Here is a 56,545-nt window from a genome sequence, read left to right on the forward strand (position 1 = left end):
CGGCCCCGCGGCCGTCGGCATGTTCGCGTACGGGACCGAGGAGTGCGAGCCGGTCGACATGATCACCGGCCCGGGGAACATCTACGTCACCGCCGCCAAGCGCGCCGTGCGCGGCCTGGTCGGCATCGACGCCGAGGCCGGGACCACCGAGATCGCCGTCATCGCCGACGCGACCGCCGACCCGGTCCACGTCGCAGTCGATCTGATGAGCCAGGCCGAGCACGACCCGGCCGCCGCCTCGGTGCTCATCACCGACTCGGCCGACCTCGCCGACGCCGTGGACGCCGAACTGGCCCGCCGCGCGCCCGAGGCCCGCCACTCCGGTCGCATCCTGACCGCGCTCGCGGGGGAGCAGTCGGGGACGATCCTCGTCGCCGACATAGACGAGGCGGTCGCCGTGGCCGACGCCTACGCCGCCGAGCACCTGGAGATCCAGACCGCGAACGCCCGCGAGGTGGCCCTGCGCATCCGCAACGCCGGGGCGATCTTCGTCGGCGCGTACTCGCCGGTCTCCCTCGGCGACTACTGCGCGGGCTCCAACCACGTCCTGCCCACGGGCGGGTGCGCCCGCCACTCGGCGGGGCTGAGCGTCCACACGTTCCTGCGCGGCGTGCACCTCATCGACTACTCCCGCGAGGCCCTCGAAGCGGTCGCGGTCGACGTGGTCAACTTCGCCGTCTCCGAGGACCTGCCCTCCCACGGCGAGGCCGTGACCGCCAGATTCGAGGCGAAATGAGCGGGATCGAGGACCTGCTCCGCGAGGACCTGCGCGGGAAGACGCCGTACGGCGCGCCGCAGCTCGACGTCCCGGTGCAGCTGAACACCAACGAGAACGCCTTCGCGATCCCCGAGGACGTGGCCGCCGTGGTGGCCGAGTTCGTCGGCCGGGAGCTGCGCGGCCTCAACCGCTACCCCGACCGTGACGCCGTGGCGCTGCGCGAGGACCTCGCGGCCTACCTCGGGCACGGCCTCACCGCCGACCACGTGTGGGCCGCCAACGGCTCCAACGAGATCCTCCAGCAGCTCCTACAGGCCTTCGGCGGGCCGGGCCGCACCGTGCTGGGCTTCATGCCCTCGTACTCGATGCACCCGCTGCTCGCCCGCGGCACCGCCACCGCGTTCGTGGACGCCGGGCGCGAGGACGACTACACGCTCGGCCCGGACTTCGTGCGCGCGGCGATCACCGAGCACGACCCGGACCTGGTGTTCCTCGTCTCGCCGAACAACCCGACCGGGACCGCGCTCGACCGCGAGGTGGTCGAGGCCGCCTACGGTGCCGCGCGCGGCCTGGTCGTCATCGACGAGGCCTACGCCGAGTTCGCCCGCGACCCCGGCTCGACCGCGCTGGGCCTGCTCGAAGGGCGCAGGCGGCTCGTCGTCACGCGCACGCTCTCGAAGGCCTTCGCGTTCGCCGGGGCCCGCGTCGGCTACCTCGCCGCCGACCCCGAACTGGTCGAGAAGCTCCTGCTGGTGCGCCTGCCGTACCACCTGTCGAGCATCACGCAGGCGGCCGCGCGCGGCGCCCTCGCCTGCGCCGCCCGCCTCCAGTCCGAAGTGGACGAACTCAAGCACCAGCGCGACAGGATCGTGAAGAACATGCGCGCCAAGGGACTCCCCGTCGCCGACTCCGACGCGAACTTCGTGCTCGTCGGAGGCCTGCGCGACGCGGCCGCCGTCTGGCGCGCCATCCTCGACGAGGGCGTCCTCATCCGCGACGTCGGCCTCCCCGGCCGGCTGCGGATCACCGCCGGGAGCGAGGAGGAGACCGCCGCGCTCCTCGACGCGTTCGACACCGTCTTGGAGCGACGACCAGCATTGTTTGACCTACAGGAGCAAGCCAAGTGAGCCGCACCGCGCACATCGTCCGAACCACCGGTGAGACCAGCGTCGACGTCTACGTCGACCTCGACGGCACCGAGAAGACGGTGGAGGTCGCCACCGGCGTCGGCTTCTACGACCACATGCTCAACCAGCTCGGCAAGCACGGCGGGTTCGACCTCAAGATCGCCGTCAAGGGCGACCTGCACATCGACGCCCACCACACCATGGAGGACACCGCGATCGCCCTCGGCCAGGCCTTCGCCGAGGCCCTCGGCGACAAGGCCGGCGTGGTCCGCTTCGCCGACGCCTCGGTGCCCCTGGACGAGGCGCTCGCGCGCGCCGTGGTCGACCTCTCGGGCCGCCCGTACATGGTCCACGACGAGCCCATGGACCTCGCCCCGACCGTCGGCCCCGACTACCCGACCTCCATGACCCGCCACATCCTGGAGTCCTTCGCCCACCACGCCCGGATCTGCCTGCACGTCACCGTGCTCCGCGCCGCCAACCCCGGCCAGAAGCCCGACGCGCACCACGTCATCGAGGCCCAGTTCAAGGCCCTCGCGCGGGCCCTGAAGTACGCCACGCGCATCGACGGCACCGACATCCCCTCCACCAAGGGCGTCCTGTGAACTGGGCGGGGCCGATCCTGCTCATGGCCCTCGCCGGCATCCTCCTCGGCGGGTCGCTGAGCCTGCGCAAGAGCGAGAAGTACGCCGCCTCGATCGTCGTCGCCGTCCTCGCCCTCGCCGCCTTCGGCGGCGGCATCTACCTCGTCTACGGCTAAGGGGGACAAGGTGACCAAGCCAACCGTGGCCCTGTTCGACTACGGCTCGGGGAACCTGCGCTCGGCCTTCCGCGCCCTGGAGCGCGCCGGGGCCGACGTGACCCTCACGAGCGACCTCGCCGCCGCCCGCGCCGCCGACGGGCTCTTCGTGCCCGGCGTGGGCGCCTACGCCGCCTGCATGGAAGGCGTCCTCAAGAGCGGCGTCGACGCGGTCGTGCGCGAGCGGGCCGCCTCCGGCGCGCCCGTCCTCGGCGTGTGCGTCGGCGAGCAGATCCTCTTCGAAGAGGGCGTCGAGCACGGCGTCCAGACCCGCGGCGTCGGCGTCCTCGAAGGCCGCGTCGAGCTCCTCGACGCACCGCGCGTGCCGCACATGGGCTGGAACACCGTCGCCGCCGACCAGGGCATGGCGCTCTTCGCGGGCATCGACCCGTCCGAGCGGTTCTACTTCGTGCACTCCTACGCCGCCAAGGCGAAGCCCGAGGGAGCGCGGGTCGCGACCGCGGTCCACGGCGAGCCGTTCATCGCCGCCGTGGAGCGCGGCCCGATCAGCGCCTGCCAGTTCCACCCCGAGAAGTCCGGCGACGCCGGGTACGCACTGCTGACCAACTGGATCAAGGATCTGTGATGACCGAACTTCAACTCCTGCCCGCCGTCGACGTGACCGGCGGCAAGGCGGTCCAGCTCGTCCAGGGCGTCGCCGGCTCGGGCAAGCAGTACGGCGACCCGCTCGAAGCGGCCCTCGAATGGCAGCGGCAGGGCTCGTCGTGGCTCCACCTCGTGGACCTCGACGCCGCCTTCGGGCGCGGCACCAACCACGAGCTCCTCGCCGAGGTCGTCGCCAAGGTCGACATGCAGGTCGAGATCTCCGGCGGCATCCGCGACGACGAGACCCTCAAGCGCGCCTTGGACTCCGGGGCCCGCCGCGTCAACATCGGCACCGCGGCCCTGGAGAACCCCGAGTGGTGCGACCGGATCTGCGGCGAATACGGCGACCGCGTCGCCATCGGCCTCGACGTCAAGGGCGGGCGCCTGGCCGCGCGCGGGTGGACCCGCGAGGGCGGCGAGCTCTTCGCGACCCTGGAGCGCCTGGAGCGCGCCGGGTGCGAGCGCTACGTGGTGACCGACGTGAACTCCGACGGGATGCTCTCGGGCCCCAACCTCGACCTGCTGCGCTCGGTCTGCGAGGCCACCGACAAGCCCGTGATCGCCTCCGGCGGCGTGTCCTCCCTGGACGACCTGCGGGCGCTGGCGGGCCTGACGGGCGTCGGCGTCGAGGGCGCGATCGTGGGAACGGCGCTGTACGAGCGTAACTTCACGGTCGCTGAAGCGTTGAACCTGTTGCAGGGACTGTAACCACAGGGGAGGCGCGCATGGCTTTGGTCGAACGGGTTCCGGAGACCGGGCCGTGGGCGCAGCTCTACGGATACTCGCGCGCCGTCGCGGTGGGGCCGCTCGTGCTCACGAGCGCCTGCACCGCCGACGTGGAGGCCCGCCCGCACCTCAAGGGGGACCCCGCCGGGCAGGCCCGCGAGGCGTTCCGGACCGCGCTCGACGCGATGGTCCACGCGGGCGCCGGGGTCTCCGACGTGGTGCGCTCGCGCCTGTACGTGACCGACCCGGCCCACGCCGACCCGGTGGGCCGGGTCCACGGCGAGTTCTTCGGCGTCGTCCTCCCGACCGCCACGGTCGTCATCGTCAACGGCCTCTTCCACCCCGGCCAGCTCGTCGCGATCGAGCTGGAGGCCTTCAGGGCCTGGCGCGACATCGACTAACTGCGAGCGGACCTCGCGTCACGGACGGTGTCGGACGCCGCGGGTAGGTTTGCGAACAAGGGGACCCCCCGGTGCCCGATATGCGGAGACACTCCCGGTCGATACGGAATGATGCAGGGTGTTACGCCGCCTGGCGACTTAACGACCGTTCAGTATCATTGGCCGTGGGTCCGACCGAAGGCCCGCCGCAACTTCGCCAAAAGTGAGGTGTCACCGTGGACGCTGAAGAGATCGCCGAAGGCCGCGAGCGCTGGGCCAAGCGCTACGCCTCCGCCGCCAAGCGCGACGCCGACTTCACCACCCTTTCGGGGTTGGAAGTCGAACCCGCCTACGGTCCGCCCGAAGGGCACGCCGACCCGCGCATGGACCGCATCGGCTGGCCCGGCGAGTTCCCGTTCACCCGCGGGCTCTACCCCACCGGCTACCGCGGGCGGCCCTGGACCATCCGCCAGTTCTCCGGCTTCGGCAACGCCGAGCAGACCAACGCCCGCTACAAGATGCTCCTGGGCGCCGGCGGCGGCGGCCTCTCCGTCGCCTTCGACATGCCCACGCTCATGGGCCGCGACTCCGACGAGCCCGAGTCGCTCGGCGAGGTCGGCCACTGCGGCGTCGCGATCGACTCCACCGACGACATGGACCGCCTCTTCGGCGGCATCGACCTCGGCGCCGTCACCACCTCGATGACCATCTCGGGCCCCGCGATCCCCATCTTCTGCATGTACCTCGCCGCAGCCGAACGCCAGGGCGTCGACATCGCGACCCTCGACGGCACCCTCCAGACCGACATCCACAAGGAGTACATCGCGCAGAAGGAGTGGCTGTTCCCGCCCGAGCCGCACCTGCGCCTCATCGGCGACCTCATGGCCTACTGCGCCGAGAACATCCCGCGCTACAAGCCGCTCTCGGTCTCCGGCTACCACATCCGCGAGGCCGGATCGACCGCCGCGCAGGAGCTCGCGTTCACCCTCGCCGACGGGTTCTCCTATGTGGAGCTCGGCCGTTCGCGCGGCCTCGACGTCGACGTCTTCGCCCCAGGGCTCTCGTTCTTCTTCGACGCGCACATCGACTTCTTCGAGGAGATCGCCAAGTTCCGCGCCGCCCGCCGCATCTGGGCGAAGTGGCTGCGCGACGTCTACGGCGCCACCACCGAACGCGCCCAATGGCTCCGCTTCCACACCCAGACCGCCGGGGTCTCCCTCACCGCACAGCAGCCCTACAACAACGTGGTGCGCACCGCCGTCGAGGCCCTCGCCGCCGTCATGGGCGGCACCAACTCCCTGCACACCAACGCCCTCGACGAGACCCTGGCCCTCCCCACCGACCAGTCCGCCGAGATCGCCCTGCGCACCCAGGCGGTGCTGCGCGAGGAGACCGGCGTGACCAATGTGGCCGACCCCCTCGGCGGCTCCTGGTACGTCGAGGCGCTCACCGACAAGATCGAGGCCGAGGCCGAGGACCTGTTCCTCCAGATCCTCGCCCTCGGCGGCGAATCGGGCACCGACCCCGCCGAGGTCGCGCGCGAGGCCATGCGCGCGGACGCCGCAGGGCGCCACGCGATCGGACCGGTCACCTCGGGCATCCTGCGCGGCATCGAGGACGGCTGGTTCAACGCCCGCATCGCCGAGGCCGCCTTCACCTACCAGCAGCAGCTCGAGGACGGCACCAAGCACATCGTGGGCGTCACGAAGCTGCACGACACCGTCACCCCCGACCTGGAGATCCTCCGCATCTCCGGCGAGGTCGAGCAGGGCCAGCGCGCGGCGCTCGCCGAGCGCCGCGCCGGGAGGGACAACGCCGCCGTCGAGCGCGCGCTGGCCGAGATCGTCGCCGCGGCAAGGGGAACGGCGAACATGATCGAGCCGATCCTGGACGCCGCCCGTGCGGAGGCGACGCTCGGGGAGATCTGCGGGGCGCTGCGGGGGGAGTGGGGCGACTACCGTGAGACCACGGCGTTCTGACCGTTCCCGCTGCAACGCAACCCTTCCGGGTCGACGGCGGACAAGTGGCGCGGCGGGGGGTTTGCGACCGCTCCAGGTGGGTACCCGGCGGTAACCGGACACGGTGTCCCCCCGGGACACCGGCCCGGTCACCTCACAAACAGACAGGTTTCCCCGGATTCGACCTTTTCATTCTTGTTCTCGATTCCCGAACTGCCTTACAATCAGAAGCGTCAGATGCCTCCACCCGAGGCGACATGCTTCAAACCGATGTCCCTGACAGGACAGGAGGGCGATCGCATGGCGGACACACGAACTACGAGCGAGCGCCGGCACACCAACGAGTACGCGCACCTCGCGCCGCTCTTCGAAGAGATGGCGCGCCTGGACGGGGACGACCCCCGCCGCGCGGACCTGCGCGACAGGCTCGTCACCGGCCATCTCCCGCTGGCCGAGCACATCGCGCAGCGGTTCTCCGGCAAGGGGATCGCGAAGGACGACCTCGTGCAGGTCGCCTCAGTGGGCCTCATCCACGCCGTCGACCGGTTCGATCCGGGCCACGGCGCCGAGTTCCTCTCCTACGCGGTGCCGACCGTGATGGGCGAGGTGCGCAGGCACTTCCGCGACACCAGCTGGCCGATGCGCGTCCCGCGCCGTCTCCAGGAGCTGCGCATCGCGCTGAACCAGGCCGGGGGAGAGCTCTCCCAGCGCCTGGGCCGGCCGCCGACGGACGCGGAGCTGGCCGAGCACCTCGGCATCACCGAGACCGAAGTGCACGAAGGCAACGAGGCGCGCCAGGCCTACCGGGCGCTGTCGCTGGACGAGCCGTCCTTCCCCGACGGCGAGCGTCCCTCGCTGGCCGAGTCGGTGGGCGAGGAGGACGCGGCGCTCGGCCTGGTCGACGACCACGAGTCGCTGGCGCCGCTCATCCAGGAGCTGCCGCAGCGAGAGCGCCGCATCCTGGCGCTGCGCTACTTCGGCGACATGACCCAGAACCAGATCGCCGAGGAGGTCGGCATCTCGCAGATGCACGTCTCCCGGCTCCTCCACCGCACCCTCGAGGACCTGCGGGACGGCCTGGAACAGGACATGGAGCAGGCGGTCTCCTAGCGACTCATGGATCGTGAGGCGGCGGGCCTTCGGGCCCGCCGCCTTCTCGGCGTTCACACGTCGCGGTGGGCGAGGGCGTCGCGGATCTTGTCGATGAAGCCGACCCCGGGGCCGAGGACGAGGTTCCCCGGCGGGGTGTGCGGCGCGTGCGGGTGGGGCCGGGTCGGCGCGAACTCCTTGGCGGCCAGCACTTTGTAGCCGAGGAACTGGAGCTCCTCCTCGTCGCAGGCCGCGCGCAGGCGCGGCAGCAGGTGGCGCTCCTCCTCGTCGAGGTGGTGGCGCACGTCGGCGATGAGCCGCTCGACCAGCGGTTCGAAGCGGTCGTCCTCGGGGCCGAGCCCTTCGAGGGCCTTCATGACCTCGTCGGCCTCGGCGTGCTCCTCGATCTCGTGGGCGACGATGTCGGCGCCGTCCTCCAGCCGCGACTTCGCGGCCGGGTACATGAACTGCTCCTCGGCCACCGAGTGGCGGACGAGTTCGGCGATGAGGTGGTCCACGAGGTCCTTGCGGCCCTCCGTGTCCGGCCCGCCGCGTTCGAGCGCGACGAAGACCGCTTCGAAGGCCCTGTGGTCCTTGACGATCACGTCGATGAGGTCGGTGTCCTGCCGTACTTCGTCGTGCTGCGCGTCGCTCATCGGCGCTCCAATTCGGTCGGTTCCGCAGGCCACCGAAGTACCCGGCATGGTGCGGGCGAAACGCGGGTACCCGCCGCGCACGCCGAGCGAGAGGAGGGGACATGCCGATGCGCGGGACCGGCGCCGGGCCGTTCGTGCCGCCCTCGGGCGATCTCGCGCGCCTGCGCGAGTCGGCGGCGACCTGCGAGGGCTGCCCGCTGTTCGCCGACGCGGCCGCGACGGTGTTCGGGCTGGGTGATCCGAGCGCCCGCGTGGTCGTGGTGGGGGAGCAGCCCGGGGACGCCGAGGAGCGCGCCGGGGCGCCGTTCCAGGGCCCCGCCGGGGCGCTGCTGGACCGGGCCCTGGAGGAGGCCGGGATCGACGCCGGGGCGGTCTACCGGACCTACGCGGTGAAGCACCGCAAGAGCGCGGCCGTCGGCCCGACCGGGCGGCGGGTGCGCCTCAAGCCGGTCCGCCGCGAGCTCGCGGCCTGCCGCCCGTGGCTCCTGGCCGAACTCGACGCGATCAGGCCCGAGGTCGCGGTCTGCCTGGGCGCGAGCGCCGCCCACGCGCTCCTGGGGCCCGATTTCCAGGTCGCCGCGCACCGGGGCGTCCTGCACACCGTCGATCTTCCCGAGCTGCGCCTGCGGGTCCTGGCGACCGCCCGCCCCGAGGCCGCGGCCCGCCTGCGTGAACCCGACCGGACCGACGCCTACGCCCGCCTCCTCGCCGACCTCCGCCCTGTCGCGGCCGCCCTGCGCACCGCGGGAGGCACGTGAGCCCGCAGGCGGAGCGACATTCGCGCTTCGGTGTACTGCACGGACCGTCTCGTTCGAGGGGACCGAACCAGGGCGGGTTCACGGTGCAGTGCACGGTCCGTCTCGCATTCGGCGGCTCGCAGCCGTGCGCGCCCGCATCAGGCGCCCCCGGCCGCCGCGAACCGAGACGCCGCACGCGGCCCGTCTCCCGTTCGGCGCCCCGGGCACGCGAAAGGGCCGCCGGTCGCTCCGGCGGCCCCGATCTCCTCGGTCATGCCTTGATCGCGTCCACGAGTTCGCCCAAGGCGGCGTCGGAGACGCCGTGCGAGACGTCGGCGAGCGCGATGATGCCCACCAGGCGGCCCTCGTCGATGACGGGTATCCGGTTGATCTGGTGCTCCTTCATCTTCGCGATCGTGATCGCGACGTCCTCGTTCGCGTCGGCGAGGATCAAGTGGCCCTGCGGAAGCCGGTCGACGGTGTACATCGCCGGGTCCTGGCCGGTGGCCATCACCTCGATCACCAGGTCGCGGTCGGTGACCATGCCCTTGATCTTCTTGTCCTCGGCCCCGCAGATCGGCAGGGCGCCCACGCCCATCTCGGCCATGAGGCGCGCCGCGTCTGCGGCAGTGCCGTCGCTCGGGACGCAGGTGCACCCGGTGTGCATGAGGTCGCGTGCCGTCGCCATGCTGCTCAACTCCTTCGTCGTGGTCCGTTCCGGACCCGCCGGGTACCCCTCCGGCGCGGACTCATGCCGCCGCGAACGGACCGAACGCGCGCGTCGGCGCCCCGGGACAGTCCCGGGGCGCCGACGCGGTCCCCCAGATGCAGGTCTTCGGGGTGCCGCCGCCCGGAGCGGAGCCCTCTACAGTCCGCTCCGAACGACGGGTTATGTCCCCACCGACCGGCTACCCGCCGCGCGCCGGAGTATGCGCGGCCTCGTCGTCCGGTTCCCGCGGGTTTCCGCCCCGCCGGGCCGGGAACCCGAACCGTGAGGACCGGCGGACCGACTGGGCCGGTCCGAGACGCACGGAGCCGAGCCCGAACGCGTGAGCGGGCGGGCGGAGAGGACGACATGGAGGTTCGACACGACCCCGAGGCGCGGGCCATCCGCGAGGCCGAGCGCGAGCAGCGCGACGACCGGCACCGGGCGGGCCGCGGCGACTGGGACGAGCGGGACCGCTCCGTCGGGCAGATCGTCGGAGACCTGACCTCGCAAGTCGCGCACCTGGCGCGCGTCGAGGCGCAGCTGGCGGCCAGAGAGGTCGCCGACAAGGCCAAGCGCGGCGCCGCGGGCGGCGGCATGTTCGCCGCGGCGGGCGCCTTCGCCCTCTACGGCGGGGCCGCGTTCGCGCTGGCGGGCGGCGTGGCGCTTGCGCTCGTGTGGCCCGCGTGGCTCGCGGCGCTCGCGATGGGCGTCGTGCTCTTCGCGATCGCGGGCGCGGTGGCGCTCATCGGGCGTTCGATGCTGCGCCGGGCCATGCCGCCGATCCCCGAGGAGACCATGGAGCGCGCCCGCGAGGACGCGGCGGCGCTGCGGGGGAGGCGGGAGCGATGACGGCGGTGCCGCCGAGCGCGGCCGTCCCGCCCGGGGTCGGCCTCGCGCCGCCCCCGGTGATCGGGCTGCCCTACGGCACCGGACCGGAACCGACCGGAGAGGAGGAGCGGCTCATGCACCAGCGTGAACGGACGCTCCAGGACGCCGAAGCGGACGACAGGAAGTCCACGGCGGAGCTCGAAGACGACGCCGAGCGCACCCGCGAGGCGCTCAACCACTCGGTGCTGGAGCTGCGCGAGCGGCTCGGCCTCGACCCCGACGCGGAGCACGCGCACGGCCTGTTCGCGCCGATGCGCCGCCACCCGCTCACCGTGGTCGTCGCGGCCGCCGGGGCGGCCACGACCGCCGTGGTCACCATGTCGATCTTCCGCAGCCGCCACCACAGGCCGACCGGGCGGGTCGCCGCCGCGCGCGAGAGCACCGCGGTCAGCGCCAAGAGCGTCGCCAAGGAGGCGCTCAAGGCCGGGAAGCGGCGCCGCAAGGCCGCACGCAAGCGCGTGAACGCCGCCAAGCACGCGATCGGTTCGGCGACCGCCGCAGTGCGGTCGGGCTCGGGCAAGGCCGCCCGCCGCCTGACGCACCACTAGCCGACGCGACCAGAGCGAACCGGCGGGCCGCGGCCCGCCGGTTCTTTCTGCGCGCTGAGCGCGCCGGCACGGGCGACAACCTGGAGGCGGCCCGTTGGGCATGGGCGACTCGGTGCGCGGACCAGGTCCGCCGCTCCCTGCGGGAACCGGTCCGGCGGGGCGCCTCGCCGCCGCCCTGAGGCCCGTGCGCCCGATCCGCCGCGACAGTCCCTGCCCGACGCAGTCCCCGAAGCCTCCCGCCCCGCTGAGGGACGTCGGTCACACCTCGAGCCCGGTGCGGCCGTGGGCGGGGGCCGATCGGCGTCGACTGTCCGGTTCGCCCGGCGCGACGCCTGACCGCAAGTGGTGCTGAACGTGTGAATGCGTTAAGTTGTGGAGGATCCACCTGTGGGCACAGCCGTTTCGCGCGCGGTGGACCGACTGCATGTGAGCGGTCACTTTCAAGCACGAGACAAGGAGGCCGCAATGACAGGCAGCGACAACGGTGCCGTCGCCATCGGGATCGACTTCGGCACGCTGTCGGGCCGCGTCGTCGTCGCATCGGTGGCCGACGGGCGCGAGCTCGCCAGCGCCGAGCACGTCTACACCCACGGCGCCATCGAGACGGCCCTCCCGGGCTCCGGCGTCCGCCTCCCGCGCAGCTGGGCCCTCCAGTCCCCGCAGGACTGGGTCGACGTCCTCAAGAACGCCGTCCCCGCGGCCCTGGCCGCCGCCGGCGTCACCGCCGACCGCGTCGTGGGCGTCGCCACCGACTTCACCGCCTGCACGATCCTCCCCACGACCGCCGACGGCACCCCGCTGTGCGAGCTCGACGACCTCAAGGACCGCCCGCACGCGTGGCCCAAGCTGTGGAAGCACCACGCCGCGCAGGGCCAGGCCGACCGCATCAACGCCGTCGCCGCCGAGCGCGGCGAGTCGTGGCTGCCGCGCTACGGCGGCAAGATCTCCTCGGAGTGGGCCTACGCCAAGGGCCTCCAGCTCCTCGAAGAGGACCGCGAGGTCTACGACCGGGCCGAACGCTGGATCGAGGCCGCCGACTGGATCATCTGGCAGCTGTGCGGCGAGGAGACCCGCAACGTCTGCACCGCCGGCTACAAGGGCATCGTGCAGGACGGCGAACGGCCCTCCCGCGAGTACCTGGCCGCGCTCAACCCCGACTTCGCCGGTTTCAACGCCAAGATGGAGCACCCGCTGTCGGCCCTGGGCGACCGGGCCGGCGGGATCACCGCGCAGGCCGCCGCCTGGACGGGCCTGAACGAGGGCACCACCGTCGCGGTCGGCAACGTCGACGCGCACGTCACCGCCGCCTCCGCGAAGGCCGTGGGCGCCGGGAAGCTCGTGGCGATCATGGGCACCAGCACCTGCCACGTCGTCAACGGCGAGAACCTGACCGAGGCCCCGGGCATGTGCGGCGTCGTCCGCGACGGCATCACGCCGGGCCTGTGGGGCTACGAGGCCGGGCAGTCGGGCGTGGGCGACATCTTCGCGTGGTTCACCGCCAACGGCGTGCCCGCCGCCTACACCGAGGCCGCCGCCGCGAAGGGCGTCTCGATCCACGAGCACCTGACCGAGCTGGCCGCCGAACAGCCCGTGGGCGCGCACGGCCTGGTCGCCCTCGACTGGCACTCGGGCAACCGCTCGGTCCTGGTCGACCACGACCTGCACGGCGTCGTCCTCGGCCTGGGCCTCCAGACGCGGCCCGAGGAGATCTACCGGGCGCTGGTCGAGGCGACCGCGTTCGGGACCCGCATGATCGTGGAGACGCTGACGAAGTCGGGCGTGCCGATCGAGGAGTTCGTGGCCGCGGGCGGCCTGCTGAAGAACAAGTGGCTCATGCAGACCTACTCCGACGTGCTGCGGATGCCGATCACCGTGCTCACCTCCGGGCAGGGCCCGGCGCTCGGCTCGGCCATCCACGCGGCGGTCGCCGCGGGGGAGTACCCGGACATCTACGCGGCCTCGGAGGCCATGGGCAAGGTCGAGCGGGACGCCTACGTCCCCGACCAGGCCCGCGCGGACGCCTACGACGAGCTGTACGCCGTCTACGAGGAGCTGCACGACCACTTCGGGCGCGGCGGCTCGCGCGCCCTGCACACCCTGCACCGGATCGCCGCGGAGGCCGCCAAGTGAGCTACTCGTCCACTCCCGCCATCCAGGAGATGAAGGCGCGCGTCTGCGCGCTCCACGCCGAGCTCCTGCGCTGGGGCCTGGTGACCTGGACCAGCGGCAACGTCTCGGGCCGCGTCCCGGGGACCGACCTCATCGTCATCAAGCCCAGCGGCGTCTCCTACGACGACCTGGCGCCCGAGCTCATGGTCGTGACCGACCTGGACGGGAAGATCCTCGAAGGCGACCTCGCGCCCTCCTCCGACGCGGAGAGCCACAACGAGGTCTACCGGCGGATGCCCGAGGTCGGCGGGGTCGTGCACACGCACTCCCCGTACGCGACCGCGTGGGCGGCGCGGGCCGAGCCGATCCCGTGCGTGCTCACGGCGATGGCCGACGAGTTCGGCGGGGAGATCCCGCTGGGCCCGTTCGCGCTCATCGGCTCCGACGCGATCGGCAAGGGGATCGTGGAGACGCTCCGCGGCCACCGCTCCCCGGCGGTGATCATGCAGAACCACGGCGTGTTCACCATCGGCAAGGACCCGAAGTCGGCCGTGAAGGCCGCCGTCATGGCCGAGGACGTGGCGCGCACCGTCCACCTCTCGCGCCAGCTCGGCGCGACCGTGCCGATCCCGCAGGCCGACATCGACCGGCTCTACGACCGCTACCAGAACGTCTACGGCCAGCAGCCGGCCCCGAAGGAGCAGTAGGAAGTCATGGGAAACAAGGAACTCTGGTTCGTCACGGGCAGCCAGCACCTGTACGGGCCCGAGGCGATCGAGCAGGTCGCGCAGAACTCGGCCGACATCGTCGCGGGGCTCGACGGCGCCGACGCGATCCCCGTCAAGGTGGTCGCCAAGCCGGTCCTGACCACGCCCGAGGAGATCCGGCGGGTCCTGCTGGAGGCGAACTCGTCCGACGACTGCATCGGCGTGATCGCCTGGATGCACACGTTCTCGCCCTCGAAGATGTGGATCGCCGGGCTCGGGGCCCTCCAGAAGCCCCTGCTGCACCTGCACACGCAGCACAACCGGGACCTGCCGTGGGCCGACATCGACATGGACTTCATGAACCTGAACCAGGCCGCCCACGGCGACCGCGAGTTCGGGTACATGCTCACGCGCCTGCGCCACCGCCGCAAGACCGTCGTCGGCCACTGGGGCGACGCGCAGGTGCAGCGGCGCGTGGGCGACTGGGCCCGGGCCGCCTTGGGCTGGAACGAGGTCCAGAACCTCAAGCTCGTGCGCTTCGGCGACAACATGCGGTACGTGGGCGTCACCGAGGGCGACAAGGTCGAGGCGCAGATCCGCCTCGGCGTCGAGGTGAACACGTACGGCGTCAACGAGCTGGTCGAGCGCGTCGCGTCCATCGAGGACAAGGCCGTCGACGAGCTGGCGGCGGTCTACGAGGCCGACTACGACGTGGTGCCGGAGCTGCGCGCCGGCGGCGCGCGCCACGAGTCGCTGCGCGACGCGGCCCGCATCGAGCTGGGCCTGCGCTCCGTTCTCGAGGAGCACGGCGCGAAGGCGTTCACCGACACCTTCGAGGACCTCGGGAAGCTCAAGCAGCTCCCGGGCATCGCGGTGCAGCGCCTCATGGCCGACGGCTACGGCTTCGGCGGCGAGGGCGACTGGAAGACCGCGGTCCTGGTGCGGCTCATGAAGGTCATGGCGACGGGTCTCGAAGGCGGCACGTCCTTCATGGAGGACTACACCTACAACCTCGGCTCGGAGACCCCGCAGATCCTCGGGGCGCACATGCTCGAAGTGTGCCCCACGATCGCGTCCGAGCAGCCGACCGCGGAGATCCACCCGCTGGGCATCGGCGGCAAGGAGGACCCGGTGCGCCTGGTCTTCACGGCCCCGCCCGGCCCGGCCCTCATGGTCGGCCTCCTCGACCTCGGCACCCGGCTCCGCCTGGTGGCCAACGAGGTCGACGCGGTCGAGCCCGACGAGGACCTCCCGAACCTGCCGGTCGCGCGCGCCGTGTGGGTGCCCCGCCCCGACCTCCAGACCTCCGCCGAGGCCTGGCTGACCGCCGGCGGCCCGCACCACACCTCGTTCACGCAGGCCTTCGGCCGCGAGGTCATGGAGGACTTCGCCGAGATCGCCGGGATCGAACTGGTGACCATCGGCGCGGACACCAACGCCCGCGAGTTCAAGCAGGAGCTGCGCTGGAACCAGGTCTACCACCACCTCGAGGGCGGTATCTGATCCGATGTGGAGGGCGGGCCCGGTCTCGGGCCCGCCCTTCGCGTTCGCGGCTACCGCTCCGAGCGCATGGCGACCTCGCCGATGCTGCCCTCGGGGAGGGACTTGGGGTCGACCAGGCCGCGCATCGTGGCGATCACCACCATCTGGAGCGTGGTCTCGGCGCCGAGCTTCTCGCAGATGGCGTCGATGTGGCGGCGGAGGTGGCGGGCGGAGATGCCCAGCCACGCGGCGGCGGTGTGCTGGTTCGGCGCGGCGATGACGTGCGAGAGCACCTGGAGTTCCGCCTCGGTGAGCGTCGCTGCCGTCTGATCGTCGCTGGTGATGCCCGGTCCGGTAGGACTCACATGCGGTCCCTTCCCCCGCTGTGGCGGCGGGGTGCAGTCGAGATTCGAGGGGGTGTCGGTCCCTGTCGGGTCCCGGCCCGCGGCGCCGAAACCGCGGCCGTCCGATCGGGACGATCGTAATGAACCGCCGCCACCGGCCCAAAGCATCCGATAACCGGTCGACGGCCTTGGCGCGCAGCGGTTCAGACGAGCCATCGGCGCATCCCCGGCGTCAGGTCCCACCCGTCCGCGTCGAGCCGCATCCCGGCCAGCGCGTCGATCCCCGCGGCCTCCAGGAGCCCGGCGACCGCCCTGCGCGCCAGGGGCGCGCCGATGCAGGCGTGGCGGCCCCGGCCGAAGGACACGTGCGGCGGCCCCTCGCGGTCGGCGCGGAGACGCTCGGGCTCGGGGAACCGCCGCGGGTCCCGGTTCGCCGAGAGCAGGACCAGCACCACCTGGTCCCCGGCCCGGATCTCCTTGCCGCGCAGCACGAAGGCCTCGCGGGCGATCCGCACGGCGAAGTGGAACGGGGCGGCGAGACGCAGCAGCTCCTCGACGAACCCGTCGCGGTTCCCGGTGAAGTCGGCCCACAGCCCCGGCTCGGCCCCGAGACGCTCCACGGCGTACACGGCCACGCTCAGCGTCGGTTCGACGGCACCGGTGAGGACCTGCGCGTAGACGGCCGTGGCGTCCTCGCCGTCGAGGACGCCGTCCTCGCGCGCGTCGGCGAGCGCCGCCCCCAGCGGCCCTCGCCGGGCCGCGACCGCCGCCGCGGCGTACGCGCCCAGCGCCTCGTGAGCGGCGAGGGCCTCGGCCAGGCGCCGCTCGGTGACGTCGGCGCCCGACATCGCGGCGAGGATCGCCTCCGCCCACGCCGAGAGCTCGGCGAAGTCGGACCCGTCCGCGAGCAGCCCCGTCAGTCCCGCGCCGATCGCCTCGCGCAGCCGTCCAGGCGTCGGCCCGTGCCGCAGCGCCTCGCCGGTCGCGCGTGCGGCGGCCTCGACGTGCCCGGGCCGGAAGAGCGGGTGCATGGCCCGCCGCAGCGCCGTGTGCCGGGGCGGGTCGGTGAACGCCGGCCACCGGTCGACGAACGCGTGCCACCGGCCCAGCGGGCTCTCAGGGTCGGCCGGCGCCTGCGGGGCCGCGGGCTGCGCCGCGAGGCGCCGGTCCGTCAGCAGCGCCGCGACGTCGTCGTAGCGCGTCACGAACCACGAGTCCGCCCCGGCGTCCCACATGACGGGGGCGCGCTCGCGCAGGGCGTTGAACCAGCGCGTGGGCCTCGGCAGCGCCTCGGGCGCGTCCGCCTGAACGTCCATCGTGGATCGTCACCACTCCACCGGCAGCGCGGTGACCCCGTAGGAGGCCGCCGTGTCCTGCATCGGGACCTCGTGCGGGTCGACCGCGAGCCGCAGTCCCGGGAACCGGGCGAACAGCTCCTCGAAGACGATCCCGATCTCGATCCTGGCGAAGTTGTGGCCCAGGCACTGGTGCGGCCCGTACCCGAAGGCCAGGTGCGAGGCCCGGCCCAGGTCCGGCCGGAACGACCCGGCGTCCTCGAACCGGTCGGGGTCCCGGTTCGCCACCGCGATCGCCGCGACCACCGGCTGCCCGGCCGCGACCGCGCCCCCGGCGACCTCGGCGTCACCCGTGGGGACCCGCACGACGCCCAGGTTGTTGGTGGGCAGGAACCGCAGCAGCTCCTCCACCTCCGCGTCGCGCCCGGCCGGGTCGGCGAAGCGCCGCTCCTCCTTCGCCTCCTCGGCCAGGTAGTAGAAGGCGCCCATGCCGAGGACGTGCGAGACCGGGGCGTGCCCGGCCATGCGCAGCGCGAGCGCGAACGACGCCGCGACCCCGTCGGTGACCTCCTCCTCGGCCATGAGGTCGCTGAGCAGGTCCTCGCCCGGCGCGCGCCGCTTCGCGGCGGCCAGCGCCACGAGCGCGTCCCACATCGCCTGCATCGCACCGAGCTCGTCGGCCTCCGGGTCGTCGCCGTCGATGACCTCGATCTGCGCGGTGAGCAGCGACTCCAGCTCGGGCGGGACGCCGAGCAGGTCGCACACCACCCGCGCCGGGGTCGGCCACGCGAAGGCCGCGAAGAAGTCGACGGGCGAGCCGAGGCCGCGCATCCGCTCCAGCTCCTCCACGACGATCGCCCGGATGCGCGGGGCGGCCCTGCGCGCGGCCCGCATCGTGAAGCGGCCGTTGAGGAGCCGCCGGTACCGGGCGTGCTCCTCGCCGTCGAGGCCGAAGAACCAGCCGGGGATCGCCTCGCCGCCGTCCAGCGGCGGCGGCTCGTTCACCATCGACGCGAACCCCGGGTCGGCCAGCACCGACTTCGTCGCGTCGAAGGAGGCGAGGAGCCACGCGGGCCGCCCGCTCGGGGTCGCCAGGGGCGCGATCCCCGACGCGTCCCGCGCCTCCTCGTACTCCGCGATCGCCCCGAACGGGCAGCGCCTCGTCAGGCCCTCGGCTCCGGGCATGGGCAGTGCGGTCATGTCACGCCTCCTCGTCGGCGGTCGGTTCGTTCCGGCGGTGGGCCCGCGGGCCCGCGTCCGCCACGAGGCGGCCGACGCCGTCCCGCGCGTACAGCTGCGCCCGCTGCGTCGAGAGCAGGCCTTCGAGCACCGTGAGCAGGCGCTCCCAGCCGATGAACATCCCGACCATGCCCGGCGGGGCCGATTCGAGCGCCTCGGACAGGTACCCGTACCGCTCCTGCGCGTCCTCGATCCCGGCCAGCCGGAGGTTCTCCTCGAACTGGTCCCGGTTCGCGTACGCGCGCACGTGCGCGACCTCGATCCCCTTGAGGTACAGCTCCGCGTCGGCGATGCGCTCGCCGCCGTCGGGGCCCGTCTCGCGCCGGGAGGTGATCGAGCGGACCGGGTAGGCCGAGCCGCCGCCCTCGCCCTCGCCCCACGACAGCGGCAGGTACGCCTCCCAGGCCGGGTTCCATTGCAGTGCGACGGCGGCGGGCACGTCAGCGCCGGGCATGACGTACGAGGCGGCGGTGTCCAGGACGCGGTGCACCGTCGCCGCGTCGGCCTCGCCGGCCTCGATCGCCAGCCGCACCTCGGCGCCCGGCCGCTCCAGCGCCGACTCCTCGCCCTCCAGGACGATCACCGCGGCCCCGGCCCGCTCCAGTCGCTCGACCAGGACGCGCCGCGCCGCCGCCGACCAGGTCGCCGGAACGGTGAACAGCGTGACCTGCTCCAGCGGCACCTGACGGCCCGTCGCCGCCACGTCCGGCATCCCCTGCGGCGCGCTCACCGTGAAGTCCACCTCGCCCAGGTCCACCCCGGCCGCCTTCGACAGCGTCCGCACCAGGTCCTCGACCTGCGCCATGCAGGCGCCCAGGCCCTCGAACGTGGTCGCGAACACCAGCTGCTCGAACTCCATCAGGTAGTGCTCGGAGGCCGCCGCCCCGTCCCCGGACTCGAAGCGCATGCAGCGCCCGAACGTGTAGCTGCGGTCCAGGCCCTCGGCGAGCGCCGTGTACAGCGGGAACTCCGGCGACTGGAGCACCCGCAGGTCGAGGTCGCCGATCCGGCTGTGCGACAGGCGGAACTCCTCGGCGCCGTACTCCTCCGAGCGCGCCCACGCCATCGGCAGCACGATCTCCTCGAACCCCCGCTCCTCCAGCCACGCCCGCGCGGTCCGCCGCAGCCGCGCCGCCGACGAGAGGTGCCCGGCCGGGCGCACCGCGAGCCTCGGACGGCGCCGCGCCCCCGACCCCGCGGCGTCGGCCTCGATCTTCTCCACGGTGAACCGGGCCGCCTCGGTGCGCGTCCCGAACACCACCGCCGCCGTCTCCCGCGGCAGTCCCCGGGGGACGCCGTCGAGCTCGATCCAGCCGCGCATCGTCGCCAGGTAGTCCGTGCCCTTGTCACGGATCAGCCACCCTGCCAGTCGCTCCATTGAGTCCTCCATCCGAACGTTCCTCCCGGCGCCGTCGCCGGACGCCGCTGCACCGCACCGCCGCTCAGGCGGGCTGCTCCGCGCGAGCCGGAGCCCCGCGTCCGACCCGCGCCGCGGGCCCGAGCCGGCCCGCGGCCACGACCGCCGCGCACGCCGCCGCCGCGCCCAGCGCGCACCACCGCACGGCCCCCTCGACGCCCACCGCCTCCCACAGCAGCCCGGCGACCAGGTCCCCGAACGCCATCGAGAGCCCCAGGACGGCGCTCATGATCGACGACATCGTCGCCCGCAGCTCGTCGGGGAACAACTGCTGCGCCCGCATCGAGTTGAGGCACATGAGCAGTCCCGTCAGCGCCTCGGCGGCCAGCAGGGCCGCGCCCGTCCCCACCGCCCCCGCGCCGACCGCGAACAGCGCCGCGCACGTGAGGAGCACCCCCGCCGGCAGCACCGCCCCGACCGGGAACCGCTCGGTGAACTTCGTCGCCCACGCCCCCACCGCCGAGGCCACCGTGAACACCAGCAGCACCATTCCCAGCGCCTCGGCCTCGAAGCCGATGGGCCCCAACGCGAGCGGCTGCCACGTCAGGATCACCACGGTGAGCACGAACCCGATCACCGCCGTGTACAGCAACTGCGTGCGGATCTCCCCGCGCACCGCGAGCGCGAAACCGCGCCCCAGCAGCCGCAGCGTCGAGTCCTCGGTCCCCGAGCGGTACTCCGGCCAGCGCAGCCGCACCCACAGCGCCACCGGCAGCAGCAGCGCCCCGGCGGCGACGAGCGCGGTCTCCACGTCGATCCGGCCGGTGGTGAGGAACACCGCCCCCGCGGCGGCGGCCGAGGCCGACCACCGCACGATGTGGACCTTGCGCACCACCTCGGCCACGCCCTCGTCGCCGATCTCCTCGTGGAGCCGGTTGAGGACCAGCGCCGTCGGGGCCCCCGAGTAGCAGGACTGGCCGATGCCCCACAGCGCCAAGGCGACCGTGATGAGCAGCATCGACTGCGAGAGCCCGAACGCCATGAGGCCCAGCCCCCACAGGCCGACGCCCGCCACGAGCATCCGGCGCTGGCCGTACTTGTCTCCCCAGGCGCCGCTCGGCGTCTCCACGAGGTTCGCGAGCACGCCCGAGACCGCCAGCGCCACGCCGATCATCGCGCCGGTGAGGCCCCCGTTCATCATGTGGACGACGACGGTGGCGCCGAACACGAAGTCCGCGAAGGACACCAGGGCGACGAGCGCGCACAGGCGGCGCACCAGGACAGTTCTCACGAGCGCTCCATTCTCATTGCGGCCGCGGCCCTCACGTGAGCACCAGGCAGTCGAGCTTCACGCAGGACCCTGGCCGCTTCGCCGCGGCGGCGGCGGCCTTGCGTTCGAGCACGGCGGCGGGGTCGGCGGTCGCGATGTTCCCGAACGACTCGGCGTCGCGCTGGGGGCACAGCCAGATCTCGCCGTCGGCGTTGACGAAGACCCCCTGCTCGGCGGCCGCGCAGCCGGGCGTGGGGGAGAGCTGCCCGGTGCCGAGGTACCGGCGCATCCGCCGGTAGTAGCCCTCGCGCCCGAGGAGGTCGCGCTGCTCCTCGATGAGCGCCGAGAGCGTCGCGGTGGCCTCGGGCCCGATGGTGCGCAGGCTGAGCGGGTGGGTCTCGGGGACGCCGACGGGCATGAGTTCGAGGGCGAGGCCGCGTTCGCGCACGAAGCGGACGATCTCGGGGAGGTCGGCGTGGTTCTTCGCGGTGACGACGACGCAGACCTGGAGGTCGCGGACGCCGTTGTCGAGGAGCCTGGCGATGCCCTTGAGCGTGGCCTTCGTGCCGCCGCGCACCCGGTCGCCGATGTGGTCGGAGACGTGGTCGATCGAGACGTGGACCTCGGTGCCGGAGGCGGCGAGGAGTTCGGCGGTGGCGTCGCGCACGAGGACGGCGTTGGTGAAGACGGCGGTGCCCGCGGCGTGCCGGGACGCGGCGGCGAGGAGTTCGGGGAAGTCCTCGCGCAGCAGCGGCTCGCCGCCGGTGAAGTTCACGCGCTCGACGGCGATCCCGGCGTCCCGGCACCGCTCCAGCCAGCGGTCGTAGACCGGGGCGTCGACGGGGGTCGGCGCGTACGAGGAGGAGCCGACCTCGTACCAGCAGTACGTGCAGCTGAGGTTGCACGAGTTGGCGATCATGAAGGTCTGGTCAGCCAGCATGAGGCGTTCCCTTCTCGGCGTTGAGGGTCGGCGCGGCGGCGACGGTGCGCGGCAGGCCCGCCCCGGCGCGGGCGCGGGCCTCGGCGGTCCGGTCGGCGAGGCGGTCGAGCCGGTCGGGCTCGTCGCGGAGGGCGCGGCGCGCGGCCAGGACGAGCGCGCCGCGTTCGGCGAGCGCGGGCTCGCCGGTGCGGATCTGGCGTTCGTAGACGGCCGCGTAGACGGTGTCGGCGCGGTCGCCGAGGACCTCGGCGGCGACGGTCCACGCGATGGCGTCGACCCAGGCCTCCCAGGCCGCGTCGGGCGCGAAGCGGACGAGGCCGCCGAACCACTGGTGCAGCAGTTCGTGCAGCAGGTAGAGCCACTGGGTGCCCGCGGCCTCGACGTCGAGGCGGTCCGAGACGAGGACGACGCCGGGGAAGGCGAGCGCGCGGGGCCATTCGTGGTCGCTGGAGTAGACCGCCACGTCCCAGTCGAGCGCGCCGAACCGGTCGGTGCAGCGCCGCCACGCCTCGGCGAGCCGCGCCCAGTCCCGGTCGCAGCCGCCGTCGCCGCCGAAGCGCGCGCGGGCTGTGAAGCCGCCGTCGCCCGCGGGGAGCGCGACGAGTTCGCCGACGCGGGGGTCGCCGAGGCGCGCGAGGGCGTCGAGGTTGTGGAAGGCGAGGTTGGGCAGTGCACGCGCTCCCGCCGCGCGCGCGTCGATCGGGTCGTCGAAGCGGCGCCCGTGCACGGCCCGGTCGCCGGTGCCGGCCACGACGGGTTCGGTGACGGCTCCGAGGTCGAGGTCCGCCGCCGTCGCGCCGTTCACGGGGCCGTCGCCTCGGCGGCGGCCCCGACCAGGCGGGCGCGGGCCGTTCGCGGCAGCGGCAGGTCGTAGTGGACGTCGTCGGCGACGTCGCCGCCGATGAGGGTGTTGTCGCCGAATCCGATGTGGAGGGAGTCGGCGGCCTTCTCGCCCAGCGCGGTCGTGGGTATCCACCGCGCGTCGGGGTTGACGCCGAAGCCGATCTCGACGATCGGGCGCAGGTCTGCGGGCCGCCCGTCCGCCTCTACCAGCCGCCCGTCCTCGACGGTGTACCGGCGGGACCGGTCCTCGCCGGGGCCGTCCTGCACGGTGAGCGGGCCCTGGACCGAGTCGGGACGGCAGGCGATCCACACCTCGCCGAGCGGCAGCTGGAGCACGGGGAGGTCGGTTGCGGCGGAGCCGAAGTCGGTGCGCACGCTCCAGGGCCGGCCGACGCGGAGGGCGCGGTCGGTGTCGGCCTCGGCGTCGGAGCCGAAGCGGATTTCGAGGGCGTCGGCGGCGTCGAGCCGCCGCGCGAGCCGGTCGGCGCGCTCGCGGAGGGCGTCGAGGGGCGTGGCGAGGGCGCGCAGGTAGACCTCGGTGAGCGCGGCGCGCAGCGCGGGGTCGGCGAGGCCGTGCGGGTAGTCGACGCAGACGAACGCGGTGCCGTTGCCGCACAGCCGCTCCAGGTCGGCGGGGCCGCCGCCGTGCGGGTCCCCGCCGAAGGGGTCGTGGTGCACCACGAGGTCGCACGGCAGGAGTTCGCCCTGGAACCGCACCTGTCCGGCGCGCTCGCCGGGGGCGGGCGGCGCCCACTCCCGGTCGCCGTCGTCGAGGGTCCGGTGCGCCACCTGCCAGCCGAGGCGGCGGCACGCGTCCGCGAGCAGCATCCACAGGGGATCGTCGCCGCGGGTGACGAGGAGGGCGCGGCCCGGCGCCGGGCGAAGGAGCGCGATCGCCGCCGCCATCGCCTCGGCGGCCCGGCCGGCTCCGCTCATGCGGTCCGCTCCGCGGTGATGACCTTGGCGGTCATGGTGCGCATGAAGTCGCACCGGTCCGAGCTGAGGCGGTCGCCGCCCCACAGGAGCTTCTCCAGGGTGCAGGGCCCGCCGCAGATCTGGCTGGCGATGCAGCCGTCGCACTCGTCCACGGTGGGGCCCTCGAAGTGCCAGCGGCGGCCGAACTCGATCGGGTCGGCCTCGCGCGGGCTCTCCACCCGGTGGTCGTTGTGGTGCACCAGGCACAGCGAGCGGCGCCCGTCCGCGCTGACGTACATCGGCCAGGTGCTCTCCTCGGGCTGGAAGAGGTTGCCGTCGATGCAGTGGTCGGACTGGGGGGTCTTGGTGCGCAGGTGGAGCGGGATGAAGGTGCCCGGGGCCTGGAAGGTGACGCCGTTCTCCAGGCAGAACAGCCACATGTCGAAGACGACGCGGGCGAGCTCGGTGCCGCCGGTCTCCCAGCCGTCCGCGGTCGGCTGCGGCGAGTTCAGCGCGATGAGCGCCGGTTCGATCCCCGACTCCTCGACGAACCAGCGGACGTACTCGGGCAGGCGCCGCAGGTTCTGCGGCGTGGCCGTCATGAGGATCGAAGGGCTCCCGCCGAGGGCGGCCCAGCGCTTGATGCCCTCGGCGGCCTTCTCATAGGTGCCGCGGCCGCTCTTGAAGATGCGCATCCGGTCGTTGACCTCGGGCGGCCCGTCGAAGCTGAAGATGAGGTCGAACTCGCGCTCCAGCAGCCAGCTCGCGCGGCTCTCGGTGAGCACGGTGCCGTTGGTGGTCATCGTCTGGCGGTAGGAGGCGATGCGGCCCTCGTCGCGGGCCTTCGCCACGTACGCGTCGGCGAGCTGGATGAGCGGCCATTCGAGCATCGGCTCACCGCCGAAGTACTGGATGTTGACGTCGTCGCCCTCGGCCTGGCCGATGAACCACTCCAGCGTCTCGGTGAGGGTCTCCTCGCTCATCCGGGGCTGGTCGTCGGGGTAGAGGGCCTGCTGGAAGCAGTAGGTGCAGGCCATGTTGCAGCGTTCGGTGAGCGAGATGCGCAGGTTGTTGAAGTGGCCCCGGCCCTGGCGCGCCTTGGACTCGCGGCTCTCGGCGAGGCGCCGCATGGCCTTGCCCGGTTCGGTGCGCTCGGGCACCAGCAGGCCCTCGGCGATCAGGGAGGCCACGTCGACGTCGGGGTCCGCCGCCTCGGCGCCGTCCGCGTGCGCGCCGAGCAGCCGGGCCTCGGCGGGCGTGAGCTGCCAGGTGTCGAGGCTGAGGCTGTTGAAGGCGTAATGGCGGCCTTCGAACTCGAGAAGGTGGATATACCGGTCGACGAACAGCTGCACGTTCCACTCCGTTTGCCCTGGGTCTTTGACGGCGTCTCGATTCGGACCGAGTCCTCGGCGGTGGACGACCGGTCGGGAGGCGGCGCCGGCCCGACGGCACCCCGCGACCATTACGGTCCAACGTGGAGGTTCGAGACCTCGCACGTTGAACCTGGTCGATGCCTATCGGCCGGCTTCCGCCAGCTCGACAGTCTCGACCCTGACCTCCTCGGACTGTTCGAGGGCGGCGATCAGGTCCGCCTCGAAGTCCTCTTCGGACTTGTCGTCCTTTGAGAACGAGAGGGCGACCTTGGAGGAGCGGGCACAGATGTTCCCGTGCCCTTCGAGACCGACTTCGAATTTGCGCATACCGTTCCCCGATCTTGTCGAGGCCTACGAGTCGTAGGCGAGGTTGGTGACGCGCCCAGTATCACGGCCTCACCCATTCGGGTGCAATGCCCATGTCCGGATGGGGACGTCGGCGAAGCGACGTAACCCACCGAATCGGCCGGTATGGTAATGGCGTTGCGCGCCTTGCGGTCACGGCCCGTCGCGGCCCCGCTTCGCGCACGCGCGCGCCGCGCGGCTACCATCGGCTCGGGTCGACATCGAACCAGGTGCCGCGCGGGTGGATTCCGCGAACGAACGCGTCGTCTTCATCTGCGAGGAACTCCATGCGCATCCGCCGCAACGCCCGCCGGACTCCACCGGACCCGCGAGCGCGCGACGCCCGACCCCTTCCGGCCCTCGGCCGACCACTCCACGACCGACGCGGCGCACCGCGCGGGCCCGTTCGCGCCCCGGGCCGCCGAGGTCACCCTGAACGACCACAATGGAATCCGACGACGAGGTGAGCATCGTGACCGCACCGACCATGCAAGACGCCCTGGCACGCCTGACCGAATTCTGGGGCGGCCGCGGTTGCCTCACCGTGCAGCCGATGAACACCGAGGTCGGCGCGGGGACGCTCAACCCCGCGACCGCGCTGCGCGTCCTGGGCCCCGAGCCGTGGAACGTCGCCTACGTCGAGCCCTCGGTCCGCCCCGACGACGCCCGGTACGGCCTCAACCCCAACCGCGTCCAGATGCACACCCAGTTCCAGGTGATCCTCAAGCCCGAACCGGGGAACGCCCAGGAGGTCTACCTGGAGTCCCTGGCCGCCTTGGGCATCGACACCCGCGCCCACGACGTCCGCTTCGTGGAGGACAACTGGGCCTCGCCTGCGCTCGGCGCCTGGGGCCTGGGCTGGGAGGTCTGGCTCGACGGCCTGGAGATCACCCAGTTCACCTACTTCCAGCAGTCCGGCGGCGTCACCCTCGACCCGCCCGCCGTGGAGATCACCTACGGCATGGAGCGCATCCTCATGGCGCTGCAAGGGGTCACGCACTTCAAGGACATCGCCTACGCGCCCGGCATCAGCTACGGCGAGGTGTTCGGCCAGAACGAGTACGAGATGTCGCGCTACTACCTCGACGACGCCGACATCGCGACCCACCGCGAACTGTTCGACCGCTACGGCGACGAGGCCGCGCGCCTGGTCGAGGCCGACCTGCCGATTCCCGCGCACGTCAACGTCCTGAAGATGTCCCACGCCTTCAACGTGCTCGACGCGCGCGGCGCCGTCTCCACCTCCGACCGCGCCGCCGCCTTCGCCCGGATGCGCACCCTCGCCAACGGCGTCGCCACCGGCTGGATCGCCAAGCGCGCCGCCACCGCGCCCACGCCCGCCGAGCCCGTCGCAGCCGCGGTACCCGAGGCGGTCGCGGTGCCCGAAGGGGCCGGGCCGCGGACGGCGGTCCTGGAGATCGGAACCGAGGAGATGCCCCCCGCCGAGGCCCGCACCGCGCTCGCCCAAGTGGAGCAGCGCCTGCGCGCGGTGCTGGGGGCGGCCCGCCTCGAACATGGTCCGGTCGCCGTCCACGCGACGCCGCGGCGGATCACCGCCCGCATCGAGGCGGTCGCCGCGCGCGAAAGCGACCGCGAGGTCACCGTCCGCGGCCCGAAGGTCGCCGCCGCGTTCGACGCCGACGGGAACCCGACCAAGGCCGCGCTCGGCTTCGCCCGCGCCAACGGCGTCGACGCCGCCGACCTGGTCACGGTCGAGGCCGGCGGCGCCTCCCACGTGGCGTGCACCCGCACCGAGACCGGCCGCGACGCCCTCGACGTCCTCGCCGCGGCGGTCGCCGAGATCGTCACCGGTCTGCGCTCGGGCAAGAACATGCGCTGGAGGGACCCGAAACTCGCCTTCACCCGGCCCATCCGCTGGCTCTTCGCCATGTGGGGCGACCTCGTCGTCCCCGTGGCCGTCTCCAGCCTCGCCGCCGCCGACGGGACGAGGGTCCACCGCTCGGACGCCGAACCGGTCGTCCGCGTCCCCGACGCCGACGCCTACCTCCCGACCCTGGCCGCCGCCGGGATCGTCCTGGACGAGGCCGAACGCCGCGCCGCGATCCTCACGCAGGCGAGCGCCGCGGCCGAGACCGCCGGGGGCCTGATCGACTTCGACGCCGAAGCGGCCCTCGCCGACCAGGTCGCGTTCCTCATCGAGCAACCGACCGCGGTGCTCGGCTCGTTCGATCCGGATTACCTCGAACTGCCCGAGGCGATCCTGACCGGCGTCATGCGCAAACACCAGCGGTACTTCCCCGTCCACGACCGCGAGGGGCGCCTCATGCCCCACTTCGTCGCCGTCGCCAACGGCCCCATCGACACCGACACGGTCCGCGAGGGCAACGAGGCGGTCCTGCGCGCCCGCTTCGAGGACGCCGCGTTCTTCTACCGCGCCGACCTCAAGACCCCCATCGCGGACATGCGGCAGCGGCTCGAACGCCTCTCCTTCGCCGAGGGCCTCGGCTCGATCGCCGACCGCGCCGACCGCGTCCGCGCCCTCGCCGCCGACGTGAGCGAGCGCCTCGCCCTGGACGCCGACGAGCGGGCCGTCCTCGACCAGGCGGCGCGCCTGGTCAAATTCGACCTCGGCTCCCAGATGGTCACCGAGATGACCAGCCTCGCCGGCACGATGGCCCGCGTCTACGCGATCGAGGCCGGGCACGACGAGGCCGTGGCGCAGGCCCTGTTCGAGGCCGAACTGCCGCGCTTCGCCGGCGACCTGCTCCCCGCGAGCCCTTCGGGCGCGGTCCTGGCCTTCGCCGACCGGCTCGACTTCTTCGTCGGCCTCGGCGGCACCGTCGGCCTCCCGACCGGCTCGAAAGACCCCTTCGCCCTGCGCCGCGCCGCCATCGCCCTCCTGACCATCCACCGTGGACGCACCGGCTTCAAGGACCTCTCGCTCGCCGCCGCCCTCCGCGAGGCCGCCGCCCGCCAACCCGTCCCCGTCGGCGACGGCCGACTCGACGAGATGGCGGCCTTCCTGCGCGACCGGCTCACCCAACAGCTCGCCGACGAGGGCCGCCGACCCGACTTCATCGAAGCGGTCGCCCCCTTCGCCGACCGCCCCGCGCTCGCGGCCGAGCGCCTCGCCGAACTCGAAGCGCTCGCCGACGACGAGCGATTCCGCGCGCTCGCGGCCGCGATCGGCCGGGTCCGGCGCATCCTTCCCCCCGACGCCGCCGCGACCGACGAGACCGACCTGCTCACCACCGACACCGAACTGGCCCTCATCGACCAAGCCTGCGCCCTTCCGGACACCGCCCCTGAGCGCACCGGCCTCGCCGACTGGTCCGCGGCCGCTGCCGGACTCCCCGCCGCCGCCAACGCCTTCTTCGACGACGTCCTGGTCAACGACCCCGACCCGAACACCCGAGCCCAACGCCTCGCCCTCCTCACCGCCATCGCTCAACGCGCCGAACGACAACTGGATTGGAGCGCCCTGCGCCTGTAGCGCACGCTCGGAGCGTGTGAGCACCCGGCGGCGCCTCACCTCCTCGCCCGCACCCACGCCTCGGTCAGGATCGCGTCCCAGGCGATCTCGGCCGCGCCCGTGAGGGGGCCCGCGGCGCCGACCGTGCCGGACACGATTCGGGGCGGCTCGTCCCTGCGGAAGGCCATGAGGCCCTCGGCGCAGTGATCCTCGATCACCTCGCGCCGCAGGCGTATGAGGTCCACGCCGAGGCCCGAGAGGCTGATCGCCTCCGGGTCGAGGGCGTTCGCCAGCGCGCCCAGGCCCCTCCCGAGCGCCGCCGCGTTCGCGTCGACGGCCGCTCCCGCCTCCGGGTCGCCGTCCTCGGCGCGGCGCAGGACCTCTTGCGCGAGTTCGCGTCCGGTGCCGTAGCCGGGTTCGCCGCCGAAGCGGCGCATGAGCGCGTTCGCGCCCACGTCGAGGCTCCAGCATCCGAGCACGCCGCACATGCACCGCAGCGCCGACCCGGTCAGCGGCATGTGCCCGAACTCGCCCGCGATGTTGTGCGCCCCGCGCTGGGCGTCGCCGCCGAGCAGGAGCGTGCCGCCGATGTCGAAGTCGATGTGGAAGTGCATCGCGGTCCCCATGCCGCGCAGGGCCCCCCGCCGGGCCTCGGCGAGGCCCGCGAGGCGCGCGTCGTTGTCGACGGCGGTGGTCGGCCAGTCGGCGCCGATGAGGTCGTCGAGTTCGACGTCCTCCCATGCGAGGTGCGAGATGTGGAGGCGGCGGCCGTCGCGGATCGGCCCCGAGGTCGCGAAGCCGACGACGGCGAGCCGCCCGCTCGCGTGCCGTTCGATGGCCGCGCGGATGTCGGCGAAGGCCCGCGGCGTCCGGTCGTGCTCGCCGCCTTCGAGTTCGGTGATCGCGCCGCCGAGCGCGACCGACGCGAGCGTCCAGGCGTCCTCCCGGAAGTCCACCGCGAAGGCGAGCGGCCCGTCCGGGTGGGGGACGAGCAGCGTCGTGGGCCGCCCGCGCCCGCTCGTCTCGGCCGGGACCTCGTGCAGGAGGCGCGCCCGTTCGAGCTCGGCGACGAGCGCTCCGGCGGTGTTGCGGCCGATGCCCAGGCGCCGCGCGGCGTCGGCGCGGGTGAGCGGCGCGTCGGCGTCGTGGACGGCGCGCAGCAGCCGGACCTGGTTGCGCGTCCGGAGGTCGGCGCTCGTCATCGTCTGTGGCATGGCGTGATTATGTCAGCCCTCCATTTTTTGTTCAAGTCGTGAACAAAAAACGTTGACGACGGCGTCGGACCCTTGTTATGTTCGATCCCGGAACAAAACACTCCGCGCCCGAGAACACCCCGCACCCGACAGGACCCTCATGACCGACCCGCTCGCACTCCGCCGCGCCCGCATCGGCCTCCACGGCGCCTTCGCGACCTCCGGATTCGTCATGGGCGCCTGGGCCGCAGCGCTGCCCGGCATCGACGCCCGCCTCGGGCTCGGCGAAGCCCGCCTCGGCGCCGCGCTCCTGCTCGTGCAGCTCGTCGGCCTCGCCGCGATGGCCGTCGCGGGCCGCCTCGCCGACCGCATCAGCAGCCGCCGCCTCCTCCTGTGGACCGCCCCGGCCACCCAGCTCTCCCTCCTCGCCCCCGCGCTCGCCCCGAACTACACGACGCTCCTGGGCGGCGTCGTCCTCTACGGCATCGGCGTCGGCCTCATCGAAGTCGGCATCAACGCCCACTCCGTCGAACTCGAGCAGCGCTACGGGCGGCCCATCATCTCCGCCTTCCACGGCCTGTGGAGCCTCGGCAGCGCCGCCGCCGGGGCCGCCACCTCCCTGCTCCTGGGCATCGGCTTCGACAACCGGGCCATCCTCGTCGCCGTCGCGTTCGCCTGCGCGATCCTCATGGCGCTCTTCACACGTCCGCTGCTGCCGCCACCGGGTCGAGACGCCGCCGGCGGCAGCGGCGGCACTCCCGCGAACGCCGTCCGCATCGGCGCCCTCCTCCTCACCGCCCTGTTCCTCCTCGGCGCCGGCGGCACCCTCGTCGAATCCGGCGCGATGGACTGGGCCAACCTCCACGCCGCCAACGTCCTCGACGCCGACGAGGCCCTCGCGCCCCTCTCCTTCACCGTGTTCGCCTGCGCCATGACCGTCTTCCGCCTCCTGGGCGATCCCATCCGCGCCAGGCTCGGCCCCGGCCCCACCCTCGCCTGGGCCGGCGGCCTCGCCGTCGCCGGATACGCCCTCGTCCTCGCCTCCCCCTTCGCGATCGGCCTCCCGCTCGCATGGACCGGCTGGATCCTCGCGGGCTCGGGCATCGCCGTCATGGTCCCCGTCGTCTTCAGCGCCATCGGCGAAGCCGGGGGCTCCCCCTCCGACGTCGCCCTCATGTCCATGTCCGGCTCCGCGGGCCTGCTCGTCGGCCCCGCCGCCATCGGCTTCCTCGCCGGCGGCACGAACCTCACCGTCGCCCTCCTCGTCCCCGCCGCGCTCGCCGCCCTCATGGCCCTCACCGGGCCCGGCGCCATGCGCGCCCTCCTGTGCCGCCCCGCCGACGCGAAGGCCCCCGCCCTCGTCGACTGAAGCGGCCCGCGTCACCCCCGCGCCCGTCGCCGCCGCGCCGGGCCCTCACGTACACTTGTCGGCGCAGAAGGGGAGTAGCTCCCAACGCCGCGGTCGACACACTGGTCTCTCTGGGACCCGGCCGCGCGGCCTCGGTCTCCGGGGCGAGCGAGACCTTCGACCAAGGCCGTACGGCCGGGTCGAGGTCGCAGACTGCCCTCCTCCCGGCCCTATCACTGGGAGGATCACCCTCGATGGAACTCTTCTTCGTCGCAGCCGCCGTCGCGTTCGGCGCGATTTTCGTCGGCGAACTGGGCGACAAGAGCCAGCTCATGGCACTGAGCTTCGCCACCAAGTACCGGATGCGCACCGTCATCCTCGGCCTCGTCATCGCCATCGGCGCCCTCATCGGCCTGTCCGTCGGCGTCGGCGCCGCCATCGGCAACTTCCTGCCCACCGACTGGATCCGCCTCGCCGCCGCATGTCTGTTCATCGGCTTCGGGCTCTGGGGCTTGCGCGCCGGCGGCGAGGACGACGAGGAGCACGAGGTCAAGGTCCGCCGGTCGGGCCTGCTCACCATCATCCCCGCGATGTTCCTCGCCGAGTTCGGCGACAAGACCATGCTCATCGCCATGGGCATGGGCTCCAGCTACAACCCCTGGGGCGTGTGGATCGGCGGCACCGCCGGGATGCTCGCCGCCGACCTCCTCGCCGTCTTCGCCGGCGCCTGGGTCGCCAAGCGCATCCCCGAGAAGGTCGTCCGCTACGTCTCCTCCGGCCTGTTCCTCGTGATCGGCGTCCTGCTGGGCATCGAGGCCGTGACGGCGCTCGCGGACTAAGCTGGCGGTCATGCCGAAACCGGACGAGAACCTGGACACCGCCGTCATCTACACGGACGGGGCCTGCTCGGGCAACCCCGGCCCCGGCGGCTGGGGCGTGTACTTCAAATGGGGCGACCTGGAGAAGGAGCTGTACGGCGCCGAGAAGGCCACCACCAACAACCGCATGGAGCTCATGGCGGCCATCCAGGCCCTGGAGACCCTCAAGCGGCCCATGGCGGTCACGCTGTACACCGACTCCTCCTACGTCCGCAACGGCATCATGACCTGGATGCACGGCTGGAAGCGCAACGGCTGGATCAACTCCAAGAAGGAACCGGTCAAGAACGCCGACCTGTGGCGGCGCCTCGACGAGGCCGCCGCGCGACACACCGTCGACTGGCGCTGGGTCAAGGGCCACGCCGGCGACCCCGGCAACGAGCGCGCCGACAAGCTCGCCTGCCAGGGCCGCGACGAGGCCGCCGGGCGCCGCTGAACGCACCCGCGGACCGCCGCCGCGCGGCCCACACCGGACCCGGCCCCCGCCGCCCGACCACGATGAGAATGGAACAATCACCACCATGAGCGACCAGGTACCGTCACGATTCTCCGGGGGCGTCGACCTCAGCACCCTCGCCGCCGCCGCGCAGCAGCAGGCCGCGCAGGCCCAGGCGGGGCAGCCCCACCAGCACGGCGCGCCCGGCGGCGTCCTCGCCGTCGACGTCACCGACGCGACCGTCCAGACCGAGGTGCTCGAACGCTCGCTCGACGCGCTCGTCATCGTGGCCTTCTGGGCCGACCAGGTCCCCGAGAGCCTCCAGGTCCGCGACCTCCTCCAGGGCCTCGCCGCCGAGGCGAACGGCGCCTGGGTCCTCGCCAGGGCCGACGTCCTCCAGAACCAGCAGCTCGCCGCCGCACTCCAGCTCCAGGCGCTGCCGGCCGTCGTCGCGCTCGCCCAGGGCCGCCCGCTCGACATCCTCCAGGGACCGCAGTCCGAGCAGGCCCTGCGCCAGTGGCTCGGCCGCGTCACCCAGGCCGCCGGACTCGACGTCCCCCAGCCCGTCGACCCCGAGCTGGCCGCCGCCGAGAACCTCATGGTCGAAGGCGAACTCGACGCCGCCGAGGCCGCCTACGACAAGTACCTCAAGAACCACCCGGCCTCCGGCGAGGCCGAGGCCGGGCTCGCCCAGGTGCGGATGCTCCGCCGCGTCGGGGCCCTCCCCGACAACGCCGTCGCCATCAGCGACGCCGACCCCGACAACATCGACGCCGCGCTCGCCGCCGCCGACCTCCAGCTCCTCTCGGGGCAGGCCGAGGCCGCCTACGAGCGGCTCATCGCCCTGGTCGCCAAGCACTTCGGCGACGAACGCGAACGGGTGCGCAAGCGCCTCGTCGAGCTGTTCACCGTCGCCGGCGTCGACGACCCCGCCGTCGCCAAAGCCCGCCGCAAGCTCGGAGCCGTCCTCTTCTAGACTCCGATCCCCAAGGGACACAACACCTTCGAACCTCCGCGCCGTCCACGGCGCGGAGGTTCGCCCGTTCGGCGCCCCGACACCGCCGAACGGCGCCCCTGACCGCCGGACGGTGAGTTCGCTTTCCCGACCTGGTGCCGAGGCCGTGCACTGTGTCAAGCTAGCGAGGCCGGAACTGTGGTGGGGAGGTGAGCGTTGCCAGCGACTCGATCGAGACGCATAGCGGTCCTCGACGCGCCCTCGAACCTCGGACTGCGCCCCCCGACCCCCAGCACCGTCCCCGGCTGCGCCAAAGCCCCCGGCGCCCTCCGCGACCACCGCCTCCTCACGCGCCTCAACGCCCTCGACGCCGGCTGCCTCACCCCGCCCCGCTTCGACGCCTCCGCCTGGCGGCCCGGCGACGGCGTCGGCCAGGCCAAGGCCATCGCCGAGTACACCCGCCGCCTCGCCGACCGCGTCGAACGCCTCTGGCAGGAACGCCGCTTCCCCCTCGTCCTCGGCGGCGACTGCTCGATCCTCCTCGGCCCCGCCCTCGCCGCCCGCCGCCGCACCGAACGCGACCGCAAGAGCCGCGGCCTCATCCACATCGACGCCCACTCCGACTTCCGCCACCCCGGCAACTCCCAGTACGTCGGCGCCGCCGCCGCCGAAGAGCTGGCGCTGGCGACCGGCCGCGGCCAGCCCGACCTCACCGACATCGGCGGCCTCCGGCCCTATGTGGACTCCGACCACCTCGTCATGCTCGGCCTGCGGGCCGACGACCCGCACCGCGTCGAGCTCGAAGCCACCGGCGTCGCGATGCGCACGGTCCCGGCCCTGCGCGCCGGCGGCGTGGGCCGCAGCGCCGAGTGGGCCCTGGAGGCCCTCGGCGACGTCACGACCTTCTGGCTCCACGTCGACGTCGACGTCCTCGACCCCTCCGTCATGCCCGCCGTCGACGGCCCCGCCCCCGGCGGCATCTCCCTCGGCGAACTCAGCCAGATCATGACCACCTGCGCCGCCGACGACCGCTGCGTCGGCATGGACCTCACCGTCTTCGACCCCGACTACGACCCCGACGGCCAATACGCCAAGGCCCTGGCCGACCTCCTCGTGGAAGCCCTCCAGTAATCGGATGGCGTCGTCGCCGTTTCGCAGCCGCCACCTTCGCATATTGATGCTCTGGATGGTCCTTCCCAGCATCGCCGCGGCTTCTTCGACGGTGTTCTCGCGGACGATGAGGTCCTCTTCGACGGTCCAAGGCTTGCGGCTGACGCCGTAGCGGCCGATCTTGTCGGGCGGAGGTCGCCAGAGGGCGACCTGCGCGGCGGCCAGTCGCTTGCGGTCGATGCCGAGAGCGGTGGGCGAATGCCAGGCCCACGCGGCGAGCTTGGCGGCAGGGAGATTGACGACCAAGATGTTCATGACGCCATCCCGTTTGTTCGGCCGAGGATTTCGAACGACGCCGCAAACCTCGGCGATGATTTCACAGAAGAACTCGGCCATCGCCATGCTCGCGGTCACGAAGCTCACGAACGGCTGGCCTTTGCCCGTGAATCCGACGGCACCGTCGCCGTCGAGTAGCCCGCGCACGTAGTCCGCCTTCGCGAACGGCGGTTCGAGCGGCTTGAGGATCTTCGACTTCCTACCCGGCGGCACGCCGAGTTCCGCGATCGAGCGCCGAGCCGCCTGGTTGAAGAACCCGAGGACTGCCGATGTGTAGGCCTCGCTGAAGTTCGTGGTGCGGGTCCGGTACCGGATCGAGGAGTAGCAGGGCAGGATCGCGGCCAGGCGAGGCAGGACATCCGCGTCCCTCGCCGACAGCTCCAGAACCACTTTGCCCTTGCCTGCGAGATTGCCGGAGTGCGAACCGTCGGTCTGCAAGAGGCCGATGAGGTATGAGATTTCTGGTTTCACTGGATCGAACATGTCGCAAACGTAGGAACGCGGTCCGACATTCTTTGGACCGTAAATCCGACGTTAGCGATGCGGATCACGACAGGGTGCACGTTCATGCCTGACGGTCCGCGGATGAGTACCTGAAAAAACATGTTGATGATTCATGCACTGGCATAGGAACATTGACACCGCAGCTCGGCCGGTTGTCTACAATGTCCCCGTTGAGAGGAGCCCCTCCATGTCCTTCACTGAACTCGCATCCAAAGCGGCTCCGATCCGCCTGTGGGGCGACGTCGACACGGTCGAACCGCAGGCGCGCGGGCAGCTCTACAACATCGCAAAGCTCCCGTGGGTGCACGGCGTCGCGGTCATGCCCGATGTGCACTACGGCATCGGGGCCACGGTCGGCTCGGTCATCGCGATGCGCGGTGCCGTATCGCCCGCGGCGGTCGGCGTGGACATCGGCTGCGGAATGACCGCGCAGCGCACGTCGTTGACGGCCGAGGATCTGCCCGACGACCTCGCACGGCTCCGCTCCGCGATCGAGGCCGCCATCCCGGTCGGCCAGGCCATGCACAAGAGTTCAGTCGACGTCGGGCATCTCAACACCGGCCTGCACGGCTGGCACGAGTTCTGGTCCGGATTCAACGATCTGGCACCGCAGGTGGCTCGTCGAACCGAGGCCAAGGCAATGAAACAGCTTGGGACACTAGGCCAAGGCAACCACTACCTAGAGTTTTGCCTGGCAGATGACGGCGAAGTCTGGCTGATGCTGCACTCCGGTTCCCGCTACGTCGGCAACGCGCTCGCGCAGCACCACATCGAGAAGGCGAAGGGCCTGCCGCACAACGCGGACCTGCCCGACCCCGATCTCGCGGTGTTCATCGCCGACACGCCCCAGATGGAGGCGTACCGGCGGGACCTGTTCTGGGCGCAGGAGTACGCGCGGCGGAACCGGGCCGTGATGATGGCGCTGTTCCGGCAGGTCGTCAAGAAGCGCTTCGCGAAGGCCCGCTTCGATCCGGAGATCTCGGTCCACCACAACTACGTGGCCGAGGAGACCCACGACGGACAGGAACTGCTCGTCACCCGCAAGGGCGCGATCCGGGCGGGCCTGGGCGACATGGGGATCATCCCCGGGTCGATGGGCGCCGCGAGCTTCATCGTGCGCGGCCTCGGCAACGCCGACGCCTACGAGTCCGCCTCGCACGGCGCGGGCCGGAAGATGAGCCGGAACGCGGCGAAGAAGCGGTTCACCGTCGAAGACCTCATCGCCCAGACCGAAGGCGTCGAGTGCCGGAAGGACCCGGGCGTGCTCGACGAGATCCCGGGCGCCTACAAGGACATCGAAGCGGTCATGGCCGCCCAGCGGGACCTGGTCGAGATCGTCGTACGCCTGCGCCAGGTCATCTGCGTCAAGGGCTGACCGCCCCGAAGGCCTCCCGCCGTTAACGCCGCGGCGGGAGGCCTTAGCGCGTTCAGGCGGCGAGATCCAGGACCCAGGTGACGCCGAAGCGGTCCTTGAGTATCCCGTACAGGCCCGCCCACGCCGAAGGGCCGAGCGGCTGGATCACCGTCGCGCCTTCGGACAGGCGCTCCCAGGCGGCGGCGAGCTCGTCCGGGTCGTCGCCGCGCACGGAGACGAAGAACGGGTCCTCGCCGCGGCTCCAGGGCCGCGGCGTTCGCCGACCTGGCGGCCCGCTTCGGCGAGGCAGGGCGCCATGTCGGTGGGCCCTCCTGAAAACCGGTGTCCCCCCGGGCCGCCGGTTTCGTATGCTCCGGGCGTGATCGGGTTCGAAGCGTTGCGCGGGTTGCATCATCGGGAGGCGGCGGGGCGGCTGGCTGTGGCCGGTTGGGGCGTGTGCGGGGTGGGGGACTGGGCCGTCGTGTGGCGGTCGCCGGACGGGCGGGTGGTGGCGCGGGTGTGCGCGTTCGAGCCCGCGTACGGCGTGTTCGTGGAGCTGTGCCGGCGCCTCGAAGGGCACGCGGTGCTGCCGCGGATCGACTTCGACGCCGAGCTCGCCGGAGGCGGGCGGGTGACGGTCATGGAGCACCTGGCTCCGGCCGAAACCGAGGAGCGCGAGGCCGTCCTGGCCCGTTGGGACGCCGCCGAGCCGGGTGACCCGGTCGCCGCGGTGCGCGCGGCGGCCGAAGCGCTCGACGCCGAGGCGGCGCGCGAGGTGCCGTTCTGGGGCGGGCTCGACCGCAACCCGGGGAACGTCATGCGGCGCGCCTCGGGCGAGCCGGTGCTCGTGGACCTGTTCTACGCCAACGGCCTGGACATCTACAAGGCCCTGGTGGAGGACCCCGCGGCGGTCGCGGCGGCCTTCCCCGCCGAGCGGCGGGAGTTCATCTGCGAGATCGCCGTGATCGCGCGCGAGTCCTCCCCGGAGCAGATCGCCGCCCTGCGGGCCGCGGCCGCCTCGATCGCGTAGCTACCGCCCGGCGCTGACGAGGGGCATGACGATGTGGTCCAGCATCTCGTCGATGACCGCTGCGGACGCCGGGCGGCCCTTCATGAGGAAGTGCTGGGTCATCATGCTCGGGGCGAGGTTCACGATGCGCGGGTGGAGCGCCTCGGGGCGGACCGTGCCGTTCGCGATGCCGGACTCCAGGATCTTCGCGAAGACCCGGATGCGCGGCTGCTCGATCGCCTCGCGGATCTTCTCGGCCTCCTCCGCGTCCGAGGTGGCGCGCAGTTCGCCCACCCATCCGCGCATGGCCTCGCCGGCCGGTCCGGCCTGGTTCTCGCCGATGCGGAGCATGACGTGCCGCATGTCGGCCCGGACGTCGCCGCTGGGCTCGAACTTCGTGTCGACCGCGGTCGCCATGTAGCGCGCCGCCGCCCGGATGAGGTGCGCCCGGTCGGGCCAGCGCTTGTACAGCGAGGCCTTGCCGGCCTTGGCGCGGGCGGCGATGGCCTCCATGCGCAGGTTCGCGTAGCCGACTTCGGCGAGTTCCTCCAGGGCGGCCTCGAAGATGGCGCGTTCGAGGTCGTCGCCGCGCCTTCGCCCGGCTGTGGACTCGGTCACCGCACTCCTTTCGATAGTGAACGATTCGTTCACTAAATGCTAGCTTGTAATAAGAGACGCTCCGTTCACTACGGTCGCGTCCCGGAAACCACCACGTTCTCGGCCGCCGGCCCGCCGTCCGTGCCCCCGGCCCTCCTCCCGAAACACCATAGGAGGCAGTCCTTTGACCGCCGTAACCGACGCTCCGCCAGCTCCGGCGATGAGCCACCGCGAGGTCATGCGCGCCCTGTCCGGGCTGCTCATGGTCCTGTTCGCGGCCATGGTCTCCTCGACCGTCGTCTCCGTCGCCCTCCCGCAGATCGTGGGCGACCTCGGCGGCACCCAGTCGCAGTACACGTGGGTCGTCACCGCGACCCTCCTCGCGAGCACCGCCTCGACGCCCATCTGGGGCAAGCTCGCCGACCTGTTCGACAAGAAGCGCCTGCTCCAGATCGCCATCGCGATCTTCGCGCTGGCCTCGCTCGCCTGCGGCCTCGTGGAGAACACGGGCCAGCTCATCGCCCTCCGCGCCGTCCAGGGCCTCGGCATGGGCGCCCTCCAGGTGCTCGTCCAGGTCATCATCGGCGCGATGGTCAGCCCGAAGGAACGCGGCCGGTACAACGGCTACCTCGGCGCGGTCATGGCCGTCTCCACCGTCGGCGGCCCGCTCCTCGGCGGCGCGATCACCGACACCGACTGGCTCGGCTGGGAATGGTGCTTCTTCCTCGCCGTCCCGATCACCGTCGTCGCCTTCTTCATGCTCCAGCGCACGCTCCACCTCGCCGAGTCCAAGAAGCCCGACACGAAGATCGACTACCTCGGCGCGAGCCTCATCGCCGCGGGCGTCAGCCTGCTGCTCCTGTGGGTCACGTTCGTCGGCAACGACTTCGACTGGATCTCCTGGCAGACCGCGCTCATGGTCGCCGGTTCGGTCATCCTGCTCGGCGGGGCCGTGGTCGTGGAGACGAAGGTCCGCGAACCGGTCGTGCCCCTGCACGTCATCAAGCGCCGCGACCCGGCGCTGGCGGTCGTCGCGAGCCTCGCGGTGGGCATGGCGATGTTCGGCGGGGCGGTCTTCCTCGGCCAGTACTTCCAGATCGCCCGCGGCTACTCGCCGACCGAGGCGGGCCTGCTGACCATCCCGATGATGTTCGGCGTCATGGTCTCCTCGACGATCGCCGGGCGCCTGGTCTCCAAGACCGGCAGGGTCAAGCCCTACATCCTCACCGGGGCGCTGGTCCTGACCGGCGGGTTCACGATGCTCGCGACGATCGACCACACGACCTCCCTGGTGTTCATGGGCGTCGGCATGTTCCTCGTGGGCACCGGCGTCGGCATGGCGATGCAGAACCTCGTGCTCGTGGTCCAGAACTCGGTCCCGCTGCGCGAACTCGGGGCCGCCTCGGGCGCGATCGCGTTCTTCCGGTCCCTCGGCGGCACCATCGGCGTCTCGGTCCTCGGCGCGGTCCTGGCCAACCAGGTCGCCGACAAGATCGCCTCGGGCCTGGCGGCCCTGGGCATCGACACGAGCGGGAGCCTCGGCGGCTCGACCCTCGACCTCGACGCGATGCCCGCGCCGGTCGCCGAGGTCGTCCGCGCCTCCTACGGGGACGCGACCGGGCACCTGTTCATGATCTCGGCCTGCATCGCCGCGGCCGGGTTCATCGCGGCGCTCTTCCTCACGCCCGTGAAGCTCCGCGAGACCGTCGACATGGTCGAGGAGATCGTCGAGGAGATCGCCGTCGGCGAGGAGACCGTCCTCGGCGCCAAGTAGCGCCACCGCAGACCCCGGGCCCGAGCCGCACCCGCTCGGGCCCGGTCCGTTTGCCGTCCACCGGGTCTCGCCGAGCCCCGCTAAGGTGGACGGATGCGACCCGAAGTCTGGGTTCCCGCCGCCGCGACCCTGGCGGCCCCCCTCGTCCCGACGATCGCCTCCTGGGTCGTCCGCACCTTCAGGGGCGACGAGCGCCCCGCGTCCGCTCCCAGCCGCCCCCGCCGCCTCGCGGCCCTGGCCGCGATCCCGGCCGCGGCGGCGGTGTGGCTCGCCCCGAATCCGTGGAACTGGATCGCCGCGGCCGTCTACATGCTCGCCCTGGCGACGGTGTTCGCCTGGTCATGGCTACGAGCGGTTCGCCACCCGACGGTGCTCCCGGAGGCGCAGCGACTGCTGAAGGACGGCGCCCGGCGGGCTCCCGGCTTCGAGTACGACCGTGACTTCCTGCCCGACCTGGTGCGCGTCTACACCACGAACGACCTCGCGCGTGAGCGCGGCGCGCAGGAGCCGGCGAACCCGGACAAGCCCCAGGAGTCCGCCTCCGAGCAGCGGGTGAGCTTCGAGAGGATCATCGTCGATCCGAAGGTGCGCCACATCGCGATCACCGGTGAGGCGGGCATCGGGAAGACCTTCATGCTGCGGTACTGGGAGCACGATCTGCGGCACCGTGCGCCCGCGGCGGCCGACCCGGTCTCGAAGTACCGGCCGCTGCTGGTCTCCGCGAGGAGGCTCGTGGGCTGCGCGTCGATCTCTGAGGCCTTCGGCGAGGTCGGCGACGACGCGCTGGAGCACCCGCCCGGCAAGGGCCTCTCCTGGCTCGTGATGATCGACGCGTTCGACGAGATCACCGACGCCGCCGATCGCGCCGAGGTCGAGCGCCTCGTGTTCGAGTCCATAGAGGACGCCACGAAGCACGACCGCGCCCGCAAGTTCGTCATCACCACCCGCGGCCTCACCGACGACCGCCGGCGCAGCTTCGAGAGCCGCGGCGTCACCGAGTTCGTGCTCCAGGTCTTCACCTCCGAACAGTTGCACGCCTTTCTGGTCAACGCCGAGACGAGCATCCCCGACCGCGAGACCCGCTCCCCGGCCCATGTCGCCGCGGTCGCCAAGGCCGACCGCTTCCTCAAGCGCTGGGAGGACGAGGACGACCTGCTCGAACTCTTCCGCCTGCCGCTCCTCGCCCGCGTCGCCGCCACCGTCTACTTCCAGAACCGCCACCTCGAACTGCCCTCGCGGCGCGTCGACGTCTACCACGACGCCATCGAGCACTGGATCGCCCAGTTCCACAAGCGGATGGACGCCGAACGCGAGCAGCACGGCCCCGCTCTGCGCCTCCTCAAAGCCTGGCACCGGAGCGAAGGCGATCCCGGCGCCGAAGCCACCGACGCGGCCGTCCGCGACCTGTTGCGCCGCTTGGCCGTCCGCTACCTCGAGTCCGACCGGCGATCGGTCGTCGGCATCGCCTGCGACCTCATGGAGCTCCAGGTCAGGCCCAAGGACCCGGGTCAGCTGGAGGCCCTGGTGACGCTGCTGGAGGCCACCGGGCTCATCCACGACGTGCGGACCGTCGGCTCCCACTTCGTCCACAAGTCCTACGCCGAATACCTCGCGGCACCCGCCACCCTCGACCGCTACCCCGATCCGGTCGCATGGAACGCCGCCTTCCGCGACCCCGAACGCCGCATCGCCGCAATCTTCGCTTTCGCCCAAGTGCCCCATGCAGAGCGGGTGGCGCTCATTGACGCTATGCGCCAGGACCCCGAATGTGTGTATGCGCTCGGCTGGATCGCCGCCGAGGGCCTGTGCGTGGTCCAGGGGACGGGTCGGATCGACCACGAGGTGCGCAACGCGCTGATCGGCACAGTGGTCCAAGGCTGGCCCCCGTACCCGCAGCCCGACTGGTGGCTGCTGGTGAACGGCCTGTGCGCCGTCGGGCACACGAGGGACCTACTGCACCGTCAGATCCAAGAAGGACGGTTTTCGGATTCCGATCGCTTGCAGGTATGCGCCGCGCTGGCAAGGCACGACTTTCGCGGTATCGCATCCCTGCGCGCCTTCGCAGAGGAGGGAGGCAGCCCTTGGACCAGGGCGCGTGCGGCCGACGAGCTCGTCGAATTCGACCGGCCCTTCGCCATAGCGACCTTGGAGGAGATTGCGGCGGACATGGACATGCCCGACGGAGTCAGGTACATCGCCCTGAGCAGTCTCACAAGAGACCGGCCCTCCACAGCGATACCGCTACTGCGTGACTTCGCACTCGACACCGGAGTACAGGCGGAATCGAGAGCCTCCGCCGCGGGCGCGATGATCGAACATGACGCCGATGCCTCTGCGATGCTGCTCAAGCAGCTCATGAACGAGTTCCGCGGCAAGGAGTTCGCCCCGGTCTCGCCGGCGATTTTCCTGTGCGACATCGACGCCGACGAGGCTACGAACGAGCTTCGCGACCTGGTGGCGAACAGAGGCATCGCGGGCTTCCAGCGCGTTAGGGCAGCCGCGGCCCTGGCGCGACAGGACCGTAAAGCCGGCATCGCCCGGTTGCGGGAGTTGTCAGAGGACCCGACGATCGAGATCTGGGGCGCCATCAACGCACTTAGGGAACTCCGCGAACACGAGGACAGGGCGGAGGTGGAACGTCGGCTCCTCGCCATCAAGGAGGACAGCACCCTTGATTACTGGGACCGGATGCACGCCGCTCGGACTTTCGCACTCGAAGGCTGGCCCGTCGACACCGCGATGCTCGAGTCCATAGCGGATGACCCGACGATCGATGAGTACGTTCGCGTAGGTGCCCTCGACGACCTGATCGCAGTCGACCAGGCGAGAATCATTGCGCGACTGCAAAACCACGCAATCGATCCGGGCTCGGGCGGTCATGAGCGGGTTACCGCGGCGCTATACGTGTCGAATTGGAACTTCCAGCTCGGCGTGACCCTTCTAGAGAGCATACTCGCAGAGCCCTCGGCTGGCGATCACGTGCGCCAACGTGCGCTGCACTTCCTGCTGGGCTACGGTCAGCGCCACGCGCGTCCCCGACTACTCGCGCTCGCCGAGGACCCGACCGCCACAGCCGCGGCCCGCATCGCCGCGGTCGACTCGCTGATGCCGAGACTCGGCGGACACGGCCTCGCGATCCTGCGGCATCTGGCGGAGGACACGGGCCTGCTCCCGGAGGACCGAGTCGAGGCGGTCACCGGGCTCGTGCGCTACGACCTGGACGAGGATCCGGAACGGCTAGGCGACCTGGCGGACGACGCCGCGCTCCACGAGGATGCCCGTCTGAAAGCGGCGACCGAGCTCGCACGGTACCACCCATCGAAGGCCGCGACATCCCTGCGCCGCATCGCGACCGCCACTGAGGTGAGCGACGATGCGCGGACGACCGCGGCCTGCGAACTCGTCGCGCTCGACCTCGCGACTGCGATCCCCCTCCTCATTGCGACGGCCGAGGACGCCGACGCCGACGACGAGTCCCGCGTGAGCGCCGCGAAGGCGGTGGCGAAAATCGACATGGAGCACGGATGCGCCCTCCTCCTGCCGCTTGCAAAGGACAAGGGGCTCTGCCATTCGAACGCCGTGGAAGCCGCCCACCTCCTCCGCAAGTACGGCGACGCCCGCGGGCTTGACCTGACCATCGCGTACACGACCTGCCCGGACCTCGATGACCAGGCGAGGGTCCGCGCCGCGGCCACCCTGCTCGAATCCGACCGCGGACTCGGCACGGCCCGCCTGGCCGAGCTGGCCTCCGACGACACGATCGACGACGTGGCTCAGACCGACGCCGCCCTCAAACTCGCCGGACTTGACCGTGAAGCGGGCCTCGCGTCGCTCCGCCGGACGGCCGCTCTACCACTCTCGCTCGGCGGGCGAACCGCATACGCGACCAAATGGATCGCGAGGTTCCGGCCGGAGGAGGGAACGCCGCTGCTGCACGCCATGGCCGCAAACGAGGACGACCCCGGTTCCACCAGAGCCCATGCGGCCCAGTTCCTGACCGAACGCGATCGCGGCGCCGGCCTGCCGATCCTGCGGCGCCTGGCCGAGGGCAGGGGATGCGATCCGTACGCCGCCGAGCTCGCAGCCCGGTACCTCCGGCGACACGACCGGCCGGCCGCCGCTGCCCTCCTGCACGCTCTCATGGAGGACACCTCGGCGTCCGCCTTCGCCCGCGTCGAAGCTGCCGACGACCTGCCTGCCGCCAACCTGAGCGAGGCCGTGGAACGGTTGCGTCGCTTCACGGACGACCCGGCATTCGACGGCCTGGGCAGGGCCGCGGCGGCGCTCAACCTCAGCTTCTGCCGCAAGCGCGAAGGCCTCGACCGCCTCCGCGCCCTCATGGCCGATCCGGACCTGGACGAGACCGAGCGGCTCTGGGCCGCGATCACCCTCGCCTGCCGCGACGCCGAGGCGCGGGCCTCGCTCGCGGGCCGCCGGGTCGAGGAGGGCAGCGTCGACTTCGGGCGCTTGCACGAAGCGGCCGACAACGCGATCAAGCTCAATCTCCGTACGGGATATCAGGTTCGGCGCTTCGCGATCGAACTCGAAGCGGCCTCCGGGGCGTCTTCTATGCATGAGTGAAACCGGAACGAACACTCCTGAACGTCCACGTGCGGTCGCCGTCTCCAGTACGGCATTGTGGATAGCCGCCGCGGTGCTGGCCGTGGCGGCGGCGGTGAAGATCGTGGCCTATGTGCCCGCGAACGAGGCGATCACCGACGCGCAGCTAGACACGGCCAGGGCCTACAGCATGGACCCCGACCTGCTGGCGATGACGCCGTTCCTCGCCAGCACGACCGGCCTGTTCGCCGTGCTCGCCTACGGCTGCTCCGCGTTCTTCTTCGCGATGACCGCCCGCAGCGTCGGCCGGGGCACCCGGGCCTCGTTCGCGCTCGCGGTGTTCACCTGGACGGCCGCGGCCGTGTGCTGCGGACTGCAACCGTTCGTCTGGTACCGGCTGCGCACCCACGGCACCGACGAGACGCGGTCGATCCTCGACCAGGTCGCCGACGACCTGCCCTGGTGGCTCACCACGGTCGAACTGGCGGCGCTCGCGCTCGTGGCCCTCGCCGCCGTCGCGGTGGGCCTGCTGCTGAGTCCCGCGGCGAAGGCGTTCCGACTCCCGGCACCGGAACCGACACCGCCGACCACCGAATGGCGGTTCCGGCCGCCCCGCGACGCCGAAGCGGCAGTGGAGAGTGACGCACATCGCCCCCCGCGCTGAATCCTTTCGCCCGGCCACAGACTCTTATGGGGGCCGGGACGCGCCCGGCGCCGGAGAGGAGGACGCCGTGGACACCGCCACCGCCCCCGACCAGGAGGCCGCCGCCGGCTGGCCCCGAGCCGCACTGGTCAGCGCCGCCCAGCGCGGCGACCGGTCCTCCATCGCGGCCCTCGTCACCGACTCGCATCCGCATGTGCGCCGCTTCGCGCGCGCGCTGTGCGCCTCGGACGCCGACGCCGAGGACGCCGCGCAAGAAGCGCTCATCATCCTGTACCGCAGGATCGGCACGCTGCGCGCGACCGGCGCCTTGGCCTCGTGGCTGTTCCGGATCGTGCGGAACGAGTGCCTGCGCCACGCGCGACGCGCCTGGCGCGGCGACGATCTGACCCGGGTGAGCGCCACGCTTGCCGGAGAGGACGACCTCATGCGGCGCCTGGAGGAGCTGTGGGTCGCCGAGGCCATCGCAGGGCTCCCCCCGGACCTCCGTCGTGTTCTCGTACTGCGCGACCTCCTCGGCTACCCGGGCCGGACGGTCGCCGACGCGCTCGGTCTCTCCGTGTCCGCCATGAAGTCGCGCCTCCACCGAGCGAGAGCTGCGGTTCGCGAACATCTGACTGGGGAGTCGGACGAGGTCGGGACGCCGTTGGCGACTCGCGAACGCCTTGCGGGCGAATCGCCCTCGACTGGGGCGCGGGCGGCGATGCGAACGCCCCAGGCCGGAGCCGGACTAGGTCGGCCGAGGTCGGTGGTTCGCGAACGCCTCGCCCGGGATGCCGCCGCTGGCGGGTCGATTGGGGCATAGGCCGCCCCGCGATCCGCGCGATGCGATCCGCGATCCGCTTTCTGCGGAATGCGAATGCGGAGCCCGGCCGCCGTGCGCGCTGGCCTGCTGCACGAGCCGATCCGACGGCCTTTCACCCGCACGGGCCGCACTCCGCATCACCCTCGCCGGCCGCACCCGTGCCACCTTTGCGGGCCGCACCAAGCGGCCCGCCACATCACCCACCGAGCCTCACAGTTCGGCGTCTAAGGAGTTCACCATGCTCGAAATCGGTTCGACCGCAACAGACCTCGACCTGGAGGACACCTCCGGCGACCAGATCCGCCTCGGCGGTCGCCATGCGCTGCTGTACTTCATGCGCTCCACGACCTGCCCGGTGTGCAACGGACATGTCAGAGACCTCGCCAAGCGGGCCGACCTGTTCGCCGCCGCAGACGTCCGGGTCCTCATCGCCGTGCCCGAGGGCCGCGGCGAGGCCGCGGCCTGGCGGGCGAGGCGGGGAGTGCCGTTCGAAGTGGTCACCGGGCGAAGCGGCACGCCGCATGAGTCGGTCGGATTGGTGCGGAAGGTGTTCGGCGCCATGCAGCAGTCCGGCAGCATCCTCCTCGACCGGGGCGGCGCGGTCCGGCACGCCCACGCCGCGACCATGCCCACCGCCGGCTACGACCGGAAGGGCATCCTCGCGGCCGTGGGGTCGTTGCAGCGCAATGACAAGCGCGACAGCGGTCGCGCCTAGCCCCGGATCAGCGCACCTCGGCGGCCACGAGTTCGACCTCGAAGCCGTCCTGGTCTTCAAGATAGGCGGCGTAGTGGCCGTCGCCCCCGGCGTACGGGTGGCGGTCGGCGAACAGCAGCCGCCAGCCGTGGTCGGCGCCCTCGGTGACGAGGCGTTCGACCTCGGCGTCGTCACGGACGTGGAACGCGAGGTGGTTCAATCCGGGCGCGCGCCGGTCGTGCCGGTCGCCGGTGAGCGCCGGAGACTGCTCCACGACGAGGTACGTCGGACCGAGCCGCCAACTGCGCCCGGCGGGCCAGTCCTGATGCGGCGCATACCCGAGGCGTTCGAGCAGCCACCCGATCGAACCGACCGCGCGGGCGAGGTCGGGCACCCACAGCTCGACGTGGTGCAAGGTCCCGTTCGCTGGAGTCTCCATTGCCGGAACGCTATCCCGGCGCAGTCAGCGCTCGGTGAGGGCCTGGCCGTGCTCGGGCGGCAGGGCCTCCACCAGCCGGGCGAGGTCGGCCCGGTTCGTCCCTGTCGAGCTGACTCGCCTCCGGGTGCCGTCGGGGAGTTCGCGCACGATCCGCCTGCCGTCGTAGAAGACACGCTCGCCCTTCGGCGCTCCGAGGCCGCGGCTGCCTGGGCCGAACGCCATGAAGACCGTGAGGCCGCCGGTGGAGGGGTTGTAGAGGTAGCGCTGGCCGAAGAAGGAGCGGAGGCCGCCGCCGAGGAGCGCCAGTCCGGCGAGGCCGATCGGCACGAGCAGTGGAATGAACGGCATGAACAGCGACAGTGCGGCGACGACCATGAGCACGCCGCCCATGCCCGTCATGAGGAACGAGGTCGGCCGCGAATACCGGACCCGGATGTAGCGGGGGCCTCTTGAACCGGACATGGCGCCTACTTCCTGCGTTCGCGCTGCTCCCAACGGTCCTCGGACACCGGCCGCGAGACCGTCTCGACCATCCGGGCCGGATCGGCGCGGTTCGACCGGCGCTATCCGACCGTCGCGGCCCGACCGACAGGGTTCGGGGCAGGGGTTCTCCAGTGGACTGAGGGGAAGGGCCAGATCAGTCTATCGGCCCGGGGCCACGGTCCGAAAGTCGAAAGTGGCCCGTACAAGCCTCCGAAACGCCTTCGGGACCGAGCCGACCGGCCCGATCCCGAAGTGTCCGTGAGTGTTCACTAGGCGACGTTGAGCGCCGTGTCGATCTTGGCGGTCATGGCCGCCATCGCGGGGCTGGGCGCTCCCTTGTGGGCGCGGTTGGCGGCCGCGATCGCGACGTTGATCGTGGTGCGGAAGTTCTCGGCCTCGGCCGGGTCGTGGGCCTCCAGGAGGGTCACCGAGGCGGTGAGGGCCGGGAGGACCTGGTCGGCGAGGGTCGCGGCGGACTTGGCCTTGAGCTTGAAGTCGTGGGTCTTCGCGGCGAGGACGTGCCCGACCGCGCCGGTCGCGGAGGCGAAGGCGAGCGTGCCCTCGGTGGCGACCTTGTGGGCCGAGCCGGCGATGCCCGCGTAGGACATGAGGGTGACGGCGCCGAAGGCGGCGGTGCGGATGACGGACTTGTCCTGGGCGGTGAGTTCGGCGTTCATGTCGTTGCGCTCCTTGTAAGCGGTGGTGCGTGCTTCGTTGATGGAGCAACTATGTGGGGCCGCGCTGACACGGCCCTGACGCCGCGCCGCCCTCGGACTGACACGGCACCCGCACCCTGTCGCCGCAGGTCAGACGCGAAAAGACCGGCCGCAGCGCCCGCCGGGCGCCGCTGCCGGTCCTCATCGTGCCGTCTCGGCTACGGGTTCACCAGCGCCACCAAAGGAAGCGCCGCTCGTAGCGGACGGTGACGCGCCCCCAGTTGTTGTCGCCGGTGATGTGGAAGCGCGGCCCGTCGACCGCCTGTTGGCACCGGTTGGTGACCGTGCCGCCCTTGAGCCGGACGCCCTCGTCCACGGCCGAGGCGTTCCGCGGAAGGACCAGTGTGAACCTGGAGTGGGCCAGGTCCACCTCCACTTCGATGTCGCCTGCGGCGAAAGCGGCGCTGCGGCAGTCGAGGGTGACCGCGCTGTGCCGGGGTTTGACGGTGATGCGGCGCGGGACGGTCCAGACGCCTTCGCGCTTGACGCGGCTGTGCTGTGGGTCCAGGACCATGTCCGGCGCGCTGCCGGTGGCCTGGAGGCGGTTGGAGACCGCGAGGGCGCGGTCGTCGTCGGGGAGGTCGGCGAGCAGGCGCGAGACGTCGGCGTAGGTCTTCGCCTCGTACGCCTGCCGCGAGCGCTCGGCGAACTCTTCGAGGTCGAGCAGGCCGTCCTCGGTGGCGGCGTGGAGCCTGCCGATGAGCGCTTCGCGCTGTGCGTTGGAGATGCGGATGTTCGGATCGGGCGCGGACATTGCGGTTCCTCTTCTGCTTTGAACAAGTTCGAACCTACCGCTTCGCGCACGGGTTCTGAGGGCCGCTCCGGGCCGGAGTCGAGTCGGGCGCCGTTCGGCGGGCCCGGCGGGGCGGTTCCGGGTCGACCCGTTCAGACGAGGCCGGCCTGATGGGCGAGGATCGCCGCTTCGACGCGGTTCCTGACGTCGAGCCGGAGGAAGATGCCGCTGAGGTAGCCCTTGACGGTGCCTTCGGTGAGGAACAGCGCCGCGGCGATCTCGGCGTTCGAGGCGCCCGTCGCGAGCAGTGCGAGCACCTCGCGTTCGCGGGCGGTGAGGGAGGCGAGCGCCCGGCCCGCCTCGGTCGCCGACGCTCCGGCGCGGAGGAGGCCGATGAGGTGCGCGGCGACGGCCGGGGAGAGCATCGCGCCGCCGCCCGCCGCGGCCCTGACACCGCGGAGCAGATCGTACGGGTCGCCGGATTTGACGAGGAACCCGTTGGCGCCCAACTGGACGGCACGGGCGATGTACTCGTCGTCGCCGAACGTGGTGACGATGATCGCCGCCTGCGCCGGGCGGGCGCGGCGGATCTGCTCGAGCGCGGCGAGCCCGTCGAGTTCGGGCATGCGGATGTCCATGAGCACGACGTCGGGTCGTTCGGCGAGCGTGAGCGCGACGGCCTGCCGGCCCGTCGCGGCCTCGACGCCGAGCACCTCGATACCGGGATCGGTGTCCAGGATGGCCCGGTAGCTCGCCCTGACGACCGGCTCGTCGTCGGCCAGGAGCACGCGGATCACAGCCATGACCGCTCCCGCAGGTCGCTTACCCGCACCACGGCGCCGTCGTGGAAGCAGACCTCGAAGACGGCGAGCCCGAGCGGGAAGTTGCCGTCGGTGTAGTAGGCGCACGACCATTCGGGTTCGTGCGCGGGCGCGGGCACGAGGCGAACGGGCGCCTGCCTTGCGGGCAGCAGTCGTTCGGCCTCGGCGGCGGCCATGCCCGCCTGGAGGAGGTCGAAGTCCCCCTCCTCGATGACGTCGTCATGGGTCGCCCAGGTGTAGAAGCCCATGAGCACGACGAGGGCGACGCAGGCGGGCGCCAGCCCCGAGCGCACGGTCCGCCACAGGGGCGAGCGCCGTGTGCCGCTCACCGAGGGCGCCGGACGCGGCCTGCGCGGGATCTGCGCGGTCACGGTGAACTCACCGCCTTCGGCCACACCGCCCTTGACCTCACCACTCTCGATTTCACCGCCCTCGGTCCCACGCCTCTCAACCTTGGCCTCCAGCCGCCCTCCCGCGACCGCGACCCGGCGCCGGAGGGCCCCGAGCCCGGTCGCGGCGGCCGTCGAGCGCGCCTCCCGGTCCTCGGCGGCGGGCACCCGGTTGCGCACCTCGACCTCGACGGCCTCGGCGGTGCCGCCGAAGGTGACCGCGACGGCCTGGCCCGGCGCGTGCCGGAGCGCGTTCGTCAGCGCCTCGCGAACCACTCGGTACAGCGTGCGATCGGCGACGGGGTGGAGTCTGGTCGGCACTTCGCCGCGCCGGACGATGACCGCGCCCGAGGCCGCGAGCCGGTCGATCATCGCTTCGACCGATTCGGGCGCTTCGGGTTCTCGTGCGGCCGCGAGCGCCCGGCGAAGCTCCTGCACGGCGTGCTCGACGTCCCGGCGAATGTCGGCCGCCTGCTCCTGAACGGCCCCGGTCGTCTGCACCTGCAACGCCCCCGCCTTCAGGGCGATGACGCTCAGGTCGTGCCCGAGCGCGTCGTGCATCTCCTCGGTCAGGCGGCTGCGGTCGGCCAGGACCGCGTTCACCGCGATCGCCTGCTCGTAGTCGCGCCGGAACCCTCGATAGCGCAGGACCAGCACAGCGAACCAGACCAGCGCGACCACCGTGAACTGGAGCCCGAGGAACACGAGCGTCGACCCGGTCGCGGCCCACCAGCCCAGCGCCGCGACCTCCGCCAGCGCGCCCGCCGCCGCGCACACGGCGACGGCGGGCGAGGACGACGGTCGGATCATGCCGCCCACTGTAAGCGGCCCGCCGCGCCGCTCACGCGTCACGCCGTTCCAGCAGCACCGAGGCCGCCGCGTACGCCGCCGCCGCCCACCCGGCCACGATCAGCAGCTTGACGACGGAGGGGTAGTCGGTGCCGTCGCCGGTGACGAACCGCCCCGCGGCGCCTGCGGGCGTCCACACGCTCATCGACGGCGGCATCGCCAGCATCCCGACCAGGAGCACCAACCCCACGGACAAGGTGCCCACGGCGCTCCGGATGATCGCGCCCAACGCGACGACCAGGACCGCCACCACGCCGAACAGCGCGGCCACCCTCGCGACCGTGACGGCCGCCGACTCGGCCGCCGGCGCGGCGTGCCCGGCGAGCGTGAGCGACCCAGCGGCCACCCCGAGGCCGCCGGCCACCGCACCGCTGACGACGCCCAGGGCGACCGCGACGAGCGTCTTGCCCGCGAGCACGACCCAGCGGCGCGGCTGCGCCTGGAACGTCGAGCGGATGCTCCCGGTCGAGTACTCGGAGGTGATCAGCGTCATCGCCGCGGCGGTGAAGGTGAGCAGGCCGAACTGCACGGCCGGACCCAAGACGTCGACCACGCGCATCGTGGTCCCCGCCGGGTGCTCCCCGAGACTGAGGCCGTGCACGAAGTCGTTGCCCAAGGACGCCGCCGTGACCGCGACCAGGACGACCGTGCTGATCAAGCACAGCAGCGGAGAGAGGATCGAGAACGTCTTGCCCCATTCGGCACCCAGCGCGCGGATCATCGCCCAGCACCGCCGATCGCGACCGTCTCGCCCGCGGGCGTTGCGGCCCTGCGGAACTCGAACTCGTCCTCCACCAGGCGCAGGTACCCCTCTTCCAGGGTCGCGGGCGTGGACGACAGCGAATGCACGCGCACGCCCCGCTCGAACGCGAGGTCGCCGATCCGCTCGATCGACCCTCCCGTGATCGACAGCGTGCCGGGCGCCTCCCGTTCCGCCGACATCCCCTCCCGTTCGAGCGCCTCCACCAGACCGTCGAGACCGGCGAGGTCGGGCGTCCGCAGCACCGTGACGTCGGCGACAGACGCGACCAGCTCCCGCGTGGTGCAGTCGGCGAGGAGCCGCCCCTTGCCCATCACGATCACGCGGTCGACCGTCTGGTGCATCTCCGCCATCAGGTGGCTGGAGACCAGCACCGTCCGCCCCTCGGCCGCGAACGACTGGAGAAGGGAGCGGATCCACCGCACGCCGTCGGTGTCCAGCCCGTTCATCGGCTCGTCGAGCACCAGCACCGCCGGATCGCCCAGCAGCGCCGCCGCGATCCCCAGGCGCTGGCCCATGCCCAGCGAGAAACCGCCGGCCCGGCGGCGGGCGACCGATTCAAGTCCGACGACCTCGATCACCTCGTCCACGCGACCGGCGGGGAGGCCTGCGTGTCGGGCCAGGCCCAGCAGGTGCGCCCGCGCGCTTCGCCGGGGGTGGCAGGAGCGGGCGTCCAGATGCGCTCCGACCGCCCGCAGCGGCTGTTTCAGCCGCGCGTACGGCACCCCGTCGATCGTGACGCCGCCCTGGGTCGGACGGTCCAGCCCCAGCAGCAGCCGCATCGCCGTGGACTTGCCTGCGCCGTTCGGCCCCAACAGCCCGGTCACATGTCCACTGCGGACTTGGACCGTGAGTGCGTCCAGGGCCGTCTTCGCGCCGTAGCGCTTCGTTGCGTTCTCGTAAGCGATCACCGTTCCATGCTCGCCGAGCGCGCGAGTCCCGAACACTGTCGAAAGTCAGGAATCCGAGTGCGGCGATTACGGTTGCATCGCCGAACGCGGTGGGCTTCATCGGGTTCGCGGCTCGCGGAAGTCGGGCAGCCGCTCGGTGAGCCGGTTGGATCGCAGTCGGGCGTCGAAGCCGCTGGTGCGCAGCACGGTCCGTTCGGGCCGGGAGTGCTGCACGACCTGCGCGTTGATGCGGGCGCGGGTGATGCTGCCGGGGTGGACGTCGACGGCGGTCCGCCAGCGCGCGCGGCGCGTCCCGGCGGACGGACCGCTTTCAGCGACCGCGACTTCGAGCCCGTGCCCGCCGGGCCGCAGGGGGATCCACCACCGGCCCCAGTCCAACTCCTGCCGGGCGCCGTCGATCGTCACGACGGGGTCGGGCATCCAGGGCCGTTCGCGCGGCGGCCACGGCTCGCCCGAGCGCCGCAACCAGTCCCTGTCGATGCCGGTTCCGGGGTCGACGTGCTGCGAGACGGCCTCCCACGTGAGGTCGAGCAGGAGCCCGCCGCTCTTCGGTTCGTGGTCGGGGAGGCGGTCGAGGGTGAAGGGCAGCTGCGACGCCGCCGGCGCGGAGTCCCCGGCCTCGTCAGCACGTCGCAGCGTCTTGCCCGCCCAGGTGTCCGGCGCGAGCGGCGGTTCGCCGCCCGGCTCCCAGGCGCGGTCGGGGTGCGATTCGAGGACGGTGGTGCGCCGTGCCGTCACCTCGGCGACCCACCACCCGGCGAACCCGCCCGCCTGGACGGAGCAGCGGTGCATCCCAGGCGGCAGCCGCACCCAGGCCGTGCCGACGCCCTGCGCGACGGGCCGCGAGTCGACCAGGAGGATCGGCACCCGGGACGGCGGGTATTCCGGGGCTTCCCGGCCGGGGCCTTCGGGTTCGGTAGGCGCGGTGGTTGCGATCGTGACCTCCAGCAGGCCCTCCGACCGCTTGATCCGGCCGGGTCTGGTGTCGGTGACCACCGGGTGAGGCGAGGCGGGGTGCGCCGTGACCGAGGGGTGTTCGTTGTCGGACAAGGGGTCTCGATTCGCTGAGGAGGTGAGGGGTGACGCGTGCGGGTGGGGGGCGCGTGGTTCGGAGTGCGGGGTTCAGGTGCCGATGCGGGAGGCGTTCTGGGCGATCGCGGTGATGTTGCCGGTGAAGACGATCAGCGCGCCGATGATGGTGAAGATCGGTCCCGGTCTGGTGCCCTGGTCGACGCCGAACAGTTCGAGGTAAGGGTCGCTCTCCATCGCGCCGAGGGCGCCGAGGAGGACCGGGAAGAGGAGCAGCGACCAGACGATGCCTATGAGCGAGAGCGTGAGGCCCTGGGTCGGTGTGGAGGCGGTGAAGTACAGCGACCACCACAGCGCCGCGAGCACCAGGGCGACGGCGACCAGCGGCGTGGCGGGGAGCGAATCGCCCGCCGAGCCTGCCCGCCCGGTGGTCATGTCCCAGTAGTTCCCGCCGCCTCCGACGACCCGGTTCCAGACCATGAACGTGCCCAGGACGATCAGAAGCGTCCCCGCCAGCGCCATCGCCGCCCCGGCCGCCGGGTTCCGCCGCCGGATCGGACCGAACACCATTGGCCCGTAGCCGTAGTACGCGGGCACGGCGGCGAACTGGCCTGTCGCGTAAGGATTTCCGGGCATTGCGCCAGGAACTGAGCCGGGCGGTGGGACGAGCAGTGGGCCGGTCGGCGGGCCCGGAGGCTGCATCAACGGCATTCCGGGCGGCTGAGCGGGCTGCTGTCCGGCCTGGCCCGGGATCGCGTAGGACTGCGCGACGGTCGGCACCGGCGACATCGGCGGTGGCGGCGGTGGCGGCGCCGGGGTCGAAGGCGGGGTGGGGGACTGGGTTGGGGACGGGGCGGGAGGCGGAACCGGAGGTGGGGCCGGGGACCGCCCCGGGGAGGGTGTCGGGAGCAGCGCGGTGGGCGGTCCGGCGGGAGGTCCGGTGGGCGGCGAGGGAACCGCCTGATCGGCGGGCAACGCGGCGGCCGGTGCGGGAGCCGTTTGATCAGCGGACCGTGCGGAGGCTGTTGGATCGGCGGCCGATCGCTCCGACCGCTGCGCGTCGTAGGCATTGCGCCGCTCGGGGTCCAGAAGGATGTCGCGTGCCCGCGCGAGGTCGGCGAGCACCTGGCCCGCCCGTTGTTGCACGGCCGGATCGCTGTCACGCGCGAGCCGAGCCCAGGCGCTCTCTTCCTCGCGGAGACGTATCTCGATGTCGGCGGCGTCGGCATCGAAGCGCAGGTCGAGGAGGTCGTAGAGGTCCGGCATCGGCGCTCCAGCGGATGTTCGCTTGCGGCAGTGAGGGACTCTTCATGCTATCGGATATTTAGGACGAACGGGCCCAGGCGCGTCCGCGCCCGGGCCCGTTCGACACATGAAGTTAAGGCGCGCCCTGCCGCGCGCAGGAGACCCGTGAAGTCACTCGCTCCGAGGTCGAAGATCGGAGATCCCTCGCCGAGCTTCGAGTCCCGCACCTGGAAGCCGGAGGTGGCGGGGCGGGCTTCGACGCATTGAGAATCTTGCGAGCTGCTGCTCCTGCTGGACTTGCGCCAAGGTGCCACGCGAGCTTCGACGCATGCGGAGTCCTGGGAGTTGCTGCTCCTGCTGGACTTGCGCCACCCGGCTTGGCTCATAGCTTGAACTCCTTAATTGACCTGGCCAGGCCTGCCACTGATTCGAGCCCGTCACGATAGTGCTGCACGGACTCGGCCTCCTCGAAGTATAGGTAGCCGTTCTGGGCCTCAACGAAGACGATATCCGGGTCGTCTTCGAGGGGAAAGCTGAGAAGGGTGAAGGCCAGGTGCATGAGGTGGGGCGGGCCAGCAGTGAACGGGAGGTACCTCACGGTTGCGTGGTCGAGTTCATCTGCCTCGATGAGTCTTCCGATCTGCTCGGTATCACAGCCGAAGTGCAGCACGGCTTCGCTCATGAGGAAGTGGTGTTTGGGCTCGTTGCCTTGCCAGAAAGGTTGCTGATTTCGCAGCCGGTTCTGTACCTCCTGCTCGACTGCGGCTTCATCGAGGTCGGGATTTCGAGGGAACAGCATCCGCATGTGGCTTTCGGATTGGAGCTGGCCCGGAACGAAGGTCGACTCGTACTGGTAGACCGTGCTGGAGTGGAGTTGGAGTTCATGGAAGGCGCTGAACCCGAAGAGGCCCCGCCCTCTCGGCTGCGTCCACGTCGTGGCCGGTCCGAGCCTCCACAACCGTTCCAGCTCGAACTTTTCCTCCTTGGGCATCCCGTAGAGGTCGCACAGCGATCCGATGACCGGGAAGGCGAGCGTGGTGGCCTCGCCGTCCTCCAGCCGCTGCGCGGTCCGGGCTGATCCGACCCGGTCGATGACCTCCGGGTGCCGCAGGGCATACCCCGCCTTCTTCCGCGCGATCTTGAGTTTCCGGCCGATCAGTTTGCGCCGCATGGGCGTCTGTCGTGATGCATCGTTCCGCATCCATTCAGTAAAGCAACGACTACCGAAAGCGCAACCCCCATCGCCCCTCAGTTCGATGTGGCATTTGGCCGTGGCCGTGGGGCCTACTCCACTGGCCGCAGCCTCCGGCCGCAGCCACAGGAGACTGCCCAATTGCCACACTCTGACCTGGGGTTTTGGTCT

The 56,545-nt window shown here is 71.9% G+C and carries 55 protein-coding genes and 1 pseudogene (1 of these 56 cut by a window edge); 29 read left to right on the forward strand and 27 right to left on the reverse strand.

Features of this window, described 5'->3' with window-relative positions; translation table 11 throughout:
- The 9 genes from hisD to E9998_RS12040 form a co-directional block, all read left to right on the forward strand.
- On the forward strand, positions 1–736 hold the 3' portion of the coding sequence (gene hisD, locus E9998_RS12005; RefSeq protein WP_192907084.1) for a histidinol dehydrogenase. 575 nt of this gene lie to the left of the window's left edge; only the last 736 of its 1,311 coding nucleotides appear in the window; its start codon lies off the left edge, out of view; it ends in the stop codon at positions 734–736.
- A complete protein-coding gene (locus tag E9998_RS12010; RefSeq protein ID WP_136529939.1) occupies positions 733–1,845 on the forward strand; it encodes a histidinol-phosphate transaminase in 1,113 nt (370 codons plus the stop codon). Before hisD ends, E9998_RS12010 begins: the two co-directional genes overlap by 4 nt.
- Positions 1,842–2,450: an imidazoleglycerol-phosphate dehydratase HisB gene (gene hisB, locus E9998_RS12015; RefSeq protein ID WP_136529940.1), complete on the forward strand. Its 609-nt coding sequence runs from the start codon at positions 1,842–1,844 to the stop codon at positions 2,448–2,450. The genes E9998_RS12010 and hisB overlap by 4 nt, the downstream gene beginning before the upstream one ends.
- Positions 2,447–2,605, forward strand: a complete 159-nt coding sequence (locus E9998_RS25315) for a hypothetical protein (protein WP_158299786.1) — start codon at positions 2,447–2,449, stop codon at positions 2,603–2,605. Before hisB ends, E9998_RS25315 begins: the two co-directional genes overlap by 4 nt.
- A 10-nt stretch (positions 2,606–2,615) precedes the next feature.
- Complete coding sequence (gene hisH / locus E9998_RS12020) at positions 2,616–3,230, forward strand: imidazole glycerol phosphate synthase subunit HisH (RefSeq protein ID WP_136529941.1); 615 nt, start codon at positions 2,616–2,618, stop codon at positions 3,228–3,230.
- A complete protein-coding gene (priA, locus tag E9998_RS12025) occupies positions 3,230–3,958 on the forward strand; it encodes a bifunctional 1-(5-phosphoribosyl)-5-((5-phosphoribosylamino)methylideneamino)imidazole-4-carboxamide isomerase/phosphoribosylanthranilate isomerase PriA (RefSeq protein ID WP_136529942.1) in 729 nt (242 codons plus the stop codon). The genes hisH and priA overlap by 1 nt, the downstream gene beginning before the upstream one ends.
- A gap of 17 nt (positions 3,959–3,975) precedes the next feature.
- The gene (locus E9998_RS12030; protein WP_136529943.1) at positions 3,976–4,377 is read left to right on the forward strand and encodes a Rid family hydrolase; all 402 of its coding nucleotides are present in this window, start codon (positions 3,976–3,978) and stop codon (positions 4,375–4,377) included.
- 215 nt (positions 4,378–4,592) lie between these two features.
- Positions 4,593–6,335 (forward strand): coenzyme B12-dependent isobutyryl-CoA mutase large subunit, encoded by a 1,743-nt coding sequence (locus E9998_RS12035; protein WP_136529944.1) that lies wholly within the window; start codon positions 4,593–4,595, stop codon positions 6,333–6,335.
- Between the two features lie 279 nt (positions 6,336–6,614).
- Complete coding sequence (locus tag E9998_RS12040) at positions 6,615–7,424, forward strand: RNA polymerase sigma factor SigF (RefSeq protein WP_136529945.1); 810 nt, start codon at positions 6,615–6,617, stop codon at positions 7,422–7,424.
- Between the two features lie 53 nt (positions 7,425–7,477).
- Here the strand turns inward: E9998_RS12040 and E9998_RS12045 are convergent, their stop codons facing one another.
- A complete protein-coding gene (locus E9998_RS12045) occupies positions 7,478–8,059 on the reverse strand; it encodes a hemerythrin domain-containing protein (protein WP_136529946.1) in 582 nt (193 codons plus the stop codon).
- Between the two features lie 101 nt (positions 8,060–8,160).
- Between E9998_RS12045 and E9998_RS12050 the strand changes: the two genes are divergently transcribed.
- Positions 8,161–8,817 carry a uracil-DNA glycosylase gene (locus E9998_RS12050; RefSeq protein WP_136529947.1) on the forward strand — a complete coding sequence of 219 codons (657 nt, stop codon included), beginning with the start codon at positions 8,161–8,163 and terminating at the stop codon, positions 8,815–8,817.
- A 250-nt stretch (positions 8,818–9,067) separates the two neighbouring features.
- On the opposite strand, the gene E9998_RS12055 is transcribed toward E9998_RS12050, so the two are convergent.
- Entirely contained in the window at positions 9,068–9,484 is a 417-nt protein-coding gene (locus E9998_RS12055; RefSeq protein WP_136529948.1) for a CBS domain-containing protein, read from the reverse strand.
- Positions 9,485–9,871: 387 nt separating this feature from the next.
- Between E9998_RS12055 and E9998_RS12060 the strand changes: the two genes are divergently transcribed.
- The 5 genes from E9998_RS12060 (at position 9,872) to araA (ending at position 15,260) form a co-directional block, all read left to right on the forward strand.
- Positions 9,872–10,354 carry a phage holin family protein gene (locus tag E9998_RS12060; protein ID WP_136529949.1) on the forward strand — a complete coding sequence of 161 codons (483 nt, stop codon included), beginning with the start codon at positions 9,872–9,874 and terminating at the stop codon, positions 10,352–10,354.
- On the forward strand, positions 10,351–10,941 hold the full coding sequence (locus tag E9998_RS12065) for a hypothetical protein (RefSeq protein ID WP_136529950.1): 591 nt from the start codon (positions 10,351–10,353) through the stop codon (positions 10,939–10,941). The genes E9998_RS12060 and E9998_RS12065 overlap by 4 nt, the downstream gene beginning before the upstream one ends.
- A gap of 465 nt (positions 10,942–11,406) precedes the next feature.
- Positions 11,407–13,071: a ribulokinase gene (gene araB, locus E9998_RS12070; protein ID WP_136529951.1), complete on the forward strand. Its 1,665-nt coding sequence runs from the start codon at positions 11,407–11,409 to the stop codon at positions 13,069–13,071.
- On the forward strand, positions 13,068–13,757 hold the full coding sequence (locus E9998_RS12075; RefSeq protein WP_240037590.1) for an L-ribulose-5-phosphate 4-epimerase: 690 nt from the start codon (positions 13,068–13,070) through the stop codon (positions 13,755–13,757). The genes araB and E9998_RS12075 overlap by 4 nt, the downstream gene beginning before the upstream one ends.
- A gap of 6 nt (positions 13,758–13,763) precedes the next feature.
- A complete protein-coding gene (gene araA, locus E9998_RS12080) occupies positions 13,764–15,260 on the forward strand; it encodes an L-arabinose isomerase (protein ID WP_136529952.1) in 1,497 nt (498 codons plus the stop codon).
- 50 nt (positions 15,261–15,310) lie between these two features.
- Here araA and E9998_RS12085 read toward each other — a convergent pair whose 3' ends face one another.
- The 10 genes from E9998_RS12085 to E9998_RS12130 all read right to left on the reverse strand — a co-directional run bounded on the left by E9998_RS12085 (position 15,311) and on the right by E9998_RS12130 (position 25,142).
- Positions 15,311–15,604 carry a helix-turn-helix domain-containing protein gene (locus tag E9998_RS12085; RefSeq protein ID WP_136529953.1) on the reverse strand — a complete coding sequence of 98 codons (294 nt, stop codon included), beginning with the start codon at positions 15,602–15,604 and terminating at the stop codon, positions 15,311–15,313.
- A 182-nt stretch (positions 15,605–15,786) separates the two neighbouring features.
- Positions 15,787–16,899: a cytochrome P450 gene (locus tag E9998_RS12090; RefSeq protein WP_136529954.1), complete on the reverse strand. Its 1,113-nt coding sequence runs from the start codon at positions 16,897–16,899 to the stop codon at positions 15,787–15,789.
- A gap of 9 nt (positions 16,900–16,908) precedes the next feature.
- Positions 16,909–18,078: a cytochrome P450 gene (locus E9998_RS12095; protein WP_136529955.1), complete on the reverse strand. Its 1,170-nt coding sequence runs from the start codon at positions 18,076–18,078 to the stop codon at positions 16,909–16,911.
- A 1-nt stretch (position 18,079) separates the two neighbouring features.
- Positions 18,080–19,495, reverse strand: coding sequence for an amino acid--tRNA ligase-related protein (locus E9998_RS12100; RefSeq protein ID WP_158299787.1), 1,416 nt, complete (start codon positions 19,493–19,495; stop codon positions 18,080–18,082).
- A 64-nt stretch (positions 19,496–19,559) separates the two neighbouring features.
- Positions 19,560–20,765 carry an MFS transporter gene (locus E9998_RS12105; protein WP_136529957.1) on the reverse strand — a complete coding sequence of 402 codons (1,206 nt, stop codon included), beginning with the start codon at positions 20,763–20,765 and terminating at the stop codon, positions 19,560–19,562.
- Positions 20,766–20,796: 31 nt separating this feature from the next.
- A complete protein-coding gene (locus E9998_RS12110) occupies positions 20,797–21,684 on the reverse strand; it encodes a radical SAM protein (RefSeq protein WP_136529958.1) in 888 nt (295 codons plus the stop codon).
- Positions 21,674–22,489 (reverse strand): M1 family metallopeptidase, encoded by an 816-nt coding sequence (locus tag E9998_RS12115; protein WP_136529959.1) that lies wholly within the window; start codon positions 22,487–22,489, stop codon positions 21,674–21,676. Before E9998_RS12115 ends, E9998_RS12110 begins: the two co-directional genes overlap by 11 nt.
- A complete protein-coding gene (locus tag E9998_RS12120; protein ID WP_136529960.1) occupies positions 22,486–23,463 on the reverse strand; it encodes a M29 family metallopeptidase in 978 nt (325 codons plus the stop codon). Before E9998_RS12120 ends, E9998_RS12115 begins: the two co-directional genes overlap by 4 nt.
- Positions 23,460–24,794 (reverse strand): radical SAM protein, encoded by a 1,335-nt coding sequence (locus E9998_RS12125; RefSeq protein WP_136529961.1) that lies wholly within the window; start codon positions 24,792–24,794, stop codon positions 23,460–23,462. The genes E9998_RS12120 and E9998_RS12125 overlap by 4 nt, the downstream gene beginning before the upstream one ends.
- A gap of 162 nt (positions 24,795–24,956) precedes the next feature.
- A complete protein-coding gene (locus tag E9998_RS12130; protein WP_136529962.1) occupies positions 24,957–25,142 on the reverse strand; it encodes a hypothetical protein in 186 nt (61 codons plus the stop codon).
- A gap of 490 nt (positions 25,143–25,632) precedes the next feature.
- On the opposite strand from E9998_RS12130, the gene E9998_RS12135 reads away from it, so the two are divergent.
- Entirely contained in the window at positions 25,633–28,614 is a 2,982-nt protein-coding gene (locus tag E9998_RS12135; RefSeq protein WP_136529963.1) for a glycine--tRNA ligase, read from the forward strand.
- A 35-nt stretch (positions 28,615–28,649) separates the two neighbouring features.
- Here the strand turns inward: E9998_RS12135 and E9998_RS12140 are convergent, their stop codons facing one another.
- The gene (locus tag E9998_RS12140) at positions 28,650–29,807 is read right to left on the reverse strand and encodes an ROK family transcriptional regulator (protein ID WP_136529964.1); all 1,158 of its coding nucleotides are present in this window, start codon (positions 29,805–29,807) and stop codon (positions 28,650–28,652) included.
- A 139-nt stretch (positions 29,808–29,946) separates the two neighbouring features.
- Here E9998_RS12140 and E9998_RS12145 point away from each other — a divergent pair, with 139 nt between their 5' ends.
- The 7 genes from E9998_RS12145 (at position 29,947) to E9998_RS12175 (ending at position 36,728) form a co-directional block, all read left to right on the forward strand.
- Positions 29,947–31,155 carry an MFS transporter gene (locus E9998_RS12145; RefSeq protein WP_136529965.1) on the forward strand — a complete coding sequence of 403 codons (1,209 nt, stop codon included), beginning with the start codon at positions 29,947–29,949 and terminating at the stop codon, positions 31,153–31,155.
- A 233-nt stretch (positions 31,156–31,388) separates the two neighbouring features.
- A complete protein-coding gene (locus tag E9998_RS12150; protein WP_136529966.1) occupies positions 31,389–31,973 on the forward strand; it encodes a TMEM165/GDT1 family protein in 585 nt (194 codons plus the stop codon).
- 10 nt (positions 31,974–31,983) lie between these two features.
- Complete coding sequence (gene rnhA / locus E9998_RS12155; protein WP_136529967.1) at positions 31,984–32,448, forward strand: ribonuclease HI; 465 nt, start codon at positions 31,984–31,986, stop codon at positions 32,446–32,448.
- An 85-nt stretch (positions 32,449–32,533) separates the two neighbouring features.
- Positions 32,534–33,424, forward strand: coding sequence for a co-chaperone YbbN (locus E9998_RS12160; RefSeq protein WP_136529968.1), 891 nt, complete (start codon positions 32,534–32,536; stop codon positions 33,422–33,424).
- 195 nt (positions 33,425–33,619) lie between these two features.
- Positions 33,620–34,534 carry an arginase family protein gene (locus E9998_RS12165; protein WP_136529969.1) on the forward strand — a complete coding sequence of 305 codons (915 nt, stop codon included), beginning with the start codon at positions 33,620–33,622 and terminating at the stop codon, positions 34,532–34,534.
- Between the two features lie 237 nt (positions 34,535–34,771).
- Positions 34,772–34,987: a hypothetical protein gene (locus tag E9998_RS12170; protein ID WP_136529970.1), complete on the forward strand. Its 216-nt coding sequence runs from the start codon at positions 34,772–34,774 to the stop codon at positions 34,985–34,987.
- A 553-nt stretch (positions 34,988–35,540) separates the two neighbouring features.
- Positions 35,541–36,728, forward strand: coding sequence for an RtcB family protein (locus tag E9998_RS12175; protein ID WP_136529971.1), 1,188 nt, complete (start codon positions 35,541–35,543; stop codon positions 36,726–36,728).
- A gap of 52 nt (positions 36,729–36,780) precedes the next feature.
- On the opposite strand, the gene E9998_RS26945 is transcribed toward E9998_RS12175, so the two are convergent.
- A complete protein-coding gene (locus E9998_RS26945; RefSeq protein WP_338029411.1) occupies positions 36,781–37,122 on the reverse strand; it encodes a VOC family protein in 342 nt (113 codons plus the stop codon).
- Between E9998_RS26945 and E9998_RS12185 the strand changes: the two genes are divergently transcribed.
- Positions 37,087–37,737 carry a hypothetical protein gene (locus E9998_RS12185; protein WP_136529972.1) on the forward strand — a complete coding sequence of 217 codons (651 nt, stop codon included), beginning with the start codon at positions 37,087–37,089 and terminating at the stop codon, positions 37,735–37,737. The genes E9998_RS26945 and E9998_RS12185 overlap by 36 nt on opposite strands.
- On the opposite strand, the gene E9998_RS12190 is transcribed toward E9998_RS12185, so the two are convergent.
- Positions 37,738–38,334 carry a TetR/AcrR family transcriptional regulator gene (locus tag E9998_RS12190; RefSeq protein WP_158299788.1) on the reverse strand — a complete coding sequence of 199 codons (597 nt, stop codon included), beginning with the start codon at positions 38,332–38,334 and terminating at the stop codon, positions 37,738–37,740.
- Between the two features lie 199 nt (positions 38,335–38,533).
- Between E9998_RS12190 and E9998_RS12195 the strand changes: the two genes are divergently transcribed.
- The 5 genes and pseudogenes from E9998_RS12195 (at position 38,534) to E9998_RS12215 (ending at position 46,828) form a co-directional block, all read left to right on the forward strand.
- Positions 38,534–40,087 (forward strand): MDR family MFS transporter, encoded by a 1,554-nt coding sequence (locus tag E9998_RS12195; protein WP_192907088.1) that lies wholly within the window; start codon positions 38,534–38,536, stop codon positions 40,085–40,087.
- A gap of 93 nt (positions 40,088–40,180) precedes the next feature.
- Positions 40,181–44,668, forward strand: coding sequence for an NACHT domain-containing protein (locus tag E9998_RS12200; RefSeq protein WP_136529975.1), 4,488 nt, complete (start codon positions 40,181–40,183; stop codon positions 44,666–44,668).
- Between the two features lie 55 nt (positions 44,669–44,723).
- On the forward strand, positions 44,724–45,311 hold the full coding sequence (locus E9998_RS12205) for a hypothetical protein (protein ID WP_136529976.1): 588 nt from the start codon (positions 44,724–44,726) through the stop codon (positions 45,309–45,311).
- A gap of 67 nt (positions 45,312–45,378) precedes the next feature.
- Positions 45,379–45,924, forward strand: a pseudogene (locus E9998_RS12210) (RNA polymerase sigma factor); the annotation flags it as partial.
- Positions 45,925–46,351: 427 nt separating this feature from the next.
- The gene (locus tag E9998_RS12215; RefSeq protein WP_136529978.1) at positions 46,352–46,828 is read left to right on the forward strand and encodes a peroxiredoxin family protein; all 477 of its coding nucleotides are present in this window, start codon (positions 46,352–46,354) and stop codon (positions 46,826–46,828) included.
- 7 nt (positions 46,829–46,835) lie between these two features.
- Here the strand turns inward: E9998_RS12215 and E9998_RS12220 are convergent, their stop codons facing one another.
- The 12 genes from E9998_RS12220 to E9998_RS12275 all read right to left on the reverse strand — a co-directional run bounded on the left by E9998_RS12220 (position 46,836) and on the right by E9998_RS12275 (position 56,383).
- The gene (locus E9998_RS12220; protein WP_136529979.1) at positions 46,836–47,246 is read right to left on the reverse strand and encodes a VOC family protein; all 411 of its coding nucleotides are present in this window, start codon (positions 47,244–47,246) and stop codon (positions 46,836–46,838) included.
- Positions 47,247–47,270: 24 nt separating this feature from the next.
- The gene (locus E9998_RS12225; protein WP_136529980.1) at positions 47,271–47,708 is read right to left on the reverse strand and encodes a hypothetical protein; all 438 of its coding nucleotides are present in this window, start codon (positions 47,706–47,708) and stop codon (positions 47,271–47,273) included.
- 290 nt (positions 47,709–47,998) lie between these two features.
- The gene (locus E9998_RS12230; protein WP_136529981.1) at positions 47,999–48,406 is read right to left on the reverse strand and encodes a hypothetical protein; all 408 of its coding nucleotides are present in this window, start codon (positions 48,404–48,406) and stop codon (positions 47,999–48,001) included.
- A 205-nt stretch (positions 48,407–48,611) separates the two neighbouring features.
- Positions 48,612–49,199 (reverse strand): DUF1707 SHOCT-like domain-containing protein, encoded by a 588-nt coding sequence (locus E9998_RS12235; RefSeq protein WP_136529982.1) that lies wholly within the window; start codon positions 49,197–49,199, stop codon positions 48,612–48,614.
- Between the two features lie 131 nt (positions 49,200–49,330).
- Entirely contained in the window at positions 49,331–49,975 is a 645-nt protein-coding gene (locus E9998_RS12240) for a response regulator (RefSeq protein WP_136530113.1), read from the reverse strand.
- The gene (locus E9998_RS12245; RefSeq protein WP_136529983.1) at positions 49,972–51,198 is read right to left on the reverse strand and encodes a sensor histidine kinase; all 1,227 of its coding nucleotides are present in this window, start codon (positions 51,196–51,198) and stop codon (positions 49,972–49,974) included. Before E9998_RS12245 ends, E9998_RS12240 begins: the two co-directional genes overlap by 4 nt.
- A gap of 31 nt (positions 51,199–51,229) precedes the next feature.
- Positions 51,230–51,958, reverse strand: coding sequence for a hypothetical protein (locus E9998_RS12250; RefSeq protein ID WP_136529984.1), 729 nt, complete (start codon positions 51,956–51,958; stop codon positions 51,230–51,232).
- Positions 51,955–52,908 (reverse strand): ATP-binding cassette domain-containing protein, encoded by a 954-nt coding sequence (locus E9998_RS12255; protein WP_136529985.1) that lies wholly within the window; start codon positions 52,906–52,908, stop codon positions 51,955–51,957. The genes E9998_RS12250 and E9998_RS12255 overlap by 4 nt, the downstream gene beginning before the upstream one ends.
- 96 nt (positions 52,909–53,004) lie before the next feature.
- Entirely contained in the window at positions 53,005–53,958 is a 954-nt protein-coding gene (locus E9998_RS12260; RefSeq protein WP_136529986.1) for a hypothetical protein, read from the reverse strand.
- A gap of 72 nt (positions 53,959–54,030) precedes the next feature.
- On the reverse strand, positions 54,031–54,573 hold the full coding sequence (locus E9998_RS12265; protein WP_136529987.1) for a hypothetical protein: 543 nt from the start codon (positions 54,571–54,573) through the stop codon (positions 54,031–54,033).
- Between the two features lie 677 nt (positions 54,574–55,250).
- Positions 55,251–55,568, reverse strand: coding sequence for a DUF397 domain-containing protein (locus E9998_RS12270; RefSeq protein ID WP_136529988.1), 318 nt, complete (start codon positions 55,566–55,568; stop codon positions 55,251–55,253).
- Positions 55,565–56,383 carry a helix-turn-helix domain-containing protein gene (locus E9998_RS12275; protein ID WP_136529989.1) on the reverse strand — a complete coding sequence of 273 codons (819 nt, stop codon included), beginning with the start codon at positions 56,381–56,383 and terminating at the stop codon, positions 55,565–55,567. The genes E9998_RS12270 and E9998_RS12275 overlap by 4 nt, the downstream gene beginning before the upstream one ends.
- Between the last annotated feature and the right edge of the window lie 162 nt (positions 56,384–56,545).

This window comes from Glycomyces paridis (genome assembly GCF_004912155.1).
Lineage (GTDB): Bacteria > Actinomycetota > Actinomycetes > Mycobacteriales > Micromonosporaceae > Glycomyces > Glycomyces paridis.

Bases quoted from the DNA above. Each gene is read 5' to 3' on its own strand.
- E9998_RS12230 (WP_136529981.1), bottom strand. From the start codon at position 48,406: ATGAACGCCGAACTCACCGCCCAGGACAAGTCCGTCATCCGCACCGCC.
- priA (WP_136529942.1), top strand. From the start codon at position 3,230: ATGACCGAACTTCAACTCCTGCCCGCCGTCGACGTGACCGGCGGCAAG.
- araA (WP_136529952.1), top strand. From the start codon at position 13,764: ATGGGAAACAAGGAACTCTGGTTCGTCACGGGCAGCCAGCACCTGTAC.
- E9998_RS12100 (WP_158299787.1), bottom strand. From the start codon at position 19,495: ATGGAGCGACTGGCAGGGTGGCTGATCCGTGACAAGGGCACGGACTAC.
- E9998_RS12170 (WP_136529970.1), top strand. From the start codon at position 34,772: ATGCCAGGCCCACGCGGCGAGCTTGGCGGCAGGGAGATTGACGACCAA.
- E9998_RS12235 (WP_136529982.1), bottom strand. From the start codon at position 49,199: ATGTCCGCGCCCGATCCGAACATCCGCATCTCCAACGCACAGCGCGAA.
- E9998_RS12160 (WP_136529968.1), top strand. From the start codon at position 32,534: ATGAGCGACCAGGTACCGTCACGATTCTCCGGGGGCGTCGACCTCAGC.
- E9998_RS12275 (WP_136529989.1), bottom strand. From the start codon at position 56,383: ATGCGGAACGATGCATCACGACAGACGCCCATGCGGCGCAAACTGATC.
- E9998_RS12040 (WP_136529945.1), top strand. From the start codon at position 6,615: ATGGCGGACACACGAACTACGAGCGAGCGCCGGCACACCAACGAGTAC.
- E9998_RS12090 (WP_136529954.1), bottom strand. From the start codon at position 16,899: ATGGACGTTCAGGCGGACGCGCCCGAGGCGCTGCCGAGGCCCACGCGC.
- E9998_RS12220 (WP_136529979.1), bottom strand. From the start codon at position 47,246: ATGGAGACTCCAGCGAACGGGACCTTGCACCACGTCGAGCTGTGGGTG.
- E9998_RS12130 (WP_136529962.1), bottom strand. From the start codon at position 25,142: ATGCGCAAATTCGAAGTCGGTCTCGAAGGGCACGGGAACATCTGTGCC.
- E9998_RS12145 (WP_136529965.1), top strand. From the start codon at position 29,947: ATGACCGACCCGCTCGCACTCCGCCGCGCCCGCATCGGCCTCCACGGC.
- E9998_RS12010 (WP_136529939.1), top strand. From the start codon at position 733: ATGAGCGGGATCGAGGACCTGCTCCGCGAGGACCTGCGCGGGAAGACG.
- E9998_RS12245 (WP_136529983.1), bottom strand. From the start codon at position 51,198: ATGATCCGACCGTCGTCCTCGCCCGCCGTCGCCGTGTGCGCGGCGGCG.
- E9998_RS12150 (WP_136529966.1), top strand. From the start codon at position 31,389: ATGGAACTCTTCTTCGTCGCAGCCGCCGTCGCGTTCGGCGCGATTTTC.
- E9998_RS12055 (WP_136529948.1), bottom strand. From the start codon at position 9,484: ATGGCGACGGCACGCGACCTCATGCACACCGGGTGCACCTGCGTCCCG.
- E9998_RS12270 (WP_136529988.1), bottom strand. From the start codon at position 55,568: ATGAGCCAAGCCGGGTGGCGCAAGTCCAGCAGGAGCAGCAACTCCCAG.
- E9998_RS12095 (WP_136529955.1), bottom strand. From the start codon at position 18,078: ATGACCGCACTGCCCATGCCCGGAGCCGAGGGCCTGACGAGGCGCTGC.
- E9998_RS12050 (WP_136529947.1), top strand. From the start codon at position 8,161: ATGCCGATGCGCGGGACCGGCGCCGGGCCGTTCGTGCCGCCCTCGGGC.
- E9998_RS12225 (WP_136529980.1), bottom strand. From the start codon at position 47,708: ATGTCCGGTTCAAGAGGCCCCCGCTACATCCGGGTCCGGTATTCGCGG.
- E9998_RS12065 (WP_136529950.1), top strand. From the start codon at position 10,351: ATGACGGCGGTGCCGCCGAGCGCGGCCGTCCCGCCCGGGGTCGGCCTC.
- E9998_RS12215 (WP_136529978.1), top strand. From the start codon at position 46,352: ATGCTCGAAATCGGTTCGACCGCAACAGACCTCGACCTGGAGGACACC.
- E9998_RS12200 (WP_136529975.1), top strand. From the start codon at position 40,181: ATGCGACCCGAAGTCTGGGTTCCCGCCGCCGCGACCCTGGCGGCCCCC.
- E9998_RS12140 (WP_136529964.1), bottom strand. From the start codon at position 29,807: ATGCCACAGACGATGACGAGCGCCGACCTCCGGACGCGCAACCAGGTC.
- rnhA (WP_136529967.1), top strand. From the start codon at position 31,984: ATGCCGAAACCGGACGAGAACCTGGACACCGCCGTCATCTACACGGAC.
- E9998_RS12045 (WP_136529946.1), bottom strand. From the start codon at position 8,059: ATGAGCGACGCGCAGCACGACGAAGTACGGCAGGACACCGACCTCATC.
- E9998_RS12110 (WP_136529958.1), bottom strand. From the start codon at position 21,684: ATGCTGGCTGACCAGACCTTCATGATCGCCAACTCGTGCAACCTCAGC.
- araB (WP_136529951.1), top strand. From the start codon at position 11,407: ATGACAGGCAGCGACAACGGTGCCGTCGCCATCGGGATCGACTTCGGC.
- E9998_RS12250 (WP_136529984.1), bottom strand. From the start codon at position 51,958: ATGATCCGCGCGCTGGGTGCCGAATGGGGCAAGACGTTCTCGATCCTC.
- E9998_RS12195 (WP_192907088.1), top strand. From the start codon at position 38,534: ATGAGCCACCGCGAGGTCATGCGCGCCCTGTCCGGGCTGCTCATGGTC.
- E9998_RS12060 (WP_136529949.1), top strand. From the start codon at position 9,872: ATGGAGGTTCGACACGACCCCGAGGCGCGGGCCATCCGCGAGGCCGAG.
- E9998_RS12265 (WP_136529987.1), bottom strand. From the start codon at position 54,573: ATGCCCGGAAATCCTTACGCGACAGGCCAGTTCGCCGCCGTGCCCGCG.
- E9998_RS26945 (WP_338029411.1), bottom strand. From the start codon at position 37,122: ATGATGCAACCCGCGCAACGCTTCGAACCCGATCACGCCCGGAGCATA.
- E9998_RS12175 (WP_136529971.1), top strand. From the start codon at position 35,541: ATGTCCTTCACTGAACTCGCATCCAAAGCGGCTCCGATCCGCCTGTGG.
- E9998_RS12120 (WP_136529960.1), bottom strand. From the start codon at position 23,463: ATGAGCGGAGCCGGCCGGGCCGCCGAGGCGATGGCGGCGGCGATCGCG.
- E9998_RS12030 (WP_136529943.1), top strand. From the start codon at position 3,976: ATGGCTTTGGTCGAACGGGTTCCGGAGACCGGGCCGTGGGCGCAGCTC.